General features: G+C 72.1%; 15 protein-coding genes and 5 pseudogenes (2 of these 20 running past the window's edge). 1 reads left to right on the top strand and 19 read right to left on the bottom strand.

Features of this window, described 5'->3' with window-relative positions; translation table 11 throughout:
* The 12 genes and pseudogenes from BLV72_RS50510 to BLV72_RS36830 all read right to left on the bottom strand — a co-directional run.
* On the bottom strand, positions 1-2,135 hold the 5' end (the start) of the coding sequence (locus BLV72_RS50510) for a type I polyketide synthase (RefSeq protein ID WP_425288554.1). Its footprint begins 3,031 nt before the window's first position; 2,135 of the gene's 5,166 nt are visible here — the first part of the coding sequence; the start codon lies at positions 2,133-2,135; its stop codon lies off the left edge, out of view.
* Between the two features lie 87 nt (positions 2,136-2,222).
* Positions 2,223-3,425, bottom strand: a complete 1,203-nt coding sequence (locus BLV72_RS36895; RefSeq protein ID WP_093467847.1) for a cytochrome P450 — start codon at positions 3,423-3,425, stop codon at positions 2,223-2,225.
* A gap of 80 nt (positions 3,426-3,505) precedes the next feature.
* Complete coding sequence (locus tag BLV72_RS50505) at positions 3,506-10,861, bottom strand: type I polyketide synthase (protein WP_093467845.1); 7,356 nt, start codon at positions 10,859-10,861, stop codon at positions 3,506-3,508.
* Positions 10,858-17,129: pseudogene (locus BLV72_RS52185) on the bottom strand (SDR family NAD(P)-dependent oxidoreductase). The gene BLV72_RS50505 and the pseudogene BLV72_RS52185 overlap by 4 nt, the downstream one beginning before the upstream one ends.
* Before the next feature lie 103 nt (positions 17,130-17,232).
* The gene (locus BLV72_RS52500) at positions 17,233-17,673 is read right to left on the bottom strand and encodes a phosphopantetheine-binding protein (RefSeq protein WP_280143061.1); all 441 of its coding nucleotides are present in this window, start codon (positions 17,671-17,673) and stop codon (positions 17,233-17,235) included.
* 177 nt (positions 17,674-17,850) lie between these two features.
* Positions 17,851-21,974 (bottom strand): annotated as a pseudogene (locus BLV72_RS52495) (type I polyketide synthase); the annotation flags it as partial.
* A 681-nt stretch (positions 21,975-22,655) separates the two neighbouring features.
* Positions 22,656-25,550 (bottom strand): annotated as a pseudogene (locus BLV72_RS52490) (type I polyketide synthase); the annotation flags it as partial.
* Positions 25,551-25,690: 140 nt separating this feature from the next.
* A complete protein-coding gene (locus tag BLV72_RS48285; protein WP_167746466.1) occupies positions 25,691-26,182 on the bottom strand; it encodes an acyl carrier protein in 492 nt (163 codons plus the stop codon).
* Entirely contained in the window at positions 26,089-33,816 is a 7,728-nt protein-coding gene (locus BLV72_RS46860; protein ID WP_167746465.1) for a type I polyketide synthase, read from the bottom strand. Before BLV72_RS46860 ends, BLV72_RS48285 begins: the two co-directional genes overlap by 94 nt.
* 286 nt (positions 33,817-34,102) lie before the next feature.
* Complete coding sequence (locus BLV72_RS36840; RefSeq protein WP_167746464.1) at positions 34,103-36,208, bottom strand: LysR substrate-binding domain-containing protein; 2,106 nt, start codon at positions 36,206-36,208, stop codon at positions 34,103-34,105.
* A 197-nt stretch (positions 36,209-36,405) separates the two neighbouring features.
* Positions 36,406-36,927 carry a GNAT family N-acetyltransferase gene (locus BLV72_RS36835; protein WP_093470765.1) on the bottom strand — a complete coding sequence of 174 codons (522 nt, stop codon included), beginning with the start codon at positions 36,925-36,927 and terminating at the stop codon, positions 36,406-36,408.
* Between the two features lie 64 nt (positions 36,928-36,991).
* Positions 36,992-38,569, bottom strand: coding sequence for an amidohydrolase (locus BLV72_RS36830; RefSeq protein ID WP_093467841.1), 1,578 nt, complete (start codon positions 38,567-38,569; stop codon positions 36,992-36,994).
* Between the two features lie 110 nt (positions 38,570-38,679).
* Here BLV72_RS36830 and BLV72_RS36825 point away from each other — a divergent pair, with 110 nt between their 5' ends.
* Positions 38,680-39,780 carry an alpha/beta hydrolase-fold protein gene (locus tag BLV72_RS36825; protein ID WP_093467839.1) on the top strand — a complete coding sequence of 367 codons (1,101 nt, stop codon included), beginning with the start codon at positions 38,680-38,682 and terminating at the stop codon, positions 39,778-39,780.
* Between the two features lie 9 nt (positions 39,781-39,789).
* Here BLV72_RS36825 and BLV72_RS36820 read toward each other — a convergent pair.
* From BLV72_RS36820 to BLV72_RS36790, 7 genes and pseudogenes are all read right to left on the bottom strand, one after another.
* Positions 39,790-41,489, bottom strand: a pseudogene (locus BLV72_RS36820) (ABC transporter ATP-binding protein).
* Positions 41,476-52,374, bottom strand: a complete 10,899-nt coding sequence (locus BLV72_RS36815) for a non-ribosomal peptide synthetase (RefSeq protein ID WP_093467838.1) — start codon at positions 52,372-52,374, stop codon at positions 41,476-41,478. The pseudogene BLV72_RS36820 and the gene BLV72_RS36815 overlap by 14 nt, the downstream one beginning before the upstream one ends.
* A 63-nt stretch (positions 52,375-52,437) precedes the next feature.
* The gene (locus tag BLV72_RS36810) at positions 52,438-54,225 is read right to left on the bottom strand and encodes an ABC transporter ATP-binding protein (protein ID WP_093467836.1); all 1,788 of its coding nucleotides are present in this window, start codon (positions 54,223-54,225) and stop codon (positions 52,438-52,440) included.
* A pseudogene (locus BLV72_RS36805) lies at positions 54,222-55,276 on the bottom strand (iron-siderophore ABC transporter substrate-binding protein). Before BLV72_RS36805 ends, BLV72_RS36810 begins: the two are co-directional and overlap by 4 nt.
* A gap of 76 nt (positions 55,277-55,352) precedes the next feature.
* Entirely contained in the window at positions 55,353-56,228 is an 876-nt protein-coding gene (locus tag BLV72_RS36800) for an ABC transporter ATP-binding protein (protein ID WP_093467835.1), read from the bottom strand.
* 41 nt (positions 56,229-56,269) lie between these two features.
* A complete protein-coding gene (locus tag BLV72_RS36795; RefSeq protein ID WP_093467833.1) occupies positions 56,270-57,340 on the bottom strand; it encodes a FecCD family ABC transporter permease in 1,071 nt (356 codons plus the stop codon).
* A protein-coding gene (locus BLV72_RS36790) for a FecCD family ABC transporter permease (protein ID WP_093467832.1) crosses the window boundary here: on the bottom strand, positions 57,337-57,671 show its final stretch. The gene runs 724 nt beyond the window's last position; the window shows 335 of its 1,059 coding nt (coding positions 725-1,059); its start codon lies off the right edge, out of view — the gene reads right to left on this strand; it ends in the stop codon at positions 57,337-57,339. The genes BLV72_RS36795 and BLV72_RS36790 overlap by 4 nt, the downstream gene beginning before the upstream one ends.

Raw genomic sequence — 57,671 nt, 5'->3', positions numbered from 1 at the left:
CGAGCCCGCGGCTCCCGCTCCACCAAAGCCGCCACCGCATCGGACGTACCCGAGACCACCACCGACTCAGGACCGTTCACCGCCGCCACCACGAGCCCCTCACCAAAAGGCGCGACCAGCTCCTCGACCTCGGCCATCGGCAACGGGACCGACACCATCCCGCCACGCCCGGCAAGCCCCTCCGCGATCAACCTCGACCGCACACACACCACCCGCGCCGCATCCTCCAACGACAACACACCCGCCACACACGCCGCCGCGATCTCCCCCTGCGAATGACCCACCACCGCCGCAGGCACCACCCCAAAAGACCGCCACAACCGCGCCAACGACACCATCACCGCGAACAACACGGGCTGCACGACCTCAACCCGCCCCAGCGCCACCTCATCCCCCAACACCTCAACCAACGACCACTCCACCAACCCCTCAAACGCCCCCGCACACTCCTCCATCGCCGCAGCGAACACCGGCGAAGAATCCAGCAACTCCACCGCCATCCCCACCCACTGCGACCCCTGCCCCGGAAACACGAAGACGGGTCCGCCCTCGGAGACGACCTTCCCGGTGACCACCTCGTTGTGCGGCTCATTGGCGGCGCAGGCGTCGAGCAGTCCGGCCAGTTCCGGGCGGCGTGTGGCGAGCACCACCGCGCGGTGCGCGAACGCGGTCCGTGTGGTGGCGAGCGAGTGGGCGGTGTCCGCGAGGGCAATGTCGGAATGGCGTTCGAGGTGTCCGCGCAGCCGCCGTGCCTGCTCCCGGACTCCGGCGTCGTTGCGAGCGGAGAGGGGATACGGCAGCACATTGGCGTCGACCGGGGCCTCCCGAACCGGTTCCTCCGCTGCCTCCTCCAGGACGAGGTGCGCGTTCGTCCCCGACACTCCGAAGGAGGAGACGGCGGCGCGGCGGGGGCGGTCCACCCCCGGCCACGGACGAGCCTCGGTCAATACCCGGACCGAACCCCACTCGACCTTCGACGACGGCGCGTCCACATGCAACGACCGCGGCAGCACCCCATGCCGCAACGCCATCACCATCTTGATCACACCAGCCACACCCGCCGCCGCCTGCGTATGACCGATATTCGACTTCACCGACCCCAACCACAACGGCCCACCGCCCGAACGGCTGCCATACGTCCGCACCAACGCACCCGCCTCGATCGGATCCCCCAACACCGTCCCCGTCCCATGCCCCTCCACCACATCCACATCCCCCACCGACAACCCACCCGACGCCAACGCCCCCCGAATCACCCGCTCCTGCGCAGGACCCGACGGCGCCGTCAACCCATTCGACGCCCCGTCCTGATTCACCGCAGAACCCCGCACCACCGCCAACACCCGACGCCCAGAAGCCACCGCATCCGACAACCGCTGCACCACCACCAACCCCGCACCCTCGGCGAAGCCAGTACCGTCCGCGGCCTCCGCGAACGACTTGCACCGACCGTCCACCGCCAGCCCCCGCTGCCGCGAGAACTCCACGAACAGCGCGGGAAGCGCCTGCACCGCGACGCCACCGGCCAGGGCGAGATCGCACTCGCCGCGCCGCAGTGACTCGCAGGCCAGATGCAGCGCCACCAGCGAGGACGAGCAGGCGGTGTCGATGGTGAGCGCCGGACCGCCGAGACCCAGCGTGTAGGCGATACGCCCCGATATCACGCTGGACACGTTGCCGATCATCACCTCCGACGTGTCGTCGGCAAGCGTGTCGTACCCCTGGTAGGAGGCGCCGACGAATACGCCTGTCGACCCGCCGTGCAGCGTCTCCGGGAGTATTCCGGCGTTTTCCAGCGACTCCCAGGCCACCTCCAGCGCGAGGCGCTGCTGCGGGTCCATCCCCCGTGCCTCACGCGGGGACACCCCGAAGAACGCCGGGTCGAAATCGCCCGCGTCGTCGAGGAAGGCCCCGCGCTCGGTCAGGCTGTCGCCGGGGGCGAGCCGCCATCCGCGGTCGCCGGGGAAGTCCGAGGTGGCGTCCACACCGTCGGCCACCAGGTCCCACAGATCCTCGGGAGTGCGCACCCCGCCGGGATACCGGCAGGCCATGCCCACGATGGCGACCGGTTCCGGTACCGCGGACTCCAGCTCGCGCACCCGGGTGCGCAAGGTGTGCAGCTCAGAGGTCGCCAGCCGCAGATAGTCGCGAAGCTTGTCGTGGTCAGCCATCCGCCCGAGTCCTTGGTCGCGTCTGCCGTGTTGGTTGCCGTGGTCGCGGGGTCACCAGGTGACCGGCAGCGCGCTGACGCCGTTCACGAGCCGTTCGGTCCGCCACGGCACCTCGTCGGCGGGGACGGCCAGGCGCAGGCCGGGGAACCGGCGCACCAGGGCGGTGAGGACCATGTGCAGTTCCGCCCTGGCCAGTTGGTGGCCCAGACAGTGGTGTGCGCCGTGGCCGAAGGCGATGTGGGCGCGCGCGTCGCGGTCGAAGTCGATCTCGTCGGGGCGCTCGAACACGCTGGCGTCCCGGTTGCCCGCGGCCATATGGACGACCACCACGTCGCCCGCCCGGACGAGGGTGCCGCCGAGCTCGACGTCCTCGATGGCCATCCGGGGGAAGTTGCCCGCCGCGGCGAGCGGGGTGTACCGCAGCAGCTCCTCGACGGCCTGGGGCACCAGGCTCGGGTCGTCGACCAGCCGCTGCCACCGTTCGGGGCGGCTCAGCAGCAAATAGAGGAAGTTGCCGACCTGGTTGGCCGTGGTCTCGTGCCCGGCGAGCAGCAGGGTCATGCCGAACACCACGAGTTCCTGCTCGCTGAGGCGCTCGTCCTGGTCCCTGGCCAGAACCAGCGCGCTCAGCAGGTCGTCGGCGGGCTCGGCGCGGCGCTGGGCGATCAGCTCGGCGAGGTAGGCGATGAGACCGTCCCTGGCTTTGACGATCAGTTCGAGGTCTTCGGAGGCCACCGACATGATGTCGTCGGTCCACTGGGCGAACCTCTCGTGGTCGGCGATCGGCACACCGAGCAGATGGCAGATCACCCGCACCGGCAGCGGCCAGGTCAGCGCCCGGGCCAGGTCCGGCGTGGTGCCGTCCGCCTCGATCCGGTCGAGCAGATCGTTGATGATCTCGTCGATCGCCGGGCGCAGCCGCTCGACCTGGCGCATGGTGAACGCCTGCGCCACCAGCCTGCGCAGCCGGGTGTGGTCGGGAGGGTCCATGGAGAGGATGGACATGTCGGTCTCGATCGCGGGCGTACTGCGCGCGACGTCCTTCCCCAGGGTGGCCGTGCGGCTGAACCGGGGGTCGGAGAGCACGACCTTGATGTCGTCGTAGCGGGTGACCAGCCAGCCCGGGCCGCCGTAGGGCATCTGCACCCTGGTCAGGGTCCCGGCACGGCGGGCCTCTTCGTACGCGGGGTCCTCGTCGAGTCCGTGTTGTGGGCCGAACGGGTAGGCGCGGATCTGATTGTCGACAGCGGTCATCGCGGGAGTCTCCTTGGGATGGCGCGTGAGCGAGGTGAGGGGCCTGAGCGAGCGACGCGGGCCTGGGGCGTGTCTCGAAGTCAGTTGCGCGGCTGGGCGTGGTCCTGGTCGATGAAGCTGAACATCTCCTCGTCGCTGGACGAGGCGAAGTGGCCCGTGCTCAGCGCCTGTTGGCGTCGGCTGCTTAGCAGTGCCTCCATACCGCTCAACAGGGTGGCCACGTCGTCCGGCCCCGCTTCGTCGAGCAGTGATTCCAGACGGACCAGCAGTTTCCCGGCGTCGAGTCCGTCGCCGCCGAGCCGTCCGGCCAGGTGCTCGCCGAGCTCGGTCACGGTGGGAAAGTCGAACACCGCGGTGACGGCCATGCTCAGGCCGGTGAGTTGGGTGAGCCGGTTTCGCAGCCGTACCGACGTCAGCGAGTCGAAGCCGAGTTCGGCGAAGGGCCGGCGCGGGTCGATGACCGCCACGTCGTCGTGGCCGAGCACATCCGCGACCTCGGCACGGACGACGTCCCGCAACTTCGCGGTGCGCTGCGCCGCGTCGAGCCCGGCGAGCAGGGTGCGCAGGTCGGCCGGGTCGGGGCGGGCGGCGGCCGCCGGGCGGCGGGCCTCGGGCAGCTCGTGCAGCAATGTGCCCAGGCCGTCGCGGGTGTGGGACGGCACACGGTCCCAGTCGGCGTCGAACACGGCGATGGTGGCGTCCTCGCGGTTGAGCGCGTGTTCCAGCGCGGCCAGCGCGGCCTTGACGGGCATGGCGGTCAGGCCCATGCGACGCAACCGCTCGTCGCCGACCACATGCGTGGCCAGGCCCTCACCCGCCCATGCGCCCCAGGCCACGGCCACGGCGTGTTCGCCGGCCGCGCGGCGGGATACGGCAAGGGCGTCGAGCATGGCGTTCGCCGCCGCGTACGCACCGAGACCGGGCACACCGAACACCCCGGATATCGAGGAGAACAGCACGAAGGCGGACAGGCCGCGACCGCGCGTCAGCCCGTCCAGCACCTGCGCCCCGCGCACCTTGGCCCCCGCGACCGCGGCGAAGCTGTCGGGGGTGAGCCTGTCCAGTACACCGTCGTCGAGGCTCGCGGCCAGGTGGAAGACGCTGGTGACCGGATGCTCGTCGAGCACGGCGGCCATCCGCTCCCGGTCGGCGACGTCCGCCGCGACGAACGTGACACGGGCACCGGCCTGTTCGCACGTCTCGCGCAGCGCCTCGGCACCGGGAGCATCGGCGCCGCGGCGGCTGAGCAGAATGAGGTGGTCGGCGCCACGGACCGCGGCCCAGCAGGCGATTTCCGCTCCGAGCCCGCCGGTGCCACCGGTGATCAGGACGGTCCCCTCGGGTGTCCAGGCTCGGGCAGGCGCCTCGGGAGCCGCACGGACGAGCCTGCGGCCGTACAGCCCGGTGGACCGGACCGCGACCTGGTTCTCGGCCTTCTCCTCGGCGAGCAGGGACCGCAGCCTGGCGACTGTCGACTCGTCCAGCTCCTGGGGAAGATCCACCAGGCCGCCCCAGTGCGTGGGGTACTCCCAGGAGGCGACCCGGCCCAGCCCCCACACGCCCGCCTGGTCGATCCGCGGCCGCGGGTCGGCGGTGTCGACGGCCACCGCGGCGTGGGTGGCGATCCAGATCGGCGTGGCCACTCCGGCGTCGTCGAGTGCCTGCAGCATGGTCGCGGCTTCCACGGGCGTCTCGGGTGTGAGAACGACTCCGTCGGCCGGCGCCTGAGCGCTCAGCCGCTCGGCGAGCTCCGCGCGCGGGGCCTCCGCGGGCACCTGGACGGCCCGTTCACCGAGCGCCCGCACGACCGAGTCGGTCCATGTGGTGCCGGTGGCGCCGAGCACGAGCCAGCGTCCCGGTTCGGCGACGACCGTGGGCTCGGGCAAAGGAGACCAATCGATCCGGTGGCGCCAGCGGTCCGCGACGGAGGTGCGCTCACGGGGCGAGGTGACCCAGAAGTGCTGGTGCTGGAAGGCGTAGGTGGGCAGCTCGACCACGCGGGCACCGGGGTAGGCGGGCCGCCAGTCGACGGACACGCCGTGTGCGTACGCCTCTCCCAGCGCCCGGTACAGACGGTCGAGTGTTCCCTCGCCGCGGCGCAGGGTGCCCAGCGCGACGGTCTCCGCCGTCTCCTCGATCGACGTCGTCAGCACCGGATGCGGACTCATCTCCAGGAAGACCCGGAACCCACCCTCCACCAGCCCCGACACCGCACCATGAAAATCCACCCGCTCACGGAGGTTGCGGAACCAATACTCCGCACCCAACTCGGCACCATCGACCCGGCCGCCCGTCACCGACGAGTAGAACGGCACCGAACCCGGCCCGGCATCAACCCCCGTCAGCCCCTCCAGCACACCCTCGCGAATCGACTCCACCACCGGGGAGTGGGAGGCGTAGTCCACCGCGATCCGCCGGGCCCGCGGCTCCCGCTCCACCAAAGCCGCCACCGCCTCCGGCGTCCCCGAGACCACCACCGACTCAGGACCGTTCACCGCCGCCACCACGAGCCCCTCACCAAAGGGCGCGACCAGCTCCTCGACCTCGGCCATCGGCAACGGGACCGACACCATCCCGCCACGCCCGGCAAGCCCCTCCGCGATCAACCTCGACCGCACACACACCACCCGCGCCGCATCCTCCAACGACAACACACCCGCCACACACGCCGCCGCGATCTCCCCCTGCGAATGACCCACCACCGCCGCAGGCACCACCCCAAAAGACCGCCACAACCGCGCCAACGACACCATCACCGCGAACAACACCGGCTGCACCACCTCAACCCGCCCCAACGCCACCTCATCCCCCAACACCTCAACCAACGACCACTCCACCAACCCCTCAAACACCCCCGCACACTCCTCCATCGCCCCGGCGAACACCGGCGAGGAATCCAACAACTCCACCGCCATCCCCACCCACTGCGACCCCTGCCCCGGAAACACGAACACCGGACGGGAGTCGAAGGGGCGCATGGCCCGGTTCTGGGTGGCGAGCCGGTCGAGTTCGTCCGTGCCGAAGGCCACGGCGCGGCAGGCGAGATCGGTGCGGGTGGTCGTGAGCGACAGGCCCACATCGATCGGACGCAGGTCGGGACGGTCGCGGAGGTGCTCGGCCAGGCGGGCCGCCTGTGCCCGCAGGGCCTCAGGGGTGCGTCCGGACAGCGGCCAGGGCACTCCGTTCGGCCCGGCGCCGTCGGCAGACGCCTCGTCAGGGAGGTCGGGGCCCTGTTCGAGGATGACGTGCGCGTTGGTACCGGACACACCGAACGACGACACTCCGGCACGTCGCGGCCTGTCGGCCTCCGGCCACGGCAGTGTCTCGGTCAGCACCCGCACTCCAGTCGGCCAGTCCACCGTGGGCGCCGGTTCGGTCACATGCAGGGTGCGTGGCATGACCCGGTGCGCCAGGGCGGATACCGTCTTGATCACGCCGCCGATGCCCGCCGCCGCGGCGGCATGGCCGATGTTCGACTTCATCGAGCCCAGCCACAGCGGCTGTTCACGGTCCTGGCCGTACGCGGCGATCAGGGCGTTGGCCTCGATGGGGTCGCCGAGCACCGTGCCGGTGCCGTGTGCCTCGACCATGTCGATGTCCTGCGGGCGCAGGCGCGCGTTCGCCAGTGCCTGCCGGATCACCCGCTGTTGTGCCACTCCGTTGGGAGCGGACAGACCGTTGGAGGCGCCGTCCTGGTTGACCGCCGTGCCACGCAGCACGGCGAGCACTCGGTGTCCGTTGCGGATGGCGGCGGACAGCCGTTCCAGCACCACGAAACCGGCACCCTCGGCCCAGCCGGTCCCGTCCGCGTCCGCCGAGAACGCTTTGCACCGGCCGTCCGCGGCCAGACCGCCCTGATGGGTGAACTCCTCGTAGGCGAACGGCGTGGCCATCACGGCGGCACCGCCCGCCAGGGCGAGCGCGCTCTCCCCGCTGCGCACGGATTGGGCGGCCGTGTGCAGCGCGACCAGCGACGACGAACACGCGGTGTCCACCGTGACCGCGGGCCCCTTGAGGTCCAGCGTGTACGCGATGCGGCCGGACAGCACGGCGGACATCTTGCCGGTGAGAACCAGGCCGCCGAGCCCTGCCTTTGCCCCGTCGGCCGCGCCCAGGTAGTCCTGCTGGGACGCGCCCACGAACACGCCCGTCGCGCTGCCGCGCAGCGTACTCGGGTCGATCCCGGTCCTCTCGATCGCCTCCCACGCCGTCTCCAGCAGCACGCGCTGCTGGGGATCCATGGCAAGCGCCTCACGCGGGCTGATGCCGAAGAACTCGGCGTCGAATCCGCCCGCGTCGTGCAGGAATCCGCCCTGTGTGGTCGTGCTGGTCAGCATCAGCTGGTCGAGATCCCAGCCGCGGTCGGTCGGGAACCCGGATACGGCGTCCCGCTCGTCGAGGACGAGACGCCACAGCCCCTCGGGGTCGGCGACGCCACCGGGGTACCGGCACGCCATGCCGACGATGACCACCGGGTCGCCGTCGTCCGCGGCGACCGTGCGGCGGATCGGGGTGTCCGCGGCCCCGGTCAGGAACGCGGCGACCGCGGCCGGTGTGGGGTAGTCGAAGGCGAGGCTGATCGGCAGGTCGAGACCGGTCGCGTCGCTGAGAGCCGTGCGCAGCTGGGTCGCGGTCAGCGAGTCGAGTCCGAGGTCGGAGAAGGCGCGGTCGGCCGGTACGTCGGCGGCCCGTCGATGGCCGAGCACGGCCGCCACGTGCCCGCGGACCAAGTCCAGCATGTCCTGGGGGCCTTCGGCCATCGGGAGCGAATCGAGGGTGTCGGCAGGATCGGTGGGCCAGAAGCGACGGCGCTGGAAGGCATACGTGGGCAGGTCCACGCGGGTGGCATCGGGGAAGACGGCGCTCCAGTCGACCGATACGCCATGCACATGGGCGCTGCCCAGCGCGCGGACGAACTGGCCGAGACCACCGTCGCCGCGCCGCAGGGTGCCCAGGGCGGCGACCGTCGCCCCGGCGGCCTCCGCGGTCTGCTCAACACTCATGGTGAGTACGGGGTGCGGGCTCATCTCCAGGAACACCTGGTGGCCCGCCGCCAGCAGGGCCGACACGACACCTGCGAAGTCGACCGGCTCGCGCAGATTGGTGTACCAGTAGTCGGCCGAGAGGCCGGTGGTTTCGATCTGCCCGCCCCGCAGGGCGGAGAAGAACGGCACCTCGGCGGCGACCGGCCGCACCGAGGGCAGACCCGCCAGGACCGCGTCCCGGATCTCCGCCACCATCGGGGAGTGGGAGGCGTAGTCCACCGCGATCCGCCGGGCCCGCGGCTCCCGCTCCACCAAAGCCGCCACCGCATCGGACGTACCCGAGACCACCACCGACTCGGGGCCGTTCACCGCCGCCACCACCAGCTCATCACCGAACGGCGTAACCAGCTCCTCCACCTCGGCCCGGGACAGCGGGACCGACACCATCCCGCCACGCCCGGCAAGCCCCTCCGCGATCAGCCTCGACCGCACACACACCACCCGCGCCGCGTCCTCCAACGACAACGCACCCGCCACACACGCCGCCGCGATCTCCCCCTGCGAATGACCCACCACCGCCGCAGGCACCACCCCAAAAGACCGCCACAACCGCGCCAACGACACCATCACCGCGAACAACACCGGCTGCACCACCTCAGCCCGCCCCAACGCCACCTCGTCTTCGAGCACCTCTGCCAACGACCACTCCACCAACCCCTCAAACGCCCCCGCACACTCCTCCATCGCCGCGGCGAACACCGGCGAGGAATCCAACAACATCACCGCCATCCCCACCCACTGCGACCCCTGCCCCGGAAACACGAACACCGGACGGGCCGAGGGCAGTACCGTTGCCTGCACCAGGTCAGCGGACGGTTCGCCCTCGGCCAGGGCGCGCAGGCCCTCAGGGCTGGTGACCAGGGCCCGCCGCGCGAAGTGCGTGCGCGAGAGGGCCAGTGCACGGCCGATGTCCCGCGCGGACAGCGTGCGGCCCTTCAGGTGGGCGTCGAGCAGCCTCGCCTGCTCTCGCAGCGCGGACGCGTCCTGGCCGGAGAGCACCCACGGGCTCGGCCCTTCTCCCGGGGCTTCGGCCTGCGGCCGCGGCGCCGCCTGCTCGACGATCACGTGCGCGTTGGTGCCCGAGATGCCGAACGACGACACGCCGGCGCGCCGTGGCCGACCGGTCTCCGGCCACGGCCGGGCGGCCGTGACGAGTTCGACGGCGCCGTCCGCCCAATCCACGCGGGAGCTGGCCCGGTTCACGTGCAGTGTCGCCGGCACGATCCCGCTCCGCAGCGCCGCCACCATCTTGATGACGCCGCCGACCCCGGCCGCCGCCTGGGTGTGGCCGATGTTCGACTTCAACGAGCCCAGCAGCAGGGGGCGTTCACGGTCCTGGCCGTAGGTGGCCAGCAGCGCACCGGCCTCGATCGGATCGCCGAGCCGCGTCCCGGTTCCATGCGCCTCGATCACATCCACGTCGGACGGTCGCAGCCCGGCGTTGTCCAGTGCGCTGCTGAGCACTCGGCGCTGAGCGGAGCCACTGGGCGCGGTGAGGCCGTTGGACGCGCCGTCGGAGTTGACCGCCGAGCCCCGCAGCAGCGCCAGCACCTGGTGTCCGTTGCGTTCGGCGTCCGACAGCCGCTCCAGCACGAGCAGACCCGCGCCCTCGGAGAAGCTGGTGCCGTCCGCGTCGTCGGAAAAGGACTTGCAGCGGCCGTCTGGGGCCAGACCTTCCTGCTGGGTGAAGTCGACGAAGGCCGACGGCGTGGACATCACGGTCACCCCGCCCGCCAGGGCCAGGGAGCAGTCTCCCGACCGCAGCGCCAGCGTGGCCTGGTGCAGGGCGACCAGCGACGAGGAACACGCCGTGTCGATGGTGACCGCCGGGCCTTCCAGGCCCAGGGTGTAGGCGATCCGGCCGGACATCACGCTGGACGCGTTGCCCGTCGAGGAGAACCCGGGAGGCAGATCGGGAACCTTGTCGAGCACCGACTGGTAGTCCTGGTGCAGCGCGCCGACGAACACACCGGTGCGGCTGCTGCGCAGGGTGCCGGGCACGATCCCGGCACGCTCCAGCGCCTCCCAGGCCAGCTCCAGCAGCAGCCGCTGCTGCGGATCGGTGGCCAGCGCCTCCCTCGGGGACATCCCGAAGAACGCCGCGTCGAACTCGGCCGCGTCGGGCAGGAACCCGCCGGAGCGGGTGCTCGACGGCACCTCGCCCCAGTCCCGGTCGGTGGGGAATTCGCTGATCGCGTCGCCGCGGGACTCGACGAGTTCCCACAGCTCCTCGGGGCTGCGCACATCGCCGGGGTACCGGCAGGCCATGCCGACGATCGCGATGGGTTCGCTGCGGGTGGCCAGCAGCTTGTCCAGTTGCCGCCGGGTGCGCCGGAGGTCCTCGGTGGTCTCCTTGAGGAAGTGCCGCAGCTTGGCCTCTGTGCTGGTCATGAGATACCGAACTCCTTACCGAGCAGCTCGAACATTTCCTCGTCGGTGGCCTCGCCGAGATCGGTTTCCTGGGCCTCGGTGTCGTCGGTCACGAGCAGTGCCGACAGCCTGCGCATCACCTGCTCGCGGATCGCCGCGTCGCCGTCGAACCGGGCGAAGGCGTCCTCCAGCCGGGCCAGTTCGGCGAGCACCGGGTTCTCCTGGGGCTGGTCGCCGCCCAGGCGGGAGGACAGGTGCTCGGCCAGTGCGGTGGGCGAGGAGTGGTCGAAGACGATGGTGGAGGCCAGTCGAAGGCCGAGCAGGGTGCCGATCCGGTTGCGCAGTTCCACGGCGGTCAGCGAGTCGAAGCCGAGCGACTTGAACGGGCGGTCGGCCTCCAGCGACCCGTCGTCGGAGTACCCGAGCACCGCGGCGGCCTGCGCGCGCACCAGCTTGGTCAGCTCGGCGGCCCGGTCCGGCGCACCCATCCGGGCGAGGCGGTCGACGAGGGCGCCTTCGTCGGAGTCGGCGTGCCTGCGGCCGGTCGTGCCGGTCAGTGCCCACAGGATGTGCGGCGCCGACGCGGCGACCCGCAGAGTCGGCAGGTCCAGGCGCATCCCGGCGACCGCGGGCTCGTCCTGCGCCACCGCCGCGTCGAACATGGCCAGCGCCTCTTCGGTGGACAACGCGGGCAGGCCGGAGCGGGCGATCCGGTCGATGTCCCGTGCGGCCAGCGCGCCGGTCATGCCGCTCGCCTCGGCCCACAGGCTCCAGGCGATCGACGTGGCGGGCAGACCCGCGGCCTTGCGGTGGGCGGCGAGCGCGTCGAGGAAGGCGTTGGCGGCGGCGTAGTTGCCCTGCCCCGCGCTGCCCATCACGGCGGCGGCCGAGGAGTAGAGCACGAACGCGGCGAGATCGAGGTCTCGGGTCAGCTCGTGCAGGTGCCAGGCGCCGTCGGCCTTGGCGCCCAGACTGGTGGCCAGCCGTTCCGGGGTCAGCGACTGGATCACGCCGTCGTCGAGCACCCCGGCCGCGTGTACGACGGCGGTCAGCGGATGCTGGTCGGAAACGGTGCCGAGAAGGTCCGCCACCGCCGTCCGGTCGCCGACGTCGCAGGCGCGCACCAGGGCCTCGGCCCCGTACTCGGCCAGCTCAGCGACCAGTCGCTCCGCGCCGGGCGCGTCCGGTCCGCTCCGGCTGACGAGCAGCAGATGCCGCACGCCCCGCGTGGTCACCAGATGACGGGCCAGTGACGCGGCCAGGCCGCCGGTGCCGCCGGTGATCAGGACGGTGCCCCGCGGGTTCCAGCGCCGCGGCATGGTCAGTACGACCTTGCCGATGTGCTGGGCCCGGCTGATGTACCGGAACGCCTCACGTCCGTGCCGGACGTCCCAGGTGACCACCGGGAGGGGCCGCAGCGCGCCGTCATGGAACAGGTCGAGCAGGGCCCGCAGCCTCTCCTGTACGGCGTCGGGCTCCAACTCCGCCAGGTCGAAGGCGCGGTAGCCGATCCCGTCCGGCACCGCCGTGCGAATGTCGGTCTTGCCCATCTCGGCGAACCGCCCGCCCCTGGGCAGCAGCCGCAGCGAGGCATCCACGAACTCGCCGGCCAGCGAGTTCAGTACGACATCGACACCACGGCCACCGGTGACCTCCAGGAACCGCCGCTCGAAGTCGAGGGTGCGCGAGGAGGCGATGTGGTCGTCGGGAAGGCCCAGCGAGCGCAGCACGTGCTGCTTGGGTTCACTGGCGGTGGCGAAGACCTCCAGCCCCCAGTGCCGGGCGAGCTGGATGGCCGCCATGCCGACGCCGCCCGCGCCCGCGTGCACCAGCAGGGACTGTCCCGTGCGCACCTCGGACAGGTCCAGCAGACCGTAGTAGGCGGTCAGGAACACGACGGGCACCGACGCCGCCTGCGCGAAGGTCCAGTCGTCGGGCATCGGCGCGAGCAGCCGGTGGTCGGTGACGGTCAGCGGGCCGAAGGCGCCGACGGTGAGACCGAACACGCGGTCGCCGGGCCGCAGACCGGACACGTCCGAGCCGGTCTCCAGCACGACACCGGACACCTCGGCCCCCAGCGGGGTGGCCGCGCGTCGGTTCATGCCCAGCGCGTCGAAGACGTCGCGGAAGTTGACCCCGGCAGCCCGGACGTCGACCCGGACCTCCCCAGGTCCGAGCGGTTCCTCCGCGCGGGGCCACGGCACCAGGACGAGGTCGTCGAGGCTGCCCTTGCGCAGGGTCTCCAGGCGCCACGACGGGCCGGGCGGTGGCGTCAGCGAGCCCGGTTCGGCCAGCCGGGCCGCGAGCAGGGCGCCGTCACGCACCGCGAGCTGGGGTTCGCCACTGGCCAGCGCCCGCGACAGCAACTCGTCCGGCACACCGGGCTCGTCCGTGTCCAGCAGGACGAACCGGCCCGTGTTCTCGGTCTGCGCGGACCGGATCAGGCCACGGGCGGCCGCCACCGCGGGCACGACGTCCTCGTCACCGACGGCCACTCCGCCCTCGGTCATGAAGATGAGCGAGACATCGTCGAGCCGCGGCTCGGCCAGCCACGCCCGCAGCAGGCCGAGCACCCGTGCCGTGAGCTGATGGGTGGCGGACGGCATCTCCCCGTCCGCCCGATCGAGGCGGACCATGGCCGCGTCGACACCGGCGACGGAGTCGGGCAGTGCCCAGGTCCCCGGGTCGAGTTCGACGACGGTACGGGCGTGGCCCGGGTCGGCGGGCACGGGCCGCCAGGCGAGCCGGTACAGCGGGGCGTCGAGGACGGAGTCCACAGCGGTGTGCCGGCGCAGCACCAGGGACTCGGCGGTCAGCACCGGCGCGCCCGCCGGGTCGACGACGGTCAGCTCGACGGTGTCCGGGCCGATGCCGCGCAGCCGGGCGCGCAGGAAGGTGGCCCCGGTCGCGTACAGGCGCACCCCGCTCCAGGCGAACGGCAGCACACGTGTGCTGCCGAGCAGGCCGGTCGCGTGCAGGACGGCGTCCAGCAGCGCGGGGTGCAGCCCGAAGGCGCCCGCCTCGGCCCGCACGTGCTCGGGAAGGACCACCTCGGCGCAGGCCCCGTCCTCGGTGAGCCACGCTGCGCTCAGGCCCCGGAACGCCGGGCCGTAGCCGTATCCCTCGGCTTCGAGGTCGTCGTACACCCCTGCCGCCTCGATCCGTTGCGCGCCCGGGGGCGGCCAGGACGTCATCGACGGCGCGGGGGCGCCGCCCTCGTCGCCGGTGGACAGTGTGCCGGAGGCGTGCTGTGTCCAGCCGGCTCCACCGCGTGCGAAGACGCGCACGGTCCTGCGTTGGTCGGCGGCGGGCCGGTCCAACCGGATCTGTAGCTGAACACTCCCCTGTCCCGGCAGGACGAGCGGCTTCTCCAGCACGAGTTCGTCGACCCGGTGGCAACCGACCTCGTCGGCCGCGTGGATGACCATCTCCAGCAGGGCGGTTCCGGGCAGCAGCACCGTCCCGGCCACGGCGTGGTCCGCCAGCCAGGGGTGAGTGCCGAGCGACAGGCGGGCGGTGAACAGATAGCCGTCGTCGCCGGGCAGCTCGATCCCGGCCCCGAGCAGCGGATGCTCCGGAACGCTCAACCCCGCCGCGGTGACGTCCATCGAGGTCGCACCGGCACGCGGCCAGAAGCGCTGCTGCTGGAAGGCGTACGTGGGCAGTTCCACGCGAATGGCGTCGGGGAAGACGGTGCTCCAGTCCACGGGGATCCCGTGCCGGTGCGCCAGGGCGAGCGAGAGGCGGATCCGGTCGAGTGTTCCCTCGCCGCGGCGCAGGGTGCCCAGCGCGACGGTCTCCGCCGTCTCCTCGATCGACGTCGTCAGCACCGGATGCGGACTCATCTCCAGGAAGACCCGGAACCCACCCTCCACCAGCCCCGACACCGCACCATGAAAATCCACCCGCTCACGGAGGTTGCGGAACCAATACTCCGCACCCAACTCGGCACCATCGACCCGGCCGCCCGTCACCGACGAGTAGAACGGCACCTCGGCGGCGACCGGCCGCACCGAGGGCAGACCCGCCAGGACCGCGTCCCGGATCTCCGCCACCACCGGGGAGTGCGAGGCGTAGTCCACCGCGATCCGGCGAGCCCGCGGCTCCCGCTCCACCAAAGCCGCCACCGCATCGGACGTACCCGAGACCACCACCGACTCAGGACCGTTCACCGCCGCCACCACCAGCTCATCACCGAACGGCGTAACCAGCTCCTCCACCTCGGCCCGGGACAGCGGGACCGACACCATCCCGCCACGCCCCGCAAGCCCCTCCGCGATCAACCTCGACCGCACACACACCACCCGCGCCGCATCCTCCAACGACAAGACACCCGCCACACACGCCGCCGCGATCTCCCCTGCGAATGACCCACCACCGCCGCAGGCACCACCCCAAAAGACCGCCACAACCGCGCCAACGACACCATCACCGCGAACAACACCGGCTGCACCACCTCAACCCGCCCCAACGCCACCTCATCCCCCAACACCTCAACCAACGACCACTCCACCAACCCCTCAAACGCCCCCGCACACTCCTCCATCGCCCCGGCGAACACCGGCGAGGAATCCAACAACTCCACCGCCATCCCCACCCACTGCGACCCCTGCCCCGGAAACACGAACACCGGACGGGAGTCGGTGACCCGGGCGGCGGACAGCGTGACGGCACCCGGTTCTTCACCGCGGGCCATGGCTTCGAAAGCGGTGCACGCGGTCTTCCGGTCCCCGACCACGACCGCGCTGTGCTCGAACCGTGTGCGGGTGGTCGCCAGGGAGTAGGCCAGGTCCGCCGAGCCGAGGTCGGGCCGGGCCTCGAGGTGGTCCGCCAGCGCCCGTGCCTGGGCGCGCAGCGCGGGCAGACTCCTGCCGGAGAGCTGCCACACGACCTGTTCGTCCTCCGCGAGCAGAGGCCGCTCGGGCGTCTGGGGTTCCGGCGCCTGCTCGAGGATGACGTGGGCGTTGGTGCCGGACACGCCGAAGGACGACACTCCGGCACGTCGCGGCCGACCGCCCTTTGGCCAGTCGGCCGTGTGCGCCAGCGGGGAGACCGCACCCGACGCCCAGTCGATACGCGAGGACGGCGCCGAGAAGTGAAGCAGCCCGGGCAGTACTCCCGCGCGCAGCGCCGCCACCATCTTGATGACGCCACCGACCCCGGCCGCCGCCTGGGAGTGGCCGATGTTCGACTTCAACGAGCCCAGTAGCAGCGGACGTTGGCGGTCCTGACCGTAGGTGGCGAGCAGCGCACCGGCCTCGATCGGGTCACCCAGCCGGGTGCCCGTGCCGTGCGCCTCCACGGCGTCCACATCGGAGGGTGCGAGTCCGGCGTTTTCCAGCGCGCTCCAGATGACCTGCTGCTGTGCGGTGCCGTTCGGTGCGCTCAGGCCGTTGGAGGCGCCGTCGGAGTTCACGGCGGAGCCGCGGATCACCGCCAGCACCTCGTGGCCGTCGCGCTGGGCGTCGGAGAGCCGCTGCAGCGCGAGCATGCCCGCCCCCTCCGACCACGCCGTGCCGTCCGCGTCGTCGGAGAACGACTTGCACCGGCCGTCCGGAGCGAGGCCGCCCTGTTTGGTGAACTCCAGGAAGGGCGAGAGCGTGGTCATCACGACCACGCCGCCGGTCAGGGCCAGCGAGCACTCCCGGGCGCGGAGGGCACGTACCGCCGAGTGGAGAGCGACGAGGGATGCCGAGCACGCGGTGTCCACCGTCAGGGAGGGGCCCTCCAGCCCGAGGGTGTAGGAGATCCGTCCCGACATCACACTGGCGGCGCTGCCGGTGCCGACGTAGCCCTCGACCTGGTCGACGGTGTCCCGCAGCAGTTCCGGATAGTCCTGGGCACAGGTGCCCACGAACACGCCGGTGTCACTGCCCCGCAGGGAGTCGGGAGCGATGCCCGCGCGCTCGACCGCCTCCCACGCCGTCTCCAGCAGCAGCCGCTGCTGGGGGTCCATCGCCACCGCCTCCCGGGGGCTGATCCCGAAGAACTCGGCGTCGAACCGGTCGATGTCCCGCAGGAACCCGCTGGCCTCGGTGGCCAGGCGGTCTCGCATCGAGGCCAGGTCCCAGCCGCGGTCGGTGGGGAACTCGGTGATCGCGTCCACTTCGGACACCGCGAGGTCCCACAGTTGCTCGGGGGTGCGCACACCGCCCGGGTAGCGGCAGGCCATGCCGACGATCGCGATCGGCTCCGTGGCCATGGCCTCGTAGCGGCGCAGTGACCGGCGGGTGCGTTTGAGGTCGGCGGTGACCCGGTGCAAGTAGTCCCGAAGCTGCTGCTCACTCATCAGACACCCAACTCCTCGTCCATCACATCGAACGGCGCGGCGTCGAAGCCGGGCGCCCGGGTAGCGCGGCCACGGACACCGGGCCGGTCGCACAGGCGAACATTCACAGCTCCAACTCCTCGTCGATCAGCCGGAACAACTCGTCGTCGGGGACGCCGTCCACCTCGTCCGGCTCACCGGAGTCGTCGAGTCGGCTGCTGAGGCTCCGCAGCCGGGCGGCCAGCCGGGAGCGCGCCGCACGGTCGGCCCGTACGGCGGGCAGTGCCGACTCCACGTCGTCGAGCCGGCGGAAGACGGCGTCGACCTGCTGCCGGTCATCGGGCAGGACCACGGTGGCCAGGTACTCCGCCAGCGCCTCCGCACTGGGCTGGTCGAACATCAGGGCGGTGGGCAGTTCGGTACCGGTGCGCCCGGCCAGCACATTGCGCAGGCGGACGGCGGCCAGGGAGTCCATGCCCAGCTCGGCGAACGACACCGTGGGCTCCACCTCGGCGACGGTGCGGTGGCCGAGCACCTTCGCGATGTCCTGGCGGACGACCGACAGCAGCAGGCCGACCCGCTCGGGCCGGGTCAGGGGCGCCAGCCGTTCGGTGAGCGCGGGCCGCGGAACGTCGTGTGGCTCACCGTCACGTGGCTCACCGCCATCCGGCTCCAGGACATCGGTGGCGTACCCCGTTGTCGCGGCGTCGGCAGGCTTCCTCCCGCCCGCGTCGCGCGCGGGCCAGTAGCGCTCGCGCTGGAAGGCGTAGGTCGGCAGGTCGACGCGCCTGCCTCCGCGACCGGCCAGGACCGAGGACCACGAGACGGTGACACCCCGCACGGAGAGGTCGGCGAGCGCTCCGGTCAGCGCGGACACCTCACCGCGGTGACGGCGCAGCGCGGGCACGACGAGTGTCGAGACGGGGTCCGACAGGCTGTCCTCGGCCATGCCGGCGGCGATGCTGTCGGGGCCGAGTTCCAGGATCGCGGTGACGCCGTATGCCTCGGCCGCGCGCACCCCGTCGGCGAAACGGACACAGCCGCGCGCGTGCCGCACCCAGTACTCCGGTGAGCACAGTTCCTCGTCGCTCGCGACCGTGCCGGTCAGGTTCGACACCACGGGAACGGCCGGCGCACGGTAGCGGACGCTCTCGGCGACGGTGCGGAACTCCTCCAGCATGCCGTCCAGGTGCGCGGAGTGAAAGGCGTGGCTGACCCGCAGCCTGCTGGTCCTGCGTCCGGCCGAGCGCCAGTGCTCGCGGACACGGTCGACCTCGTCGGCGTCCCCGGAGATCACCACGGCGGACGGCCCGTTGACGGCGGCGAGTTCCACGCCGGTGCCGAGGTCGGACCGGATCTCCTCCTCGGTGGCTTCGATCGCGGCCATCGCCCCGTTCGCGGGCTCGGCCTGCATCAGCCGGCCCCGCGCGGCGACGAGCGTGCAGGCATCGGGCAGCGTCAGGACACCGGCGACGTGCGCCGCGGTCAGTTCGCCGATCGAATGCCCCAGGAGCAGATCGGGAGCGACCCCCCAGTGCTCCATCAGCCGGAACAGGGCGGTTTCCATGGCGAACAGGGCCGGTTGGGTGTACTCGGTGCGGTCGAGCACCTCGTCGTCGAGCAGCTCCTCGTCAAGTACCTCGGCGTCGGCGCCGAGGACCACGTGGCGCAGCGGCAGTGCGAGGTGGCGGTCGAACTCGGCACACACCGCGTCGAACGCCGCCGCGTACTGCGGGAACGCGCGGTACAGCCCACGTCCCATACCCGGCCGCTGGCTGCCCTGCCCGGAGAACACCATGGCGAGCCGCTGTGGCCTGGCCTGGCCTACGCCGTCTGTGAGGTGGCCGTCGGCGAGGTGGCCCAGTTCGGCCAGCAGGTCCTCGCGGCTGCCGCCGACCAGCACCGCACGGTGTCCCATGAGCGAGCGGCCGGTCGCCAGTGACCAGCCGACATCGGCCGGGCTGTGGTCCGGGTCCGGGCGGTCCGTCAGCCAGGAGCGCAGGCGGGCGGCCTGGGCCCGCAGGGACGCCGCGCCGCGGGCCGAGAGCACCCACGCGACCACCGGGGTGGCCACCGTGGGAGGCGCCGGCGCGGGCGCGGTTTCGGCGGGGGCCTGTTCGAGGACAGTGTGGGCGTTGGTGCCACTGATGCCGAACGAGGAGACTCCGGCCCGGCGGGGCCGGTCGGCCGACGGCCACGGCGTCGGCTCGGTCACCAGGGACACCCCGCCCGTCGACCAGTCCACATGCGGGGTGGGCTGATCGACGTGCAGCGTCCTGGGGATGACGCCGTACCGCATCGCCAGCACCGCCTTGATCACCCCGGCGGCGCCCGCGGCGGCCTGGGTGTGGCCAAGGTTGGACTTCACCGAGCCCAGCAGCAGGGGCTGTTCGCGGTCCTGGCCGTAGGTGGCGAGCAGCGCCCCGGCCTCGATCGGATCGCCCAGCGCCGTGCCGGTGCCGTGCGCCTCGACCATGTCCACCTCGGAGGGGGCCAGCCGGGCGTCGGCGAGCGCCTGCCGGATGACGCGCTGCTGGGCGGTCCCGTTCGGCGCGGTCAGGCCGTTGGAGGCGCCGTCCTGGTTGACGGCCGCTCCCCGGACCAACGCCAGCACCTGGTGGCCGTTCTTCCTGGCGTCGGAGAGGCGTTCCAGCAGCAGGAGGCCGATTCCCTCGGACCATCCGGTGCCGTCCGCCGCCGCGGCGAACGCCTTGCAGCGCCCGTCGGGGGCCAGTCCGCGCTGCCGGGAGAACTCGACGAAGGCATTGGGTGTGGACATGACGGTGACGCCGCCTGCCACCGCGAGCGAGCACTCCCGGGCGCGCAGCGCCTTGGCCGCCGCGTCCAGGGCGACCAGCGCGGAGGAGCAGGCCGTGTCCACGGTGACCGCGGGTCCCTCGAAACCCAGGGTGTAGGACAGTCGCCCGGACAGCACGCTGGCCGCGGTCCCGGTGAGCAGGTAGCCCTCGGCGTCCAGGGCGCCGGTGTCGATCCCGGTGCCGTAGTCCTGGCCGTTGGTGCCCATGAACACCCCGCACCGGGTGCCGCGCTGGGCCGCGGGGTCGATGCCCGCGCGTTCGAACAGCTCCCACCCGGACTCCAGCACGAGCCGCTGCTGCGGGTCCATGCCCAGCGCCTCGCGCGGGGATATGCCGAAGAAGGCGGCGTCGAAGCGGTCGGCGTCGTGCAGGAATCCGCCCGTTCGGGCGTAGCTGGTGCCCGCCCGGTCCGGATCGTCGTCGTACAGGCGCTCCAGGTCCCAGCCCCGGTTCTCGGGGAAGGGCGACAGCACGTCACGGCCCTCCTCGAGCAGCTGCCACAGGTCCTCGGGGAGGACACGCCGCCGGGGAAGCGGCAGGCCATCGACACGATCGCGATGGGGTCGACGGTCGCGGCCACGGCCGTCTGTCCCTCCACCGACTCGGCTGCCGTGCCCAGCAGTTCGGCCAGCAGATGCTCGGCGAGCGCAGCCGGGCTCGGATGGTCGAAGACCACGGTGGTGGGCAGTTTCAGCCCGGTGCGCGCGCCGAGGCGATTGCGCAGCTCGACAGCGCCCAGCGAGTCGAAGCCCAGGTCACGGAAGGGGCGCGTCATGTCCGGCGCGCCGGACTTCGGGTGACCGAGCACGGTGAGCACCTCGTCACGGACCACGTCGAGCAGCAGTCGCGGCCGCTCGGACGCGGGGCGTTCGCGCAGCCGTTCCGCCAACGCGGAGGGCTGCTGTGCCGAGGTGCCGGACGCCCGCCGCGCCGGGGCCCTGACCAGTCCGCGCAGCAGAGCGGGCAGTGTGCCGGCGCCCGCCTGTGCGCGCAGTACGGAGAGGTTCAGCCGCACCGGTGCCGTCACCGGGTGATCGGTGCGCAGTGCGGCGTCGAACAGGGCCAGTCCCTGGTCCGCGGTCAGCGGATCGATCCCCGCACGGGCGAGTCGCGCGAGGTCGTCCGCGGCGAGGTGGGCGGTCACACCGCCGCGGTCGTCCCACAGGCCCCATGCCATCGACACGCCCGGAAGGCCCTGTGCGCGCCGGGTCTGTGCGAGCGCGTCGAGGAAGGCGTTGGCCGCCGCGTAGGCGCCCTGTCCGGCGTTGCCCACCAGTCCGGAGTACGAGGAGAACAGCGCGAAGACCTGGAGGTCGGCGCCCCTGCTGAGTTCATGGAGGTTGACCGCGGCCCGCACCTTCGGGTGGTGCACCCGTGCCACCTGATCGTCCGTCATCGATGTGATCACGGCGTCGTCGACGATTCCGGCCGCGTGCACGACGGCCGTCAGCGGCCGGTCGGCGGGGATGGACGCGAGCAGTGCGGCGAGTGCGTCGCGGTCGGCGGCGTCGCAGGCCGCGATGGTGACCTTGGCCCCCATGGACTCCAGCTCGGCACGGAGTGGGCAGGCGCCCTCGGCGGTCTCGCCACGGCGGCTGGTGAGCAGCAGGTGCCGTACGCCGTGCTCGGCGACGAGGTGTCGGGCGACGAGTGATCCCAGCGCACCGGTTCCGCCCGTGATCAGCGCTGTTCCGGTGAGGGCCCGCGGTGTGCCGGCCACGGTGGGCGTGGCGACGAGGCGGGGTACGCGGGCGCTTCCCTCGGTGAGGGCGATCTGCGGCTCACCCGAGGCGAGCGCGCCCGGCAGGGCGCGCGAGGACGCCTCGGTGCCGTCGAGGTCGACGAGGACGAACTGGCCCGGGTGCTCGGTCTGCGCGGTGCGCACCAGCCCCCACACCGCGGCCTGGACGGTGTCGCGAAGCTCGGTGCCGCCGTACACGGCCCGGCGGGTGAGGAATACCAACCGCGCGTCGGCGGGGTGTTCCTCGGCGAGCCAGGACCGGAGGAGGTGCAGCGCCCGCGAGGTGGCCTCGCGTGCCTGGGCGGCGATGTCCGCCCCTTCGTGGCCCGGCCCGAAGGCGGCGAGCACCACGTCCGCCCGCCCGTCCACCGTGGGCAACCGCTGGATGCCGGAGTGGACGGCGCGCAGCCCGTGCTCGTCCTCACCGTCCAGGACCCACCGGCCCGCTTCCGCGAAGGGCAGCCGCGTGACCGTCCAGTCCAGTCGGTGGAGCGGTGTGTGGTGCCGGACCCGCGTGGTGTCCACCGCCGCGAGAGTCACGGACTCGACGGTGTACACGGGCTGACCGGCCCCGTCCGTGATCCGCATGGCGTAGGTGTGCTCGCCGAGTGGCAGCAGATGGACGCGGACCGATGCGGCACCGACGGCGTGCGGGCGTACGCCGTGCCACAGGACGGGTGTCTCGTCCTCGGCGGCCACCAGGCTCAGCGCCGCACCGACCAGCTCCGGATGCAGACCGTACGGCTCGGCCTCGCTCTCCCGCTCCAGGCCGGCCTCCGCGAACAGCTCTCCACCGGCCCGCCAGACGCGCCCCAGCAGGGGGGATGAGCCATCCGGCGGGCTCACCTCTTCGGCGTCGGCCGGTGGCCACTGCGCAAGTCCGGCCCCGGTGTCCGGGGATGCGACGCCGGCGCTCGCGATCGCGTTGCGGGTCCACGGGGTCTCCTCGTCCGGCTGCGAGAACACGTCGATGGCGCCGTCGGCGCCGATGCGCACCTGGACACGGAGGACGCCGGAGTCGGTCAGCCGTGGCGGGTCCACGTGGCGCAGGACGTCGACGCGGTCGAAACCGGCGTCGGCCGCGGCGTGCACCGCCAGTTCCAGCAGTGCGGAATGCGCCCCGGTGGGATGGGCCAGCCACGGATGCGCACCGGCGGACAGCACACCGGTGAACACCGTGTCACCGTGGTCCGCCAAGCGCACCGCGGCGCCCAGCAGCGGGTGGTCCACGGCTGTCATGCCCGCGGTCCGCACATCCGCCGCACTGCCGCTCGGCAGCCAGTAGTGGCGGTGCTGGAAGGGGTACGTCGGCAGATCGACGTGTCCGTGTCCGTGTCCGGCCCCGGCGAACACACTCGCCCAGTCGACCGCGACGCCGTGTGCGTGCAGGGCGGACAGCGAGCCGAGGAAGCAGTCGGACTCGTCCTGCCCACGCCGGAGGGTGCCCTGGACCGCCGCCCCGGCGCCGACGTCGTCGATGGTCTCCTGGACGCCGACCAGCAGCACCGGATGCGGGCTGCACTCCACGAACGTGTCGAAGCCGGCGGCCAGCAGGGCCCGCGTGGCCGGCTCGAACCGGATGGGCCTGCGAAGGTTGCGGTACCAGTACTCACCGTTCAGCTCGCTCGTATCGATCCAGTCCCCGGTCACCGTGGACATGAACGCCGTCGATGTGGCGGCCGGCCGGACCGGGGCGAGCAGCTCCTCCACTCGCTCCCGGATCGGCTCGACGTGGGCGGAGTGGGAGGGGTAGTCGATGGGCACCCGCCGCGACCAGACGCCCTCCTTTGACAGCGCGGACTCCAGCCGGGCGAGCGCGGGGAGATCGCCCGCGACCACGGTGGAGGTGGGGCCGTTGAGCGCGGCCACGCTCACCCGCTCGAGGCCCTCCAGACGGGATCGGACCTCGTCCAAGGGCAGGTTGATGGAGAGCATGCCACCGCGGCCGGACAGGCCCTCGGCGATGGCCTTGCTGCGCAGCGCGACCGCACGGGCCGCGTCCTCCAGGGACATCGCGCCCGCGACGACCGCGGCGGCCATCTCGCCCTGCGAGTGGCCGATCACCGCGTCCGGCACCACCCCGACCGACTTCCACAGCGCCGCCAGCGAGACCATCACCGCGAACAGGACCGGCTGCAGGACCTCGGTCCGCTCGAACTCCCCGGACCGCACCACATCGGTGAGGGTGAAGTCCACATGGGGGGTCAGCGCGCGCTCGCAGTCGGCCATCGCCTGGGCGAAGACCGGCGAGTTCTCCAGCAGGTCCACCGCCATCCCCGCCCACTGCGGACCCTGTCCCGGGAAGACGAACACGACCTTGCGGGGGCCCGCCGTGGCACGCGTGGTCGTCGAGGCGGGCTCGTCGCGGGCCAGTGCGTCCAGCCCCGTACGGAGCTCCCGCGCCGACCGGCCGAGAAGTACGGCGCGGTGTTCGAACGCGGACCTGGCGAGCGCGAGCGAGGCACCGACCGCGGTGAGGTCGGCGTCGTCGGCCAGCGCGGTCGACAACCGGCCGGACTGCGCCCTCAGCGCCTCGGGGGTGCGTCCGGACACCACCAGCGGCACGCTGGTCAGGGTCAGTGGCGCCGTGGCCGACACGGGCGCCGCCGGTTCGGCCGCGGGTGCCTGTTCGATGATGGCGTGGGCGTTGGTGCCGCTGATGCCGAACGAGGACACCGCGGCGCGGCGCGGGCCCTGGGTGTCCGGCCAGGGCGCGGGCTCGGTGAGCAGCCTTACCGCTCCGCTGTCCCAGTCCACCAGCGGCGAGGGCCGGTCGATGTGCAGCGTCCTGGGCAGTTGCTCGTGCCGCAGGGCCATCACCATCTTGATGACGCCACCGACCCCGGCCGCGGCCTGGGTGTGGCCGATGTTGGACTTCAACGAGCCGAGCAGCAGGGGATGTTGACGGTCCTGCCCATACGTGGCCAGCACGGCCTGGGCCTCGATGGGGTCGCCCAGCCTGGTGCCGGTGCCGTGTGCCTCGAGGGCGTGCACATCGACCGGGGACAGGCCGGCGCCCGCCAGCGCGGCGCGGATCACGCGCTCCTGCGACGGACCGTTGGGGGCGGTGAGCCCGCTGCTCGCGCCGTCCTGGTTGACCGCCGTCGAGCGGATCAGAGCCAGTACCCGGTGGCCGTGGCGACGCGCGTCCGACAGCCGCTCCAGTACGAGTACCCCGACCCCCTCGGACCAGCCCGTGCCGTCGGCCGCCGCGGCGAAGGACTTGCAGCGGCCGTCGGGGGACAGTGCCCGCTGCCGGGAGAACTCCACGAAGGTGCCGGGCGTGGCCATCACGGTGACACCGGCGGCCAGCGCCAGCGAACACTCACCGCTGCGCAAGGACTGCGCGGCCAGGTGCATCGCCACCATCGACGAGGAGCAGGCCGTGTCCACCGTGACCGCCGGCCCCTCGAACCCGAGGGTGTAGGCGACGCGGCCGGACAGCACGCTGGCGGTGGTACCGGTCAGCCGGTGCCCGTCGACCGCGCCCGCGGTGTGTTCCAGCGGCGGCCCGTAGTCGTGGTACATCACTCCGGCGAAGACTCCGGTGCGGCTGCCGCGCAGGGTGCCCGGTACGAGTCCGGCGCGTTCCAGCGCCTCCCAGGACGCCTCCAGCAGCAGCCGCTGCTGCGGATCCATGGCCAGGGCCTCGCGCGGGCCTATGCCGAAGAACTCGGCGTCGAACCCGCCTGCGTCGTGGAGGAACCCGCCCTGGCTGCAGTAGGACGTGCCGGGGTGCGCCGGGTCCGGGTCGAACAGCTCGGTCAGCCGCCAGCCCCGGTCGACCGGGAACCCGGTGACGGCGTCGCCGCCTCGCTCGACCAGCTCCCACAGGTCCTCGGGCGAGCGGACGCCACCGGGGTAGCGGCAGCTCATTCCCACGATCGCCAAGGGCTCGCGCGCGGCGGCGGTGAGGTCGTGGTTCTTCCTGCGCAACCGCTGGACCTCACGGATGCTGTCGCGCAAAGCCTCGGTGACCGCGGCAGCGGTTGTTTCGCTCATCGGTGTCGTCTCCGGCTCGCTCAGGATTCCAGGCTGCGACGGGCCAGCCTGACCAGGTCGTCCGCGTCCAGCTCGTCGAGGCCGTCCAACTCGCCGAGGTCGTCCAGTACGTCGACGCTGTCCGGCTCCTCGGGGCCACCCGGTTGGTCGATGAACGCCGGGGGCTCGACCTGGGCAGACGGTTCGACCACCAACGTGAGGAGAGCGTCCAGCAGACCGGCGGCGCGCAGACGTGCCACCGGCACCGTGGCCAGCGCCCTGCGCAACGCCGCCTCGTCCACCGGCTCCGGTTCGGCGGGCGCCATCTTCTGGGCGATCAGGGCGGCCAGCCGGTTCGGAGTGGGGTGGTCGAAGACGACCGTGGGGGACAGCGCGAGTCCGGTCTCCCGGTTGAGCCGATTGCGCAGGTCGACCGCGATCAAGGAGTCCACACCCAGTTCCCGGAAGCCACGGTCGAGGTCGATCGCCTCGTCGGGGCCCTGCCCGAGGCAGCCGGCCAGTTCCCGCCGCACCAGGTCGAGGGGGAGGCGTCCCGCTCGGGCCGCGTCCTCGACGCCATCGGAACCAGGCCGCGCAGCAGTGGCCCCGGGTCGTCGGACGCAGGCCGCGGCTGTCCTGCTGTGCGGCCCACCGCCACCAGGAGCGGGGTGTCCAGCCGCAGCGCGGTGTCGAACAGCGCCAGGCCGTCGTCGGTGGACAGGGTGGGCATGCCGATGTCCGCCAGCCGGTCGAGGTCGGTACGGGACAACTCGGCGGCCATGCCCGTCTGCTCCCACGGGGCCCACGCGAGCGACGTGGCGGGCAGCCCCTGCGCCGCCCGATGCTGGGCCAGGGCATCCAGGAACGTGTTCCCGGCGGCGTAGTTCGCCTGTCCGGCGGCACCGAGGATGCCGGAGGCCGAGGAGAACAGCACGAACCCGTCGAGGTCGAGGTCCCGGGTCAACTCGTGGAGGTGCCACGCCCCGTCCACCTTCGGACGCAGTACCGAAGAGAGCCGCTCGGTGGTCAGCCCGGAGATCACGGTGTCGTCCAGGACGCCTGCCGCGTGCACCACCGCGGTCAGCGGATGCTCGGCCGGGATCGAGGCCAGCAGCCCCGCCACCGCGTCACGGTCGGCGACATCGCAGGAGCGCCAGCTGACACCGGGGCCGAACTCCGCCACGTCCACCGGCCGCCTGCCGGCCAGCACCAGGTGGCGCATGCCGTGCTCGGTGAGCAGCCGATGGGCGACCAGCCGGCCGAGCCCTCCGGACGCGCCGGTGATCAGCACGGTGCCGTCGGGGTTCCATCCGCGGACGGTGGCGGGCCGTCGCCCGCGCGTCAGCCGGGGGGCCAGGAGTGTGCCCGCGCGCACCGCCAACTGCGGCTCGTCCAGAGGCAGTACGTCCAGAAGGGCCCGCGCCGCTTCGATGTCGGCGTCCAGGTCGAGCAGGACGCATCGGCCGGGATGCTCACGCTGCGCGGAACGCACCAGGCCCCACACCGGGGACTGGGCGAGGCCCGGGACCTCCTCGCCCTGCCGGGCGCCCACCGCCGACCGGGTCACCAGCACCAGCCGGGCCGAGGCGAACCGCTCGTCGGTGATCCACGAGCGCACCAGCTCCAGCACCCGATCGGCCGTGGCATGGGCGGCTGTGGGCAGGGTCAGGTCCGCCTCCGGGGACAACGGCACCACCACGAGATCCGGACGCTCTCCCGCGCACCGGGAGAGATCCCCGTCGTCCGCTACCGCGACACGGGATGGCGTCGACGCCGGGGTGACCGGAGCCCACTCGACCTTCAGGAACGGGTCGTCGTGCACCACAGGACCGGCCGTGCGGACACTCAGCGCCTCGACGTCGGCGACCGGCCCTCCGGCGGTGTCCGTGATCCGCAGCGACACCGTGTCCTCGCCGGTGCGCATGGTGTGCACCCGGACAGTGGCGACACCGGTGGCGTGGACGGTCATCTTCTGCCAGGAGAACGGCAGTTTCGCACCGTCGAAGAGCCCGAGCGCGCCGGCACCGTGCAGACACGCGTCGAGCAGCGCCGGATGCAGGGCGAACTCACCGGCCCGGCCCGCGAGGTCCGGGTCCAGTTCGACCTCGGTGAACACCTCGTCGCCGACCCGCCGGATCCGCCGCACGTTCTGGAAGCGCGGACCGTACTCCAGCCCGCGCTGGGCCAGCCCGCCGTAGAGGTCCTGCGGGGACAGCTCGACGCCGGACACCGGCGGCCAGTGGCCGAGGACCCGCTGCGGGGCGGCCGACGCGGGGACGAGGGTGGCGGTGGCATGCCGTGTCCACTCGTCATCGCCGTCCACCGGCCGGGAGTGCACACTCAGCGCCCGGCGTCCCTCGGCGTCCTTCTCCCCCACGCCCACCCGGAGTTCGACGGTCTCCTGGGACCGCAGGGCGAGCGGCGCGAGCATCACCAGCTCCTCGACGGTGGGACAGCCCGTCACGCCACCGGCGTGCACGGCCATCTCGAGGAAGGCCGTGGCCGGGACGAGCACGGTCCCGCCCACGACGTGGTCGGCCAGCCACGGCTGGGTGCGGGTGGACAACACGCCGGTGAACTCCACACCATCGCCGTCGGGCCGCGCGATCCGCGCGCCGAGCAGAGGATGACCGGCCGGGCGCAGCCCGACCGCTCCCGGCGAGGACCCGGCGCCGGGGGGCTGGTCCAGCCAGTAGCGCCTGCGCTGGAACGGATAGGTGGGCAGCTGTGTGCGTCGTGCCGGGGTGCCGTCGAAGACGGCTACCCAGTCCAGGCCGACACCGTGTGCGTAGAGCCTTGATACGGCCTCGGTCAGCGTGGCCACCTCTGAGCGGTCACGGCGCAGCGCGGGCACGAACCGCGCTTCCCCGTCGACGCATTCGGGCCCGAGCGTCGTCAGCACGGCATCCGGCCCGAGCTCCAGGAAGTCCGTGACGCCGTGGTCGTACAGCCACCGCACGCCGTCGCCGAACCGCACGGCCGCGCGCACATGCCGCACCCAGTAGTCCGGGGAACACAGCTCCTCGTCGCTCGCGACCGCGCCCGTCACATTGGACACGATGGGGATCGCCGGTGCGTGGAAGGTCAGTGTCTCCGCGACCGCGCGGAAGTCGGCCAGCATGGGCTCCATATGCGCGGTGTGGAAGGCGCGGCCGACCCGCAGCCTGCGCGTGTGGCGCCCCTGCTGCTCCCAGTGGCGCAGCTGCCCGGTGACGGCCCACTCGTCTCCGGCGATCACCACGGCCCGCGGCCCGTTGACGGCGGCGATCTCCGCGTACCCGTCCGCCCCGGGCAGCTGGGCCAGCACCTCCTGCTCGGTCGCGGCGATCGCGGCCATACAGCCTTCGCCCGGGAGCGCCTGCATCAGCCTGCCCCTTGCGGCCACCAGCGTGATGGCGTCGGCCAGGTCGAGCACACCGGCCACATGCGCGGCGGCGAGCTCACCGATGGAGTGCCCCACCAGGTAGTCGGGGCGCAGTCCCCAGCTCTCGACCAGGCGGAACAGGGAGACCTCGACCGCGAACAGCGCCGCCTGGGTGTAGACGGTCCGGTCGAGCAGATTCGATCCGTCGAACACCACGGCCTTCAGCCCGTCATCGAGGTGCGCGTCGAATCCGGTGCATACGCGCTCGAAGGTCTGGGCGAACACCGGGTACCGCGCCTGGAGTTCCGCCGCCATCCCGCTGCGCTGGCTTCCCTGACCGGTGAAGAGGAAGGCGAGTGCGCCGGCCGACGCCGTGCACGCGTCGTCGGCCTCGAGGGAGCCCAGCCCCGCGAGGAGCGCGTCGCGGTCCCCGCCGACGACGACCGCGCGGTGCCGCTGGTGCTGCCGGGTGGTGGCCAGCGAGAAGGCGACATCGTCGGGACCTGCCCCGGCCAGGGCCCCGGCCACTCGCCGTGCCTGGTCGACCACCGCCTGCCTGGTGTGCCCGGACAGCAGCAGTGGCACGGTGCTGCCACTGTCGGGCGTCCGGTCCGGCCCGGGTGCGGGGACGCCCTCGATGACGAGGTGCGCGTTGGTCCCGGAGATGCCGAACGAGGAGACGGCCGCGCGGGGCGGACGGCCGCGCGAGGGCCACGGTGTGGCCTCGGTCAGCAGCCGCACCGCTCCCGCCGACCAGTCCACGTGTGCGGTCGGGTCGGTGATGTGCAGGGTCTTCGGCGCGATGCCGTGCCGCATGGCCTGCACCATCTTGATGACCCCGGCGATCCCGGCGGCGGCCTGTGTGTGGCCGATGTTCGACTTGAGCGAGCCGAGCAGCAGGGGGTGCTCCCGGTCCTGGCCGTAGGTGGCGAGAAGGGCGTGCGCCTCGATCGGATCGCCCATCACGGTGCCCGTGCCGTGTGCCTCGACCACGTCGACATCGTCCGGGGCCAGCCGGGCCTGGGCCATGGCCTGCCGGATGACCTGCTCCTGCGCCGGTCCGCTGGGCGCGGTGAGCCCGTTGGAGGCCCCGTCCTGGTTGACGGCGGTGCCGCGGATCACCGCGAGGACGTCGTGGCCGTTGCGCCGGGCGTCGGAGAGGCGCTCCAGGACGAGAACGCCCAGTCCTTCGGCCCAGCCGGTGCCGTCGGCCCGAGCGGAGAACGCCTTGCAGCGCCCGTCCGGCGAGAGTCCGCCCTGGCGGCTGAACTCCACGAACATGCCCGGGGTCGACATCACGGTCACCCCGCCGGCCAGGGCGAGCGAACACTCCCCCTGCTGCAGCGACCGTACGGCGAGGTGCACGGCCACCAGCGAGGACGAGCACGCGGTGTCCACGGTGACGGCGGGCCCCCGCAGGCCGAGGGTGTAGGCCACGCGGCCGGACAGCACGCTCGCGCTGGTGCCGGTGAGCAGGAACCCTTCGGCGCCATGCGCGGTTTCGTGCAGGCGCGGCCCGTAGTCCTGGGCACTGGCGCCGACGAACACCCCGGTCCGGGTGGCGCGCAGGCTCTCGGGCACGATTCCCGCCCGTTCGAGCGCCTCCCATGTGCCCTCCAGCAGGAGGCGCTGCTGGGGGTCCATCGCCGTGGCCTCGCGCGGGGAGATGCCGAAGAAGGCCGCGTCGAACGTGTCGATGCCGTCGAGGAATCCGCCGGCCTGGGTGGCGGTGCTGCCATCGGCGAGGTCCCAGCCCCTGTCGGTGGGGAATCCGCCGATGGCGTCACGCTCCTCCGCCACCAGGTGCCACAGATCCTCGGGCGAGGTCACCGCGCCCGGGAGGCGGCAGCTCATGGCGACGACGGCGATGGGATCGTCCGTCGCGGCGGTGGCGACCGTCGCCTGGGCGGCCCGGGGACGCTCACCGTCCAGCCGGGCGGCAAGATGGTCGGCCAGCGCCGCGGGGGTCGGATGGTCGTACAGCACGGCGGAGGAGAGTTGTACGCCGGTGGCCGCGACGAGCCGGTTGCGCAGTTCGACGGAGGTCAGCGAGTCGAAGCCGAGGTCGCGGAACGACTCGGCCACGGCCAGCGACTCCGGGTCGTCCCGATCGAGCAGCGCCGCCCCGTGCTCGCGCACCAGGCGCAACGCGGCGGCACGCCGCCCTTCCTCCGTACGCCGCGACGCCCGCGGTGTCCTCGCCTCGGGCCCATGCGCCGGCTCGGGCCCATGCGCCGGCTCGTCGAGCCAGTACCTGCTGCGCTGGAAGGCGTAGGTGGGCAGGTCCACCGGCTGTCCGTCCGGGAAGGCGGGCCGCCAGTCCACCTCCACTCCCCGCACATGGGCCTCGGCGACCGACCGCAGGAAGCGCCCGAGGCCGCCGTCGTCCCGGCGCAGCGAACCGACGACGACGGCCTGGGACCCGGTGGTCTCCTGAACCGGCATGACCAGGGCCGGGTGCGGACTGCACTCGATGAACCCGGTGAAGCCCTCGGCTTCCAGCGCCCGCACGCCGGTTTCGAACCGTACGGTCTCCCGCAGGTTGCGACACCAGTAGCCGGCGTCGAGTCCGGTGCCGTCGATCCAGTCCCCGGTGACGGTGGAGAACAGCGGGACCGCGGAGCGCGTGGGGCGAACGGCGGCCAGCTCATCGAGCAGCGCCGGCCGGATGTCGTCCACGTGCGGGGAGTGCGAGGCGTAGTCGATCGGCACCGTGCGCACCCACACGCCCCGGGCCGACAGGGACTCCAGAAGTTCTCGCACCGGCTCGGTGTCGCCGGACACCACGACCGAACGCGGGCCATTGACCGCGCCGATCGTGACGCCCCGCGGCAGCAACGGCTCGACCTCGGCCGCGGGCAGGGCGACCATGCCCATGCGGCCCCGGTCCTTGATCGCCTCGACGGCCCTGCTGCGCGCCACCACGACGTGTGCGGCGTCCTCGAGGCTGAGCGCTCCGGCGACGCAGGCGGCGGCGATCTCGCCCTGTGAATGCCCGATCACCGCGTCCGGCAGCACTCCGTGGGATCGCCACAGTTCGGCCAGCGACACCATGACCGCGAAGGTGGCAGGTTGCACGACACCGTCGCCGGTCATCGGTGCGCGCAGTACGTCGAACAGATCCCAGTCGACGAACCGGGACAGGGCCCGTGCGCACTCGCGCATCCGTGCCGCGAACACCGCCGACTCCTCCAGCAGTGCCTGTCCCATACCGGACCACTGGGAGCCCTGGCCGGGAAACACGAAGACGGTGCGCCCCGGTTCCCCCGCCGTACCGAGCACGGGTCCCGGCAGCTGTTCCTTGAGGGCCGCCAACTCCTGCCGGTCGAAGACCACGGCGCGGTGTTCGAGCAGCGTGCGCGTGGTGGCCAACGCGTATCCGACGTCGGCGGCCGGCAGATCGTGCCGGTCGAGGTGGTCGAGGAGGCGTGCCGCCTGGCCGCGCAGCGCCTGTCGGGTACGGGCGGACACGACCCACGGCGTCACCGCCGGAGATTCGCCGGGCGGCGTCGGCTCGACGGAGGGCGGCTCGGCGAGCAGGACATGGCAGTTGGTGCCGCCGATGCCGAACGAGCTGACCCCCGCCACCAGCGGCCGCTCCTCCTCCGGCCACGCGGTAGTCTCGGTCTGTACCCGCAGGTTCAGCTCGGACAGCGGGAGCGCCGGATGGGGCCGGGCGAAGTTCAGGCTCGCGGGCAACCGACGGTGGGTGAGAGACAGGACCACTTTGAGCAGCCCGGTGATTCCGGCCGCCCCTTCGAGGTGACCGATGTTGGTCTTCACCGAGCCGACGCGCAGGGGCGCGCCCTTTGGCCGTTCGGAGCCGAGCGCCGCTCCCAACGCGGCCGCCTCGACCGGGTCGCCGGCCCTGGTCCCGGTGCCGTGCAGCTCGACGTACTGCACGGCACCGGGTTCGACGCCCGCGGCCCGACAGGCGGCGCGCAGCACATCGGTCTGCAGGGAGGGGTCCGGTGTGGTCAGATCCGCCTGACCGGCACCGTCGTTGTTGACCGCGCTGCCGAGGATCACGCCGTGTACGCGGTTGCCGTCCGCCAGCGCGTCGGCGAGCGGCCTGAGCACGAGCATCACGCCGCCCTCGCCGCGCACGTAGCCGTTCGCCCGCTCGTCGAAGGTGTAGCAGCGGCCGTCCGGGGAGAGGACACCGAGCGCGTCGACGGCCCTGGCGGAGGCGGGGGCGAGATTGAGGTTGACGCCGCCCACGAAGGCGTGGTCGACCTCGCCACGGCGGATGCTGTCACAGGCCAGGTGCACCGCCACGAGGGAGGAGGACTGTCCCGAGTCGACGGTGACGCTCGGGCCGCCCAGCCTCAGCAGGTGCGACACCCGGTTGGCGATCATGGAGCGGTGGGTGCCGGTCAGGGTGTAGCGGTCCTCCGCCGCGCCGCGGGCGCGAGTGAGGGCCGCGTAGTCGTCGGACGACACTCCCAGATACACACCAGACCGGCTGCCACGAAGGGGGTCCGCCACGAACCGTGCGGACTCCATCGCCTCCCAGGCCAGTTCGAGCGCAAGCCGCTGCTGCGGGTCCATCGCGGCCGCCTCGGCCGCGGTGACCCCGGCGAACTCGGCGTCGAAATGGGCCACTTCGGAGAGGAAACCGCCGTGCTCGACGGCCTGTTCCACGCTCCAGCGCCCGTGCGCGGTCTCGCCGATCGCATGGCGTCCGGCGCTGAGCAGCCGCCAGAATTCCTCCGGGCTCCGGCCACCGGGCAGACGGCAGGCAATACCCGTGATCGCGATCGGCGCCGAGGCGTGAGCGCTCGTGGAAGGCGCGACGGACACAGCCAACCTTTCCTCCCCACGGGACGGGACAAGCGGCGAGAGGAATGTGCCCGGAAGGTCCTTCCCTTGCGAGCGGAATCCGCTGGGCAGAACCGGGCCCATCGCCGAGTCATGGACGCCGACAGGTTGTCGCCGCCTTCGACTGAGACGCTAATCAGCCCGTGGAGAGCCCGGAAGGCAACTGGTATCGATCAAGACCATCCGCGCCATGGATACCGGGCCAATTGCGCAAACGACCCAGTGCCCGGCCGGCCCGCCGACCGCGGAAACCGTGGGAACCGTGGGATCACGGCTGTGACGCCATCTCCCGGATACGCTCACGCAGCCAGCGGTGCGCCGGGTCCGCGGTGTTCCTGGGGTCCCAGTACATCGCTCCCGTCAGCTCCGCCGCCGGCTCCATGGGCACCGCCCGCAGGCCCATCGCCGTCCCCAGCCGCTCGAAGAGCCGCCGGGGAATGACGGCGACCATCCGGGTGCCGGACACGAGTCCGGCCGCGCCGGCGAAGGTGTCGCTCACCGCCACGGTCCGGTCGGACACACCGCTGTCGCCGATGGTGAAGCCCGACAAGGGCATGGTCTGCGAGCCGATCGTGATGTACGGCAGTTCGGCCAGTTCCTCCCGGCTCAGCGTCGGGCCCACATCGGGATGGTCACCGTCGACGACGGCGACCAGCTCCTCCGGGGGCAGATCGCTGCGGGAGAATGACGTCAGCTCGTCGGTCAGCACATTCGACGGCCTGATCAGCAGGTCGCTCTGCCCGCGGCGCAACCGGTCCAACACGCCGGGGTGCACCCCGGTGACGCTGATCCGCACGCCCGGGGCCACCTCGCTGAGCTCGCTGAGCAGGGGACGCAGCATCACCACGGTCACGTAGTCGTCGGCGACCAGGTTGAAGGTTCGGGCGCTGGTGGCCGGATCGAACTGATCCGTGCGGTCCAGGACCTCGTACATCCCGCCCATGAGTTCCTTGACCGGGTCGACCAGTGACTCCGCGAGCGGGGTCAGCACCATCGCGCGCCCGGCCCTGACCAGCAGCGGGTCGTTGAAGTGCCGCCGCAGCTTGGCCAGTGCCGTGCTCATCGCGGGTTGGCTGACGCAGACCCGCTCCGCCGCCTTGGTGACACTGCGCTCCGAAAGGAGCGCGTTCAGCGGGACCAGAAGGTTCAGATCGATCTTGGAGGGACGAGCCGCCGCAACCCGTCGCTGTTCCCCCTCGGTCGAGGACGCCGGCCCGCTCTTCCGCTGCCCTGGAGCGGTCATCCGCCCGAAGAAGTCGCCGATCTTCCGCACACCGTGCGGATCGGCGCCCCCGCCGAGGCTTCCCTCCAGCTCCCTGGCCATGGACGCCGCGCGTTCGCGCATCGACTTCTCGTACGCGGCGATGGCCGCCGTAAGGTCGTCACCGGCCTCGATGACGGCTCGGGCGAGGTCGGCGGCGTCCCGCATGGCGAGATTGGCGCCCCAGCAGGATGACAGCATGCCATGGGCGGCATCGCCCAGCAGAGTGACTCCGGGTGTGGTCGGCCAACTGGCTCCGATGGGAAGGCTGTAGACGGGGCGGGGGACGATCGTGTCATCGCAGTGGCGGACGAGGTCGGTCAGTTGCGGGGCCCAATCGGTGAAGTGCTCCAGAATCGCGGCGCGCGCCCGCTCGGGCCGGTCGTAGGGGATGCCGTTGGTGGTGAGCCAGTTCTCGGGAACGCGGAAGGCGATGGAGATGCGCAGGCGGCCATCGCCGCCGCGCCGCGCTATCAGGCCCTTGTCGTCCTGCAGCGCGAACATGCTGCCGCGGCCCACGAGCGTGGCCAAGACCGGCTGGGTGCGGCGGGCCTCGGGAACACCGAGCTCGATGAGGCTGATCCCGGAGTATGCGGGCTTGACTTCGGTGAGCATCGGACGGACGCGGGACCAGGTGCCGTCCGCGCCGATGAGCAGGTCGCACGTCTCCACCGCGCCGCTTTCGAAGTGGAGTTCGTGGCGGCCGCTCTCCAGGGTGGTGGCGTGGTCGAGGCTGTGGTTCCAGCGCACGCTGCCGGGGGCGAGGGCGTCGAGGAGGATCTCGCGCAGGGCGGACCGGTCCATCTCCGGCCAGCCCGTGTCGTCTTCGGGGGTGACGTCCTGGGGACGGACCGTGGCGTCCTTGCCGAGGATCTTCATGTCCAGACCCGTGGGACGGGCTCGGGCCCAGAACTCGTTTTCCAGTCCTGCCGCGCGCAGGGCGTGCTGACCGGACTCGGGGTGCAGCTCGAGGGTGCCGCCCTGGCAGAGGCCGGCATCGGCCGCCTCGCGCTCGTATACGACCGTGTCGATGCCGTTGGCCTGAAGGACGCAGGCGAGGGTGAGGCCGCCGGGGCCGGCGCCGATGATCGCGATATGGGGGGTGGTGTTCATGGTCAAGGAGTCCTTTTCGGCGGCGGTGGACGTCGTCCCGCGTGACATCATGGCGTCCGTGACGCGCCGTTCTCCCACCAGTTGGGGGAGGTGACGGCATTCCTGCCCGGGAACCAGCCATAGTCGGCCGAACGACTCATGGTCCGGGGCCGAAGAAATCGGAACGAAACGGCCCGGGCGTCACGCGAGGCGAGCGGTCATAAGGTCCTTGCGAGGATCCGCGCATCGCGCCGGGGGTCCAGCGACTCCACCCAGCGCGAAGGCGCCAGGCGCACCGTCGTGGGCGCGAATCCATACCGGAGGAACAGGCCGCCATCGCCGGTCGTCGCCGTGAACAGGGCACCGAGCGTCTGGGCGCGCGCCCTGGCCAGCGCGGCGCGCAGCAGCCCGGCTCCCACTCCGCTTCCCTGACTCGGCCCGGCCACGCAGAAGTTGTACACCACGCCCGCGGACCCGCGGCCCTCCCCCGGTTCTGCGGGGTGCGCGCGCAGGCCCACGCAGCCCTCGACGGTGCCATCGGGGGCCTCCGCCACCAGGAAGTCGGCCGCGCGGGCGGCGTAGAGCGCGACAGGACGCTCCCGCAGCGCCCCCGAACACACGAAGGGCCGGGACAGCTCGGCGAGTGCGGCGGCGTCCTCCGGACGGGCGCCGCGCACGCGGGATGTCGGCGCGAGGAGGGCGTGCGGCAGCGGGGCAGGGCAGGGCGTAGCCGTGATCAAGGCTTTCCTTCCTCGGTTCCACGGTCGGAGGGCGCGGTCGGTGAGCACCTCGGCGTGCTTCATCTCATCCGGTGCGGATCCCGGTCTCCCGGCCGTCGACGTAGGTCGACACCACCTCGATGTCCCCGATGCGCGAGGTGTCGACCCGCCGGGGGTCGTCCCCGAGCACGACGAGGTCGGCGAGCTTGCCCGGGGTGAGGCTGCCCAGGCTGTCCTCCCAGTGGCAGGCGACGGCACCCGCGACCGTGTAGGCCCGCAGGGCCTCGTCGCGGGTGACGCCCTCGTCCGGGCCGATCACCTGGCCGGACTCGGAGGTGCGCTCGACCATGAACTGGATGGCCCGCAGCGGGGATCCGTCCGTGACGGGGCGGTCGGAGCTGCCGACGAGGGGGATGCCGTGGTCCAGGAAGGCCCTGCCGCGGTAGAGCCACGGGGCCCGTTCCTCGCCCATGATCGCCGCATAGTCGTCGCCGAGGTAGCGCAGGAAGTTGGGCTGGACGACGGCGCTGATGCCGAGCCGTGCGAAGCGCGGGAGCTGGTCGGGGCGGATCAGGCCGGCGTGCTCGATGCGGTGCCGGGCGTCGGGGCGCGGCCGGAGGCGCTGGGCCCGTTCCAGGGCGTCCAGGGCCACGTCGGCGGCACGGTCGCCGATCGCGTGGACGGCGAGCTGCCACCCGGCCAGGTGGCCGTCCACGATCGTGTCCGCGAGCGCCTCCGGGTCGTCCTGCAGCTCGCCCATGGGCTCCAGCCCTTCGTACGGGCTGCTGAGCGCGGCGGTCCGGGCCATCATGCCGCCGTCGGTGTAGATCTTCAGCGCGCCCACCGAGAGCCGGTCGTCGCCGAATCCGGTGCGCAGGCCGAGGTCGAGGGCCCGGGGAATGCCGTCGGCTTGATGTGCGCCGACCGGGCGCAGCCGGTCGGCGGACACCATGAGCTGGACGCGCAGCGGCAACAGGCCCGATTCGCGGGCGAGTTGGTAGGCGCCCAGCTCGACCGGGCTGTGCCCGAAGAGGGCGCCGCCGATGCCCGCCTCGGCGCAGGCGGTGACGCCCTCGGCCAGGCAGGTGCGGGCGGCACGGCCGATCGCCTCGGCCAGCTCCGCCTGGGAGTACGGGAGGCGCAGAGCGCGGGCGGCGCCCATGGCGCCCTCGGCGAGGAAGCCGTTCTGGTGCGGGGTGCCGGCGGGCAGCAGGTCCAGAACGGCGGAGTTGACCATGCAGCCGTGGCCGGAGTCGTGCATCATGAACACCTTGCGCCCGTGGCTGACCCTGTCCAGTTCGGCGGCGGTCAGATGGCGCCCCAGGGCCCGCTGGTCGTAGCCGGCGATGCTCACCCAGGCGCCGGGCGAACTCTTCCCGGTGATGGCCTCCTCGACGACGGCGAGCACCTCGTCGATCCGCGTGCACCCCGCGATGCTCGGGGTCGACTGCTTGAGCCCGGTCCAGGCCAGATGCACATGGGGGTCGATGAACCCGGGCAGCACGGTGGCGCCCCGCAGATCGATCACCTCGCGGGCGGGCAGGGAGGTCACGGCATCGTCCAGGCCCACGATCCGGCCCCGCCACACACCCAGGTCGTGGGCGACGGGGTGGTCCGGGTCCATGGTGAGGAAGCGGGCGTTCGTCAGTCTGGTGCAGAGCATCTGCCGGAACTCTCCTGGGTGCCGGGGCGGTTCGCAGGTCAAACTTAGGTTAGCCTCGCCTAATTGATAGGAGCCTAGCTCTGTCCCTTCCCTCTCACAAGGAGACGTTCATGCGCCTGAGTGCGACCGATGGGGAGAACGCCTTCGTCGCGTTCGGACTGCCCGGCACACCCGGCACCGACGAGTTCTGGGCGGCGGCGGGGACACCCGCGTCGGTGCCCGCCGACGGCGGCGGATGGACGACCTTGTTCCTGTGGCGCGGGTCCCCGGCGAGCATCGGCTTCGAGAGCTGGTCGGAGCCGGTCCCCCTGCGCCGGTGGGCCGATACGGACTGCTGGTACGCCGAGGTGCGCATGCCCGCACGGCTGCGGGTGACCTACCAGTTCCTCGCGGGCAACGCGGCGCACGCCGACCCGTTCAACCCGGTCGGCGCGGGCGGTGACCGGTCCATCGCCGCCACCCCGGACGCCCCGGCCCAGCCGCACTGGCCCGTCCTCGGCGCCGATGCCGTACTGCCCCTCCCGCACAACCGGATCCGCTGGAACAGCCCACGGCTCGGCGGGCGGCGCACCGTACGCGTCCACCCGGTGGGCGGCGGCGGACCCGTGGTCCTGCTGCTCGACGGGGACGACTGGCTGTATCTGCACCCGGCCATGACCGCGTTCGACTCGGCCGTCGCCAGTGGGGAGATGCCCGCCGTCACGCTCGTCTTCCTGCCGAGCAAGGACAGGGAGGCCGAGTTCGGGTGCGATCCCGCGCTGTGGGAGGCGATCCGGGACGAACTGCTGCCGCTGGTGGCGGAATCCGGCGCACCCGCCGACCCGGACCGGCTGGTGGTCGCGGGGCAGAGCCTGGGCGGGCTGAGCGCGCTGTACGCGGCGCTGGAGTTCCCGGACCTGATCTCCCGTGTCGCCTGTCAGTCGGGGTCGTTCTGGTGGACATCGGGCGCCATGGACCTGCCGGACCCCATGGGCGGCCCGGTCGGCGGCACCATGGCCGCGCGGCTGCGCGAGCGCCCCGACCTGTCCGGTCTGCGGGTCGCGTTCGACGTGGGGGAGCACGAGACGCGGATGCTCCCCCACTGCGAGCTGGCCGAGACCCTGGTCCGGCAAGCCGGCGCCACCATACGGGTCTCGCGGTCGGCGGCGGGCCACGACCGGGCGGGCTGGCGGCACGCCCTGCTCAGGGATGTCGCCTGGGCGCTCGGCTAGCGGGCCGGGTCACCGGGCCACCGCCAGGCAGTAGTCCTGGTCGGTGGCGAGGAGGTTGCGATGGGTGTCCTCGGCCGTGATGACACCGTCGTCCAGGACGAGGACCCGGTCGGCGGCGTTCAGGAGGGCCGGGCTGCTGGTGATCACGACGGTGGTGCGGTCCCGGCGCAGCTTCGCGATATTGCGCGCGATGAGCTGTTCGGTGACGGCGTCGACGGATGTTGTCGGGTCGTGCAGGACGAGGATGTCGGTGTCGGCGGCGAGGGCGCGGGCCAGGGACAGCCGCTGGCGCTGTCCCCCGGAAAGGTTCGCGCCGCGGTCGCGGACGCCGTAGTCGAGTCCTTCGCGGTGGAGGGCGACGACGTCGGTCAGCATGGACGCCTCGACGGCCTCGGGGACCATCCGGCTGGTGCCCGAGGGATCGATGTTCGTGCCGAGGGTGCCCGCGAAGATCTCCCCGTCGTACGGGTTCACCAGCAGGTGCTCGCGGACCGCCTCGATCGACAGGTCGGCGAGCTCCTGCCCGCTAACCCGCACCGCTCCCTCGTACGCGCCGGGCGGGACCTTCACGGCCAGGATCGAGGCGAGGTCGGCCGCCGCGCGCGGCTGGTAGGGCGCGATCGCCACGAACTCGCCGGCGGCCACCGTGAACTTCAGCTCGCGCAGCGAGCCGTACCGGACGCAGTCGAGGTCGAGGCCGCCGCCCGCGGCCGGGCGCTCCCGCCCGTCGGCCGCCACCGGCGGGGCGGCCAGCACCAGCGCCATCCGCTCGGCGGACGCGCGCGCCATCATCACGTACTTCGGCATCTCCGAGAACAGCTTGAGCGGTTCCATGATGAACTGCGCCAGCCCACGGCCATGACCAGTTCCCCGATGGTGATCCGGCCGGTGAAGGCCAGCGAGCCCGCCAGCAGGGTCACGGCCGCGGCGAGGACCGCGTTGAGGGCCAGCGCGGTGCCCGCGTACACGCCGTTGACCTTGGCGACGGTGATCGCCTGGTGTTTCGCCTCCGTGCTGACCCTGCGATAGGAACCGAACGCCGCATGGTTGCCGCCGAAGCCGTGCAGCGGGCGCAGGCCGGTGATCAGGTCCGCGACCTTCGCCCCCGCCCGCGCCACCCGGGCCTGCTGTTCGCGGGTGCTGGAGCCGATCCGCTTGGAGAGCACGCTCAGGATCGACAGGATCGCGACGGTGCCCACGATCACCAGCAGGCCCAGCCGGATGTCGGCCAGCCCCAGCGCGACCGCCGCGACCAGCACCGCCACCAGCGAGCTGACCAGCAGCGGCACCACCTCGATGATGTCGGCGGTCTGGTCGGCGTCCTCGGTGGCGATGGTCAGCACCTCGCCGGACTTCAGGTCGACATCCCTGGCCACCGGCTGGAGGCCATAGGCCGCCACCTTCACCCGCCAGCGGTGCGCCTCGGTGGTGTTGGCCTTCTGCAGGACGCGCATCCCGAACCGCCACGACAGCGACACTGTTGTGATGATCACCGCCAACGCGGCGATCGCCAGGCCGAGCGAGCCGAGGGTGCGGTCCCGCATCGTGTGCTCGACGATCAGGCCGAGCGCGATGGGGAAGGCGGTCTCACCTGCCTGGTACAGGCCCATGAGGACGGTGCCCCAGGTCATGGCGCCGATGTTGCGGCGCAGTGCGGTCCGGAGGATGTCGGCCCCCGGGCGGGGCCGCTGGGTGTCAGGAGTGGTCATCAAGGTGGCGGGCAATCGCTTCCGGGGTTCGCAGGGTGAACAGATCACGAATGGTGATCACAGGGCCGTACTCGCGGCGGAGCTGCCCGATCAGCCGCACCGCCAGCATGGAGTGCCCTCCCAGGGACACGAAATCGCTCACCGCAGTCACCTCGTCGTCATCCAGGTCCAGTGCCTCGGCGAAGAACTCGCACACCAGGGTCTCGTTCCCGGGGCGCGGTGCCCGCTCCCCCGCCGTGGCCAGCGTGCCCAGCGGCTTGGCCTCCGGCAGCGCCTTGGTGTCAGCCTTCCCGTTGACGGTCAGCGGGATGCTGTCGACCTGGGCGTAGTGCGTCGGGCGCAGGAAGTCCGGCAGCCCGGCGCCCACGTCGGCGGCGACCGCCGCCAGGTCGGAGCCGTCCAGGACGAGGTAGGCGGCCAGCCGGTAGGCGCCGTCGACCTGGGGATCGGGCTGGGCGACCGCGGCGACGAACCGCACCGCCGGGTGCGCGGCGAACACGGCCTCGACCTCGCCCAGTTCGACCCGGTGCCCCCGGATCTTGACCTGCTGGTCGATGCGGCCCAGGTACATCAGGTTGCCGTCGGGCCGGCGGGCCACCAGGTCGCCGGTGCGGTACATGCGCTCGCCGGGCGCGCCGAACGGGCACGCCACGAAGCGGTGCGCGGTCTGGTCGGGCTGCCCGAGATAGCCGCGGGCGATGCCGATGCCCGATACGTACAGCTCACCGGGAACGCCGTCGGGCAGCGGCCGCAGCCACGGGTCCAGCACATACACATCGGTGTTGTCGATCGCCACGCCCACTACCGGGTCCTGGCATTCGAAGGTGCCGACGCCGAGGGTGTTGATGGTGTACTCGGTGGGCCCGTACAGGTTGTAGCCGACGGTCCCCTCGGTCTCCGCGAGCCGCCGCCACAGCGCCGGGGTGACGGCCTCGCCGCCCAGCAGCACCAGCGCCGGCCGCCGCTCCGGGTGGTCGAGCAGGCCCTCGGCCACCAGTTGCTGTGCGTAGGTCGGGGTCACGTTGATGACGTCGATGTGGTGCTCGAGGCAGTACTCGACCAGCCGGGGCGCGTCGCGGCGCAGTTCCTCGTCGCAGATGTGCACCTCGTGGCCGTCGGCGAGCCACAGCAGCTCCTCCCACGACATGTCGAACGCGAACGACACGGTGTGCGCGATCCGGAAGACCCGGTGGCCGTGGTCCGCCAGCACCGGCTCGAAGATCCGGCGCTGATGGTTGATCAGCATGTTGGTCAGCCCGGCGTACTCGGTCACCACGCCCTTGGGCTTCCCGGTCGATCCCGAGGTGTAGATCGTGTACGCGGGGTGCCGCAGGCGATGCGGATCCTGAGGCCGATACGTCCGGTACGGCTCGGCCTCGGGCAGCGGGCGGTCCAGCTCGATCAGGTCGCCGGTGAGCCGGGGGGACACGGCGCTCACGGTGAGGATCACATCGGGGCGGGCGTCCGCGACGATCGCGGCGATCCGCTCGTCCGGGTGGTCCAGCTCCAGCGGCACATACGCGGCGCCGACGCGCAGCACGGCGAACAGCGCCACGATCGAGTCCAGGGAGCGCGGAATCGCGAGGCCCACGGTCGTCTCGGGGCCGATGCCGCGCCCGGCGAGCACACCGGCCACCGCGCGGCTGCGGTCCCGCAGCCGGGCGAAGGTCATGGTCGAGCCGTGGGCGACGAGCGCGGTCCGCCGCGGGTCGCGGTCCGCCGCCCGGTCGAACCGGTCGACCACGGTGTCCGTGCCGATGTCGGTGCGTTCGGCGGGCACGGGCTCCGGCCCCAGTCCCCGCAGCGCGCCGACCGGCCCGGTGGCCCGGGCCAGGTCGTCGAGCACCCGCAGGTAGTCGTCGAGGAGCCGCCGGGCGTTCGCGGTGTCCTCGTCGCGGTACTCCAGCTTGACCGTGAGCCGGTCGCCGGGGGTGACGACCCAGGTGAACGGGTAGTGGGTGGAGTCGTCGGCCGTCACCGAGGTGATGCCATGCCGGGCGTTCATCTCGGCGAACGCGTCCATGTCCAGGAAGTTCTGGAGCACGAAAAGGTTGTCGAACAGGGTGTCGTGCCCGGTGGCCCGCTGGATCTCGCCGAGCCCCAGGTGTTCGTGGACCATCGCCTCGACCCTGGCCGCCTGTACGTCCGACAGGTACGCGCGGACGGTGTCGTCCGGCCGGGCCCGGGTCCACATGGGGACGGTGTTGAGCAGCACGCCGACGATGCCGTCCAGCCCCTCGCCCTCCCGGCCGGAGACGGTCATACCGAACACGGCGTCGTCGCGCCCCGTGTGGGCGCCGAGCAGCAGGCCGAACGCGCCGGTCAGCACCGAGTTCAGGGTGACGCCGTGCGCCCTGGCCGCCGCCCGCAGCAGCTCCGACCGCTCGGCGGACAGCGTGTGCACGAGCGCGCGCGGCAGGTCGTCGGCAAGGGATGGCGCCGGTCCGGCGAGCAGCGTCGGGCCGGGGAGACCGGCCAGGTGCTCGGCCCAGAAGCGTTCCGACGCGGCGGAGTCCCTGGCGTCGAGCGCCCGGGCGTGGTCCTCGAAGCTCGGCGTGGCCGGGGCCGGGTCGGGCAACCCGCCCGCGAGGACGGCCTGGTAGGCGTCGAACAGCTCCCGCAGCACGATCTCGCGGGACCAGCCGTCCCACAGCAGCAGGTGGTAGCTGAGCAGCAGCCCGTCGCGGTCGCCCGGCAGCCGCACCACGGTCATCCGGATCAGCGGGGGCTCGCCCGGGTCGAATCCCGTGGCGCGGTCCCGGGTGCGCAGCGCCTCCACGTCCGCGTCGCTGGTGAGCTCGACCGTACGGACGTGGACGCGCCGGCCCGCCCCCAGGACCTGGACCGGGTTGCCGTCTTCGTCGGTGGCGAACCCGGCGGCCACGACCGGGTGCCGCGCCATCACATACGCCATCGCCTCGGACAGCGCGTCGGTGTCCAGGCGCCGGTCGAAGGTGAACCAGCTCTGTGCGACGTAGTGCCCCGCCGAGCCCGCCATCTGGGCCTGGAAGTACAGGCCCCGCTGGAGTGGGGTGACCGGTGCCGTGCGCTCGGCCGTCGCGGAGGCGTCCGCGATGCGCTCCAGTGCGCTCCGCCAGTGGTCGGTGATCTCGTCCGGGATGCCTTCGGCGAGGGTGAAGACCGCGTGCAGGCGGCCGGTGGCCGCGTCGGTCCAGGCGTTCACCTCGACGGCGTACGGACTGCCCGGATCGCCGCCGGTGAGGTGCAGGGCCTGGGACTCGCCGCCCCGGCCGAGGTAGTTGAAGAGCACCTGCGGGCGGGCGGTGAGCAGCGGGGCCGTCTGCGGGTTGAGGTACCTGAGCCGGCCGTAGGCGACGTGTGCGCGCTCGTCCGGCTGGCGTTCGGCGACCTCGTACGCCGCGGCGACGGGGTCGCTGTGCGCCGTGAGCCGCACGGGCGCGATGGAGGTGAACCAGCCGACCGTGCGGGTGTAGTCGTGGTGCTCCAGCGCCGGAACCCGGCCGTGGCGCTCCAGTTCGATCGCGAGGTCGGTGGGCGATGGCTGGATGTGGGTCAGCGCGGTGCGCAGCGCGCCGCACAGCAGCTCGGTGAGACCGACGCCGAGTGCGGTGGGTGCGGTACGCGTCAGGCGGTCGCTCACCTCGGGGGCGAGCACGACGGTGGTCTCGCGCGTTCGCTCGACCGCGGGCAGGAGCGCGGGCGCCTGGAGGGTGGTGAGCCAGTGCCCGAGGTCCTCGATCGCATGGGCGGACCGGGCCGCCAGTGCCTCCCCGTACTCGGCGTAGGACGTGGTCGGCGGCGCCAGGGGCGCCCCGCGCAGGGCGGCGGCCAGGTCGTCCAGCAGGATCAGCCAGGACACCGAGTCGACGGCGAGGTGGTGCACGGTGACCACCAGGGTCCGGCTCGCCTCCAGCCACGCGAACGCGATGACCTCCCCGGATTCGGGGTCGAGCCGTCCGGCGGCCTCGTTCGCCGCCGTCGTGGCATCGGTCGTGTCCGCCCGTACGACAGTGACCTCGCGGGCGGGTTCGGTGCGCAGGGCCCACACCCCGTGTGCGACGTCCAGCCGCAGCCGGAGGGCCGGGTGCGCGGCCACGACGGCGTTCGCGGCGCGCTCGGCGTCGGCGAACCCGGTGCCGTCGGGGGCCACCACCGTTCTGGCCTGGGCGAACCGGGTGAGCGAGCCGCCCAGTTCACGCTGGCGCAGGATGATCGGCGTCGCCGGCAGCGGGCCGTCCTCGTGGCGGGCGGGCGCGGGCGGCCCGGCCTGCGGTGTGCTCGTCCCCAGGTGCTCGGCGAGCGCGCGCGGTGTCCGGAACAGGAACACGTCCCGTGGCGCGATCGGCAGGCCGAGCGCCCTGGCCCGGTTGATGACGGTGATGGCGACGATGCTGTCGCCCCCGGCCCGGAAGAAGTCGGTGTCGCCGTCCACGGCGGATTCGGGCAGTGTGTCGGCGAAGATGGCGACCAGTGCGGTGAGCACGGCGTCCCCGCTGCCCGAGGAGCCGGCCGCCGGGATGTCGTCCTGTGCGGCGCGTGCGGTCAGGGCCTTCCGGTCCAGTTTGCCGTTGACCGTCAGCGGCAGGGCGTCGACCGGCAGCACCCGGCCCGGCACCATGTGTACGGGCAGCTTCGCGGACAGCAGGGTGGTGACATCGGCGGGCACCCGGCCCACGACATGCGCGACCAGGTGATCGCCGCTGTCCGCCACGGTGACGGCCGCGTCGACCACACCATCGAGTGCCCTGACGGCGGACTCCACCTCGCCGGGTTCGATACGGAAGCCCTTGAGCTGCACCTGGTCGTCGGCGCGGCCGGTGAACTCCAGCTCTCCGTCGAGCGTGCGGCGGGCGAGGTCGCCGGTGTGGTACATGCGGGAGCCGTCGCCCGCGAACGGGTTCGCCACGAAACGGCCCGCGGTCAGCCCCGGCCTGCCCAGATAGCCGAGGGACACCTGGTCGCCTGCGACATAGATGGCGCCCACCCGGCCCGGTGGCACCGGCCGGAGCCGGTCGTCGAGCAGATAGACGGCCAGGGCCGGGATCGGGCCGCCGATAGGGCTGACGTCGCCGCCGGGGCCGAAGTCCTCGTCCGTCAGCACCCGGTGGGTGACATGGACGGTGGTCTCGGTGATGCCGTACATGTTGACCAGCTCGGGCGTACCGGTGCCATGCCGCTCGACCCAGCCGCGCAGCCGCCCGAGATCCAGCGGCTCGCCGCCGAAGATGATCCGGCGCAGCGCGGTGACCGGCTCGCCCGCATGCCGGTCGGCCTCGATGAACTGGTAGAACGCCGACGGGGTCTGGTTGAGCACGGTCACTCCGCGCTCGCGCACCAGCCGGTGGAAGTCGACCGGCGAGCGGGTCAGCCCGTACTCCGGCACCAGCAGCTCGGCGCCGTGCGCCAGCGCCCCCCACAGCTCCCAGACCGCGAAGTCGAAGGAGATGGAGTGGAATTGGACCCATACGTCGTGCGGGCCGAAGTCCATGGCGGGCCGGGTGTTCGCGAGCAGTGTCACCACGCTGGAGTGCGGGACGACGACGCCCTTGGGCCTGCCGGTCGATCCGGAGGTGTAGATGACGTAGGCGGGGTCGTGCCGGCTCGCCTCCGGCCCGGCCTCCGTACCGGCCCGCGGCAGCTCGTCTCCGGATACGAGCACACGGGCCGCCACACCCGCCCGGGCCAGCAGCCGGGTGAAGCGCTCGCGCTGGTCACGGTCCACGAGAACGACCTGCGGAGCGGCGTCCGCGAGGATGTACTCCAGCCGTTCGTCCGGGTACGCCAGGTCCAGCGGTACATACGCGCCGCCCGCGGTCACGATCGCGACCAGGGCGACGACCTGCTCCAGGGAGCGCGGGACGGCGACGGCGACGCGCCTGCCCGGCCCGGCCCCGGCCGCGCGCAGGGCGGAGGCCAGCTCGTTCTTCGCGGCCGCCAGTTCGCCGTAGGTCAGTGACCGGGTTGCGCCGTCGAGAGCGCACTGGGTCACGGCGGTGGCCGCCGGGTCGCGCTGGGCGGCGGCGTCGAACAGTGCGCCCAGGGTGGTCGGGGTGATCGGCGCGGGACGCCGGGTGTCTTCGGGCGCCACCTCGTCGACCAGGGCGTCCGGGCGGGTGAGCAGGCCGGTGAGGGTCCGGGTGAACGTCCGCAGGATCGCCTGGGCGCTCGCCTCCCGCAGCAGCTCGCCGTCGTAGATCAGGTTGAAGCGCGGACGGCCGTCGGGAGCGCGCTCCACCACCAGCGTCAACGGGTAGTGCGGGGCGCCCTCGTTCACGATGTCGGTGATGACCAGCTCGTCGTCCGGCCCCCGCAGGGCGGCCACATCGGTCGCGACATCGAACACCACCAGGGTGTCGAACAGGGCCCCGGCGCCGGCCAGACGGCCGATCCTCGCCAGCGAGACATGCTGGTGCGGCAGCACCGCGCTCTGGTGTTGCCGCACCGAGGCGAGCAGGTCGCGGGCCGTGGTGGTTCCGGCCCACCGGGCGCGCACGGGGATCGTGTTGATGAACAGCCCCACCATGTCCTCGATGCCGGACACCTGCGCGTCGCGCCCGGAGACGGTGGATCCGAACACCACATCGCTGCCGTGCAGGATGCCGCCGAGCGTGACCGCCCAGGCGCTGTGCACGGCCACGCTCAGCGGCACACCGGCCGACCGGGCGGCCGCGTCGATGTCCTCCCCCGGTGCCATGGCAGTGTCGGCGAACCGGCCGGACGGGGTGTGTCCCTCGGCGACCAGCGAGGGCCCGGGCAGCTCGGCGAGCTGATCGCGCCATATCCGGTCGCTCTGGTCGTCGTCGCGCTCCGCGAGCCACCGTACGTAGTCGGGGAAGCCGCCGAGCGGGTACACGGTCCCCGGCGCGTGGTATTCGGCCAGCAGCGCGCGGAGCATCGGCGGCACCGACCAGCCGTCGGCGATGATGTGGTGCACGGTCTGCACCAGGACGTTCCGGCCGGAGCCCGCGCGGATGAGCGTGTATCGCATCAGCGGACCGGTGGCCAGATCGAACCCGGCGCGGCGGTCCCGCTCGGCGTACTCGCGGATCTCGGCGTCGGTGATCCCGGGGCGGTCGAGCGTGGTGAACGGCGCCCGCACCCCACTCTCCAGCACGGAGACCACACGGCCGTCGGCGAGGGCCGTGAACCGCGCCGCCAGGTTCGGGTACAGCGTGAGCAACCGGGTGGCGGCCGCCGCGAGCCGGTCGGCGTCCACCTCGCCGTCGAGCCTGAGCAGCTGCTGCTCGACGTAGGCGCCCGCCGACTCGTCGTCGAATACCGAATGGAAGTACAGGCCCTCCTGCAGCGGGGTCAGCGGCAGGATGTCCCGCAGCGCCGGGCCGTCCAGCGCGTCGACGTCGGCCTGGGTGAGCCGCACCAGCCCGAAGTCGCTGGGCGAGTGGCCGCCCCGGTCGAGCGCGGCCAGGGCGGTCAGGGTCTCCTGGAAGTACGCGCCGATGGTCGCGATGTCCTCGTCGGTGAACATCCCGTCGGGCCAGGAGATGGTGGTGATCAGCTCGTACGCGCCGCTCGACGCGGGTTCGGCGATCGCGTTGAACTCCAGGGGGCGCGGCAGGCGCATCCTGGGGTCGCGCTTCTCCCCCAACTGACTCGTTCTGTCACTGAGTTGCCAGTCACCGGACGCGCCCGCGTCGAAGCGGCCCAGGTAGTTGAAGAGCACCTGTGGTGCGGGGGCGTCGAACTCGGTGTGGGTCAGATACCGCAGGGCGCCATAGGAAACGCCGTTGGACGGCACGCGGGCGAGGTCTTCCTTGACCGCCTTGAGCGCGGCGGCCAGGTAGTCGGGGGCGGTGAAATCGGCCGCCGCTCCGGGGTCCACGGTCACCGGGAACAGAGTGGTGAACCAGCCCACGGTCCGCGACAGCTCCGGCTCGAAACCGGCGGCGTCCGCCACGAACCGTCCCTCGCGGCCGTGGCCCTCGAGTTCGATATGCGCGAACGTCTGGTCCTGTCCGAGGTCGCGGCGCCATCGCGCGAGGGTGACGGCGAGCGCGGTCAGCAGCACATCGCCCACGCCCGCGTGGAACCTCGCGGGGATCTCGCCCAGCAGCGCGGCGGTGACCTCGGGACCGACGGAGACGGTCCGCACCCGCTCCCGCGCCACGGTGTCGGCTTCGGACAGCGCGCGCCTGCCCACGGGGCCGTCCGCTCCCGGCAGGGGACGCTCGTAGTAGCCACGGTCCGCGTCGAAGGTGGCATTCCCCAGCATCTGCGTCCAGCGCCGGAACGACGTGCCCACCGGGGGCAGTTCGATCGGCGCGCCCGAGGACAGCTGCCGCCATGCCGTGGCCAGGTCGTCCATCAGGACATGCCAGGACACGCCGTCGATCACCACATGATGGACGACCACGATCAGCTGCCGTGCCGCGCGTCGCCAGACGGCACGCAGCATCACGCCCCGGTCCGGTTCCAGCCCGCCGGTGGCGAGCGCGACGCACTCCTCGACCGGCCGGTCGCTCTCCTGCCACGACGGCGTGGACCGGTCCGCCGCCGGGATGTCGAAGCTCCAGCGCTCGCCGCGCACCAGCCTGGCACGCAGCATGTCGTGCCGCCCGGCCACGGCGGCGAGGATCGCGTCGAGGGCGTCGGCGGTCAGCTCCGCCGGGGTGTTCAGCACAACGGACTGTACGAAGCCGTCGATCGCGTCCGTGGTCTCGCCGAGCCACTGCACGATGGGCGATCCCATGACGGCACCGGTCGCCACATCGCCGTCGTCCGCGGTGGAGGCGCCCTCCCGGCTCGCCACCGCCGCCAGCGCCCCGACCGTGCTGTCGGTGAAGATCTGCCGTGCCGTGAGGTGGAGACCCGCGTCGCGCACCGCGCTCAGCAGCGAGATCGCCAGCAGGCTGTCTCCGCCGAGCTGGAAGAAGTCCTGGTCGACGCCGACCTCGTCCAGCCGCAGCACCGTCGCGACCGCCGCGCACAGCACGCGCTCGTTCTCGGTGGTGGGCTGGGCGATCGAGCCCGTCCCGATCGCGGGTTCCGGCAGCGCACGGCGGTCGAGCTTGCCGTTCGCGGTGAGCGGGAACTCCTTCATCACGACGATATGGGCGGGCACCATGTACTCCACCATGTGCCCGGCGGCCCACTCCTTGACCTCGTCCGCGCGCAGGTCCTCGCTCCCGGCGGCCGGGATCACATAGCCCACCAGGTAGGTGCTGCCTGCCGCGTTCTTCTTCGCGACCACGCAGGTGTACCGCACCCCGGGGTGCTCCGCGAGACCGACCTCGACATCCTCGATCTCCAGCCGCATACCGCGGATCTTGATCTGGTTGTCGGCCCGGCCCAGGAAGTCCAGCGAGCCGTCCGGGGCGAACCGCGCGAGGTCTCCGGTCCGGTACAACCGGGACCCGTCCCCGGCGAAGGGGTTCGCCACGAAACGGGACGCCGTCAGACCGGGCGCGTTGATGTACCCGCGGCCCAGGAGGAACCCTCCCACGTACAGTTCGCCGCCGACGCCGACCGGGACCGGGCGCAGCTCGTTGTCCAGCACATACAGCTGGGTGTTCGGATTGGCCTTGCCGATCGATGTCGACAGGCGTTCGGCCGCGCCGCGGTAGATGACGTGCGAGACGCCGATCGTGGTCTCGGCCGGGCCGTAGCCGTGGTACAGCGGGATGTCCAGCCGGGTGCGGAACCGCTCGTACAGCTCCGGGGTCAGCACCTCGCCGCCGCACCACACATGGCGCAGGCTGTCCAGCCGCCCGGAGTCGCCCACCATCTCCAGCAGCACGTCCAGCATGGACGAGACCAGATAGGTGAAGGTGACCCGCTGCTCGGCGATCACACTCAGCAAGTGGTGCGGGTCGCGTTCGCCGCCGGGCCGCAGGATGACGAGCCTGCCGCCGTGCACCAGCGGCAGGAAGATCTCGTTGATGGAGATGTCGAAGGACAACGGCGCCTTGAACAGCGACGCGTCGTCGTGGCCGAAGCCCAGGATCTCGTTGCCCTGCCACAGCAGGCGCTCGCTGATCGCCTCGTGCCGGATCATCGCGCCCTTGGGCCGCCCGGTCGAACCGGACGTGAAGATCACGTACGCCAGGGCGTTGCCGGGGACGGTGTCCCCGGTGCCCTCGGTGGGGTGGGCACCGAAGCGCCAGTCGCCCAGGTCGACGGCCACGGCTTCCGGCTCGGCCGGGTCGCCTTCGGCCGAGGCACCGAGCTGCGCCACGACCTGGGCGTCGTCGATGACGACGGCCCGGCGCGCGGCGGGCCACTGCGGATCGAGCGGCACGAACGCGCACCCCGCCTGGAGTACGGCGAGCAGCCCGATCACCATCTCGGCGGAGCGGCCCAGTGAGATGCCGACGACCTGTTCGGGGCCCAATCCGCGCTCGATCAGGTGGTGGGCCAACTGGCTCGAGCGCTCGGCGGCCTCACGGTAGGTCAGCGACCGGTGCTCGTCGACGATGGCGACGGCGTCCGGCCTGGCCCGCGCCTGCTCACGGAACATCTCCACGATGGTCGGGCGGATCCGGTCGGCCTCGGTGTCGTTCCACCCGGCCAGGGCCTCGAGCCGGGCCGCCACGCCGGACGGGGAGATGGTGCCGATGGGCCGGTCGGGGAAATCGGTCAGGTCGTCCAGCGCGACCTGCGCATCGTCCGGCCCGACGCCGTCCGGTACGGTGATGCTCCGGTCGTCCGCGCCGACCTCCCAACCGGCGGGCCCCGTCCCGCCGTTGTCGACCCACCCGAGGACATCGGCGAACAGGGTGCCGGGGGTGAGGTCGATGCCTTCGGGGCTCAGGCCCGTCGCCCAGTACGACAGCCCGATGGCACACGCTTCGGCGATGGTCCGGTCGGAGAAGTCACCGATCCGCCGGCGTACGTCGGCCACCTGTCCGGGAGAAAGCAGTACGCGACGAGCGCCCGGTTCCACCATCGAAGACATCGAAGACTCAGCATCCCTTCCACGTCATGAAAAGCTCACCTGAATCAGGGGTGTCTAACTGCCTTCGCGCCAGGCCCGCCACAGTCGCGCGTACCGGCCGCCCAGGGCCACCAGCTCCTCGTGCGTTCCCTGCTCCACCACGCGGCCCGCGTCCAGCACGGCGATCCGGTCCGCCGCCATGGCCTGGGTCAGCCGGTGCGCCACGAACAGCGTGGTCCGGCCCGAGCACGCGGCCAGCACGGCCCGCTCCAGCTCGGCGGCGCCCTCGCTGCCCGCCTCCGCGGTCGACTCGTCGAGCACCACCACCGGTGCCCGGCCCAGCACCAGCCGGGCCAGCGCGATCTGGGCCACCTTGGTGACGTCCAGGCGCTCTCCGCCCTCGCCGACCATGGTGTCCAGCCCATCGGGCAGCGCGTCGACCCACCCCTCGGCGCCGACCGTGCACAGCGCGTCCATCAGCTCGGCATCGCTCGCCTGCGGCGCGGCCAACCGCAGGTCGTCGGCGAGCGACCCGGAGAACACATGGGTGTCCTGCGTCAGGATGCTCACCAGGGCCCGCGCCCCGGCCTCGTCCAGACCGGCGAGGTCGGTGGTCCCGACGCGCACCGACCCGGCCTGCGGGGTCCCGATGCCCGCGATCAGCGCGGCCAGCGTGGACTTGCCCGCGCCCGTCGCCCCCACCAGCGCGAGCGAACCACCGGCCGGGATCGTCAGACTGACATCCCGGAGGACCGGCTCCTCGGTGTCGGGGTAGCGATACGTGAGCCCCTCCACCGTCACCGAGTACGGCCCGGTGTCCGCCGGCGAGACGGCCGCGTCGCCCACCAGCCGGTCCTCGGCGGCCTCGCCCACCACGCCGACCAGCCGGGTCAGGCTCGCGCCCGACTTCTGTGCCTCGTCGAAGGTGAACATGATGGAGCCCAGCGGGGTGAAGAGCCGGTGGAAGATCAGGGGGGCCGAGGAGACGTCGCCCAGGCTGGCGGCATCGGCCTCCAGCAGGGAGTACCCCACCACGATGATGAGGACCAGTCCGATGAACTCGGCGCGGTTCTCCCTGCCGACGAAGCGGCCGAAGAACCGGAACACCTCGATACCGAGATCGCGCACCCGCCATGACTCGGCGCTGACCTTCTCGCGGAAGGCGCCTTCGAGGCGGTACGCCCGGACCGTGTCGATCCCCTTCAGGCCACTGATCAACGCCTGCGCACGGTCGGCCTGGGCCGCCCGCTGCTGTTGGTAGAGCGGGGCGGAGCGGGGGAGATACCAGCGCAGGGCCAGCGCGTACGCGGGCAGCGCACCGGCGCCCGCCAGGCCGAGCCGCCAGTCCAGTCCGAACATGCCGGCCGTGGCGATGACGACCAGCACGCCCGCCGAGAACACGGTGGGGACGGCCGTGCGGATGCCCTTGGACAGCACGGCCACATCGTCACCGACCCTGGACAGCACATCTCCCCGGCCGACCTGCTCGATCCGTGCGCTCGGCATCCCCAGCACCGCGCGCACGGCGCCTTCGCGCAGCCGTGCGAGCAGATCCGCGCCCAGCCGCCCGATGAGATAGGTCGACACCGCGGTGGCCGCCGCGCCGAGCAGCGCGGCGGCCCCCATCACCACCCCGATCGTGACCAGGGTCGAGCGCGGCTCGCCCTCGACCACCCCGTCGACCACCCGGCCGAGCAGGATCACCGGGAGCACCTGGAGCGCCGCCCCGACCACCGTGGTGAGCGCGGTGGCGGCCGTCAGCCAGGGCACCTCGCGGCAGTGCGCCGCGACCCATCGGGTGGCCACGCGTCCGGTCGCCGTGCGCAGGCTTGCCGGGGTGAGGCGCGCCTCGGCGGTGCTCACCCCCGGCCGACCGACTTGACGAGCTCGTCGATCGCGTACGGCAGGGACAGCAGGGTGCCCTGGGAGATGGCCGCGCCGACGGCCGGGCCCTCACTGTCCAGCAGGTAGGACACCTTGCCCTTCTTCACCGCGTCCAGGTTGGTGAAGAGCTGGAACTTCTTCAGCGCCTGCTGGTCGGCCTTGTCGTTGATGACGAAGACGCGGTCGGCGTCGACCAGGTCGATGCGCTCGGGGGACAGGACGGTGTAGAACTTCCCGTCCGCGATCTTGTCGATCTTGGTCTGGTAGGTGAAGCCGATGCCCGTGACCAGCCGCCCGCGCACATCGGTGGAGGTGAACGGCGCCACCGAATTCTTGTACCAGGACAACATGACCGCGGTCTGGTTCGCGAACTCCGGATGCGCCTTCTTGGCCGCGCCGAGCTTGTCCTCGATGCCCTGCACCAGCTTGGTGCCCTCGTTCTCCTGGCCCAGCGCCTTGGCGATCTGCACGGCGTTGTCCTGCCACGGGGCGCTGAACGGCTCCTTCTCGCCCTTGGTGCGGCCGACGGTCGGGGCGATCTGGGAGAGCTTGTCGTAGGCGGCCTTGTCGATCTCGGAGTAGACCGCCACGATCAGGTCCGGCCGCAGGGCGGCGATCTTCTCGTAGTTGGGGCCGGTGTCGCCGTTCTTCATGACGACCTCGGGCCGGCTGTCGCCCCACTTGTCCTTCACCCAGGGCCACTGGGTGTTGATGTCGGGCTTCTTGCCCGCCGGGTTCGGATACTGGTCGACCATGCCGACCGGTCTGACCCGAGCGCCAGCATGGCCTGGTCGTCCGTGTAGCCGACGGAGACCACCCGCCGGGGAGCCTTGGTGATCTTCGTGGATCCGAACGCGTGCTCCACGGTGACCGGGAACGCACCCGAGGCGGCGGCCGGGGCGTCGTCGCTCGCCTCGTCCGTCGCGTCGGAACCACATCCCGCGAGGAGGCCGACGCCGAGGGCCGCGGCGGACAGCGCCGCCACTAACCGCCACCATGGCGTCCTACGCGTCGTTCGATGGAGGAGCATCCGGAATCCCTTGCTGTCGCGCTGTCCGTTGCGCCCCTGACTAAGGGCAGCCAAACCTTATCCCGACGAAGTGAGGCTAGCCTAGCCTTACTTTCGCATTCCTTTGCGGGACCTGATCGAACTGGACGTGGGTGCGGCCGATCGGCACGATCAGCGGCCGGTCGCCCACCGGGTCGTCCATCACCATGGCGCGCAGCCCGAATGCCTCGTCCAGCAACTCGGCGGTGATCACATCACGCGGATGCCCCTGCGCCAGGATCGAACCCGCCCGCATCACAATGAGGTTGTCGCTGTAGCGCGTGGCCAGATTGAGGTCGTGCAGCACCATCACCACCGTGCGGCCCGACTCGTGCAGGTCGTCCACGAGGTCGAGCACATCGATCGCGTGCGCCAGGTCCAGATAGGTGGTCGGCTCGTCCAGGAGCAGCAGATCGGTGCCCTGAGCCAGGGTCATCGAGATCCAGACCCGCTGACGCTGCCCGCCGGACAGCGAGTCGACCGGACGGTCGGCCAGCTCCGACACCCCGGTCATGGCCAGCGCGCGCGCCACGACACCGGCGTCGTCCGAGGACCACTGCCGCAGCCAACTCTGGTGCGGATGCCGCCCCTTGGCGACCAGGTCGGCCACCGTCAGCCCCTCCGGCGCCACCGGCGCCTGCGGCAGCAGGCCCAGCTTCTTGGCCACGTCCCTGGTCCTGAGCCCCGCGATGTCCTCGCCGTCCAGCACCACGGCCCCCTTGGCCGGCTTGAGCAGCCGCGTCAGGGTGCGCAACAGGGTCGACTTGCCACAGCCGTTGGGGCCGATGATCGTGGTGATCACGCCCGGCGGGATCGTCACATCCAGGTCCTCGATGACGGCCCGGCCGCCGTACCCGACCGAGACGCCTTCGGCCGCCAGCCGTGGGATGCCCTGGGCCCCGCACTCGATCTCGGTGGTGCGCTCGGCGCTCACAAGTCCCCCTGTGTTGAGGTCTGCCTGAACCGTATTGCCATCTATCGGAGATTCGCCCGCACCAGCAGATAGACGAGGAAGGGGCCGCCGATCGCGGCGGTGACCACACCGACCGGGAGGGTGATCGGCAGCGCCGTGCGCGCGACCAGGTCCGCACCGATCAGCAGCAACGCTCCCACCATGCCGGAGGCCACCATCGGCGGCGTAGGGCACCTCGCCAGACGCATCGCCACCTGCGGCGCCACCAGCGCGACGAACGGGACCGGACCCGCCGCGCTCACCCCCACAGCGGCCAGCAGGACCGCGCACAGCAACAGCACCGCCCGCACCATCGCGTACCGGACGCCCAGGCCCGCGGCGACCTCGTCGCCCAAGTGCATCGGCTTGAACTGGAACGCGACACAGAACACGACGGCCAGGAGGACGAGCGTGCACCACAGCGCCACCCGGACCTCGCTCCACGAGCGGTTCTCCAGCGAGCCGACCAGCCATGCCTGGGCCCGGGCAACATCCTTGATATCGGCCGTGACCAGCAGCCATGTCGTGATCGCCTCCATCATGGCGCTCACCGAGATGCCGATGAGGATGAGCCGGAAGCCGTCGATCCCGCGCCGCCACGCCAGGAAGTACACCAGCAGCCCCGTGCCGAGACCGCCCGCGAGCGCCGCCGAGGACAGACCCACCGCGCTCACGACCGCCGCGGCGGTCCCGCCCGACACCGTCACCAGGAACACCGAGACCGCGCCGGCGCCCCCGGTGATCCCCAAAATGTCCGGGCTGGCCAGCGGATTGCGGGCGATGGACTGCGTCAGCGCACCGGAGACCCCCAGCGCGATCCCCACGACGAGCCCGGCCAGGGCGCGCGGCATCCGCAAGTCCATAATCACGAACTGGTCGACCCGCTCACCCCCGCCGAAGATCGTGGCGATCACCCTGGACAGCCCGATGGGGAAGTCACCGACGCCGATGGACAGGCAGAACACCAGGAAGGTGGCCGCCGCCAGCAGCAGCGTGACGCAGACGAGCCAGGGCCGCCATACGAACGACACCCGGCCGAGCCGCACGCCCGGCACCACCGGCGCCACCGATCGCTTCACATCTGTCCCGTTCATGCGCTCTTGAACTTTCCGAGCCATACCAGGGCCGCGAAGAACGGGGCGCCCAGCAGAGCCACGACCACACCCGCGTCCAACTCGCCCGGCCGCACCACCAGGCGCCCCACGATGTCGCAGAGCAGGAGGACGACAGCGCCGAGCAGACCCGCGTACGGCACCAGCCAGCGGTAGTCCGGCCCGGTCAGATACCGGGCCACATGAGCCACCATGAGCCCGAGAAACGCGATGGGGCCACACGCCGCCGTCGCCGCGCCCGCCAGCAGGGTGATGGCGGCGATGCCGACGGTCCGGCTCAGCGCGATGTTCACGCCCAGCCCCCGCGCCACAT

The sequence above is a fragment of the Streptomyces melanosporofaciens genome (genome assembly GCF_900105695.1).
Lineage (GTDB): Bacteria > Actinomycetota > Actinomycetes > Streptomycetales > Streptomycetaceae > Streptomyces > Streptomyces antimycoticus.
Note: the sequence above shows the minus strand (reverse complement) of the source record. Positions and strands in the feature narration are given on the sequence as shown.

What these genes read in the sequence shown, in the direction of transcription:
- BLV72_RS36895 (WP_093467847.1), bottom strand. Translation starts at nt 3,425, where the DNA reads ATGACCGCTGTCGACAATCAGATCCGCGCCTACCCGTTCGGCCCACAA.
- BLV72_RS50505 (WP_093467845.1), bottom strand. Translation starts at nt 10,861, where the DNA reads ATGACCAGCACAGAGGCCAAGCTGCGGCACTTCCTCAAGGAGACCACC.
- BLV72_RS36840 (WP_167746464.1), bottom strand. Translation starts at nt 36,208, where the DNA reads ATGAACACCACCCCCCATATCGCGATCATCGGCGCCGGCCCCGGCGGC.
- BLV72_RS36830 (WP_093467841.1), bottom strand. Translation starts at nt 38,569, where the DNA reads ATGCTCTGCACCAGACTGACGAACGCCCGCTTCCTCACCATGGACCCG.
- BLV72_RS36825 (WP_093467839.1), top strand. Translation starts at nt 38,680, where the DNA reads ATGCGCCTGAGTGCGACCGATGGGGAGAACGCCTTCGTCGCGTTCGGA.
- BLV72_RS36815 (WP_093467838.1), bottom strand. Translation starts at nt 52,374, where the DNA reads ATGGTGGAACCGGGCGCTCGTCGCGTACTGCTTTCTCCCGGACAGGTG.
- BLV72_RS36795 (WP_093467833.1), bottom strand. Translation starts at nt 57,340, where the DNA reads ATGAACGGGACAGATGTGAAGCGATCGGTGGCGCCGGTGGTGCCGGGC.